The sequence below is a fragment of the Proteus sp. MB838 genome, from assembly GCF_054767435.1.
Genome location: NZ_BAABMO010000003.1, coordinates 115,343 through 170,213 on the forward strand (window position 1 = coordinate 115,343; position 54,871 = coordinate 170,213).

The 54,871-nt window shown below is 40.6% G+C and carries 47 protein-coding genes, 4 tRNA genes and 1 pseudogene (1 of these 52 only partly in view); 14 read left to right on the top strand and 38 right to left on the bottom strand.

Translation table 11 applies throughout. The features are described 5' to 3' along the window. Both ACYUCW_RS02300 and ACYUCW_RS02305 read left to right on the top strand, forming a co-directional pair. Nucleotides 1-911 carry the final stretch of a fimbria/pilus outer membrane usher protein gene (locus ACYUCW_RS02300; protein WP_004249646.1) on the top strand. The gene continues 1,615 nt to the left of window position 1, outside the view, so 911 of the gene's 2,526 nt are visible here — the last part of the coding sequence; its start codon lies beyond the left edge, outside the window; it ends in the stop codon at nt 909-911. 9 nt (nt 912-920) lie between these two features. After that, complete coding sequence (locus ACYUCW_RS02305) at nt 921-1,940, top strand: fimbrial protein (RefSeq protein ID WP_004249648.1); 1,020 nt, start codon at nt 921-923, stop codon at nt 1,938-1,940. Nucleotides 1,941-2,008: 68 nt separating this feature from the next. Here the strand turns inward: ACYUCW_RS02305 and yigL are convergent, their stop codons facing one another. The 4 genes from yigL to pldA form a co-directional block, all read right to left on the bottom strand. After that, on the bottom strand, nt 2,009-2,809 hold the full coding sequence (gene yigL, locus ACYUCW_RS02310; RefSeq protein ID WP_004246316.1) for a sugar/pyridoxal phosphate phosphatase YigL: 801 nt from the start codon (nt 2,807-2,809) through the stop codon (nt 2,009-2,011). 12 nt (nt 2,810-2,821) lie between these two features. Further along, on the bottom strand, nt 2,822-3,826 hold the full coding sequence (pldB, locus tag ACYUCW_RS02315) for a lysophospholipase L2 (RefSeq protein ID WP_004249650.1): 1,005 nt from the start codon (nt 3,824-3,826) through the stop codon (nt 2,822-2,824). Nucleotides 3,827-3,846: 20 nt separating this feature from the next. After that, the gene (recQ, locus tag ACYUCW_RS02320; protein ID WP_004246318.1) at nt 3,847-5,676 is read right to left on the bottom strand and encodes an ATP-dependent DNA helicase RecQ; all 1,830 of its coding nucleotides are present in this window, start codon (nt 5,674-5,676) and stop codon (nt 3,847-3,849) included. 111 nt (nt 5,677-5,787) lie between these two features. Further along, nucleotides 5,788-6,663 carry a phospholipase A gene (gene pldA, locus ACYUCW_RS02325; RefSeq protein WP_004246319.1) on the bottom strand — a complete coding sequence of 292 codons (876 nt, stop codon included), beginning with the start codon at nt 6,661-6,663 and terminating at the stop codon, nt 5,788-5,790. A gap of 234 nt (nt 6,664-6,897) precedes the next feature. Here pldA and ACYUCW_RS02330 point away from each other — a divergent pair, with 234 nt between their 5' ends. Further along, a complete protein-coding gene (locus tag ACYUCW_RS02330; RefSeq protein ID WP_004249652.1) occupies nt 6,898-7,365 on the top strand; it encodes a thioesterase family protein in 468 nt (155 codons plus the stop codon). Between the two features lie 134 nt (nt 7,366-7,499). Next, a complete protein-coding gene (gene rarD, locus ACYUCW_RS02335) occupies nt 7,500-8,393 on the top strand; it encodes an EamA family transporter RarD (protein ID WP_004249653.1) in 894 nt (297 codons plus the stop codon). 10 nt (nt 8,394-8,403) lie between these two features. Here the strand turns inward: rarD and ACYUCW_RS02340 are convergent, their stop codons facing one another. The 7 genes from ACYUCW_RS02340 to lptM form a co-directional block, all read right to left on the bottom strand. After that, the gene (locus ACYUCW_RS02340) at nt 8,404-8,808 is read right to left on the bottom strand and encodes a hypothetical protein (RefSeq protein ID WP_163748399.1); all 405 of its coding nucleotides are present in this window, start codon (nt 8,806-8,808) and stop codon (nt 8,404-8,406) included. Between the two features lie 155 nt (nt 8,809-8,963). Beyond that, on the bottom strand, nt 8,964-11,120 hold the full coding sequence (gene uvrD, locus ACYUCW_RS02345) for a DNA helicase II (protein ID WP_004246323.1): 2,157 nt from the start codon (nt 11,118-11,120) through the stop codon (nt 8,964-8,966). A 145-nt stretch (nt 11,121-11,265) separates the two neighbouring features. After that, the gene (gene yigB / locus ACYUCW_RS02350) at nt 11,266-11,982 is read right to left on the bottom strand and encodes a 5-amino-6-(5-phospho-D-ribitylamino)uracil phosphatase YigB (protein ID WP_012368708.1); all 717 of its coding nucleotides are present in this window, start codon (nt 11,980-11,982) and stop codon (nt 11,266-11,268) included. Continuing rightward, nucleotides 11,982-12,905, bottom strand: coding sequence for a tyrosine recombinase XerC (xerC, locus tag ACYUCW_RS02355; RefSeq protein WP_004246325.1), 924 nt, complete (start codon nt 12,903-12,905; stop codon nt 11,982-11,984). Before xerC ends, yigB begins: the two co-directional genes overlap by 1 nt. Beyond that, nucleotides 12,902-13,612: a DUF484 domain-containing protein gene (locus ACYUCW_RS02360; RefSeq protein ID WP_004246326.1), complete on the bottom strand. Its 711-nt coding sequence runs from the start codon at nt 13,610-13,612 to the stop codon at nt 12,902-12,904. The genes xerC and ACYUCW_RS02360 overlap by 4 nt, the downstream gene beginning before the upstream one ends. 24 nt (nt 13,613-13,636) lie before the next feature. Then, nucleotides 13,637-14,461: a diaminopimelate epimerase gene (dapF, locus tag ACYUCW_RS02365; RefSeq protein ID WP_004246327.1), complete on the bottom strand. Its 825-nt coding sequence runs from the start codon at nt 14,459-14,461 to the stop codon at nt 13,637-13,639. A gap of 41 nt (nt 14,462-14,502) precedes the next feature. Continuing rightward, a complete protein-coding gene (lptM, locus tag ACYUCW_RS02370) occupies nt 14,503-14,670 on the bottom strand; it encodes an LPS translocon maturation chaperone LptM (RefSeq protein ID WP_004246328.1) in 168 nt (55 codons plus the stop codon). An 80-nt stretch (nt 14,671-14,750) separates the two neighbouring features. Here lptM and cyaY point away from each other — a divergent pair, with 80 nt between their 5' ends. Further along, the gene (gene cyaY, locus ACYUCW_RS02375) at nt 14,751-15,068 is read left to right on the top strand and encodes an iron donor protein CyaY (RefSeq protein WP_036969605.1); all 318 of its coding nucleotides are present in this window, start codon (nt 14,751-14,753) and stop codon (nt 15,066-15,068) included. Nucleotides 15,069-15,137: 69 nt separating this feature from the next. On the opposite strand, the gene ACYUCW_RS02380 is transcribed toward cyaY, so the two are convergent. Continuing rightward, entirely contained in the window at nt 15,138-17,735 is a 2,598-nt protein-coding gene (locus tag ACYUCW_RS02380; RefSeq protein ID WP_004246330.1) for a class I adenylate cyclase, read from the bottom strand. A 987-nt stretch (nt 17,736-18,722) separates the two neighbouring features. Between ACYUCW_RS02380 and hemC the strand changes: the two genes are divergently transcribed. From hemC to hemY, 4 genes are read left to right on the top strand one after another with little or no spacing between them, the layout of a single operon-like run. After that, on the top strand, nt 18,723-19,664 hold the full coding sequence (gene hemC, locus ACYUCW_RS02385; protein ID WP_012368705.1) for a hydroxymethylbilane synthase: 942 nt from the start codon (nt 18,723-18,725) through the stop codon (nt 19,662-19,664). Then, nucleotides 19,661-20,398 (top strand): uroporphyrinogen-III synthase, encoded by a 738-nt coding sequence (gene hemD, locus ACYUCW_RS02390; protein WP_004246332.1) that lies wholly within the window; start codon nt 19,661-19,663, stop codon nt 20,396-20,398. Before hemC ends, hemD begins: the two co-directional genes overlap by 4 nt. Nucleotides 20,399-20,418: 20 nt before the next feature. Beyond that, complete coding sequence (hemX, locus tag ACYUCW_RS02395) at nt 20,419-21,669, top strand: uroporphyrinogen-III C-methyltransferase (protein WP_163748397.1); 1,251 nt, start codon at nt 20,419-20,421, stop codon at nt 21,667-21,669. Nucleotides 21,670-21,673: 4 nt separating this feature from the next. Then, a complete protein-coding gene (gene hemY, locus ACYUCW_RS02400; protein ID WP_004246334.1) occupies nt 21,674-22,903 on the top strand; it encodes a protoheme IX biogenesis protein HemY in 1,230 nt (409 codons plus the stop codon). Between the two features lie 62 nt (nt 22,904-22,965). Here the strand turns inward: hemY and ACYUCW_RS02405 are convergent, their stop codons facing one another. The 19 genes from ACYUCW_RS02405 to trxA all read right to left on the bottom strand — a co-directional run bounded on the left by ACYUCW_RS02405 (nt 22,966) and on the right by trxA (nt 40,362). Then, nucleotides 22,966-23,283: a hypothetical protein gene (locus ACYUCW_RS02405; protein ID WP_004246335.1), complete on the bottom strand. Its 318-nt coding sequence runs from the start codon at nt 23,281-23,283 to the stop codon at nt 22,966-22,968. A 964-nt stretch (nt 23,284-24,247) separates the two neighbouring features. Further along, a tRNA-Pro gene (locus ACYUCW_RS02410) sits at nt 24,248-24,324 on the bottom strand. Nucleotides 24,325-24,351: 27 nt separating this feature from the next. Continuing rightward, a tRNA-Leu gene (locus ACYUCW_RS02415) sits at nt 24,352-24,438 on the bottom strand. 22 nt (nt 24,439-24,460) lie between these two features. Continuing rightward, nucleotides 24,461-24,536 (bottom strand) — tRNA-His (locus ACYUCW_RS02420). 63 nt (nt 24,537-24,599) lie between these two features. Beyond that, nucleotides 24,600-24,676 (bottom strand) — tRNA-Arg (locus ACYUCW_RS02425). Nucleotides 24,677-24,901: 225 nt separating this feature from the next. Further along, nucleotides 24,902-25,639, bottom strand: a complete 738-nt coding sequence (gene wecG / locus ACYUCW_RS02430; RefSeq protein ID WP_004246339.1) for a lipopolysaccharide N-acetylmannosaminouronosyltransferase — start codon at nt 25,637-25,639, stop codon at nt 24,902-24,904. After that, nucleotides 25,639-27,003: an ECA oligosaccharide polymerase gene (gene wzyE, locus ACYUCW_RS02435; RefSeq protein WP_004246340.1), complete on the bottom strand. Its 1,365-nt coding sequence runs from the start codon at nt 27,001-27,003 to the stop codon at nt 25,639-25,641. Before wzyE ends, wecG begins: the two co-directional genes overlap by 1 nt. After that, nucleotides 27,000-28,085: a TDP-N-acetylfucosamine:lipid II N-acetylfucosaminyltransferase gene (locus ACYUCW_RS02440; protein WP_049211267.1), complete on the bottom strand. Its 1,086-nt coding sequence runs from the start codon at nt 28,083-28,085 to the stop codon at nt 27,000-27,002. The genes wzyE and ACYUCW_RS02440 overlap by 4 nt, the downstream gene beginning before the upstream one ends. Next, entirely contained in the window at nt 28,082-29,338 is a 1,257-nt protein-coding gene (wzxE, locus tag ACYUCW_RS02445) for a lipid III flippase WzxE (protein WP_460408180.1), read from the bottom strand. The genes ACYUCW_RS02440 and wzxE overlap by 4 nt, the downstream gene beginning before the upstream one ends. Nucleotide 29,339: 1 nt before the next feature. After that, nucleotides 29,340-30,470 carry a dTDP-4-amino-4,6-dideoxygalactose transaminase gene (gene rffA, locus ACYUCW_RS02450; protein ID WP_004246343.1) on the bottom strand — a complete coding sequence of 377 codons (1,131 nt, stop codon included), beginning with the start codon at nt 30,468-30,470 and terminating at the stop codon, nt 29,340-29,342. Nucleotide 30,471: 1 nt separating this feature from the next. Continuing rightward, nucleotides 30,472-31,185 carry a dTDP-4-amino-4,6-dideoxy-D-galactose acyltransferase gene (gene rffC / locus ACYUCW_RS02455; protein WP_004246344.1) on the bottom strand — a complete coding sequence of 238 codons (714 nt, stop codon included), beginning with the start codon at nt 31,183-31,185 and terminating at the stop codon, nt 30,472-30,474. Next, a complete protein-coding gene (rfbA, locus tag ACYUCW_RS02460) occupies nt 31,163-32,044 on the bottom strand; it encodes a glucose-1-phosphate thymidylyltransferase RfbA (RefSeq protein WP_004249667.1) in 882 nt (293 codons plus the stop codon). Before rfbA ends, rffC begins: the two co-directional genes overlap by 23 nt. 18 nt (nt 32,045-32,062) lie before the next feature. After that, a complete protein-coding gene (rffG, locus tag ACYUCW_RS02465) occupies nt 32,063-33,136 on the bottom strand; it encodes a dTDP-glucose 4,6-dehydratase (protein ID WP_181407397.1) in 1,074 nt (357 codons plus the stop codon). Then, nucleotides 33,127-34,389: a UDP-N-acetyl-D-mannosamine dehydrogenase gene (wecC, locus tag ACYUCW_RS02470; RefSeq protein ID WP_110706811.1), complete on the bottom strand. Its 1,263-nt coding sequence runs from the start codon at nt 34,387-34,389 to the stop codon at nt 33,127-33,129. Before wecC ends, rffG begins: the two co-directional genes overlap by 10 nt. Continuing rightward, complete coding sequence (gene wecB, locus ACYUCW_RS02475) at nt 34,386-35,516, bottom strand: non-hydrolyzing UDP-N-acetylglucosamine 2-epimerase (RefSeq protein ID WP_004246349.1); 1,131 nt, start codon at nt 35,514-35,516, stop codon at nt 34,386-34,388. The genes wecC and wecB overlap by 4 nt, the downstream gene beginning before the upstream one ends. 129 nt (nt 35,517-35,645) lie before the next feature. Further along, complete coding sequence (wzzE, locus tag ACYUCW_RS02480; protein WP_004249670.1) at nt 35,646-36,704, bottom strand: ECA polysaccharide chain length modulation protein; 1,059 nt, start codon at nt 36,702-36,704, stop codon at nt 35,646-35,648. Nucleotides 36,705-36,727: 23 nt separating this feature from the next. Continuing rightward, entirely contained in the window at nt 36,728-37,819 is a 1,092-nt protein-coding gene (wecA, locus tag ACYUCW_RS02485; protein WP_004246352.1) for a UDP-N-acetylglucosamine--undecaprenyl-phosphate N-acetylglucosaminephosphotransferase, read from the bottom strand. 395 nt (nt 37,820-38,214) lie between these two features. Then, a complete protein-coding gene (gene rho / locus ACYUCW_RS02490) occupies nt 38,215-39,474 on the bottom strand; it encodes a transcription termination factor Rho (RefSeq protein ID WP_004246354.1) in 1,260 nt (419 codons plus the stop codon). A 561-nt stretch (nt 39,475-40,035) separates the two neighbouring features. Continuing rightward, a complete protein-coding gene (gene trxA, locus ACYUCW_RS02495) occupies nt 40,036-40,362 on the bottom strand; it encodes a thioredoxin TrxA (RefSeq protein ID WP_004246355.1) in 327 nt (108 codons plus the stop codon). A 119-nt stretch (nt 40,363-40,481) separates the two neighbouring features. Here trxA and rhlB point away from each other — a divergent pair, with 119 nt between their 5' ends. Both rhlB and gppA read left to right on the top strand, forming a co-directional pair. Then, complete coding sequence (rhlB, locus tag ACYUCW_RS02500) at nt 40,482-41,780, top strand: ATP-dependent RNA helicase RhlB (RefSeq protein ID WP_460408182.1); 1,299 nt, start codon at nt 40,482-40,484, stop codon at nt 41,778-41,780. A gap of 3 nt (nt 41,781-41,783) precedes the next feature. Next, nucleotides 41,784-43,292 (top strand): guanosine-5'-triphosphate,3'-diphosphate diphosphatase, encoded by a 1,509-nt coding sequence (gene gppA / locus ACYUCW_RS02505; protein ID WP_004246357.1) that lies wholly within the window; start codon nt 41,784-41,786, stop codon nt 43,290-43,292. A 74-nt stretch (nt 43,293-43,366) separates the two neighbouring features. Here the strand turns inward: gppA and rep are convergent, their stop codons facing one another. Further along, complete coding sequence (rep, locus tag ACYUCW_RS02510) at nt 43,367-45,388, bottom strand: DNA helicase Rep (RefSeq protein ID WP_004249673.1); 2,022 nt, start codon at nt 45,386-45,388, stop codon at nt 43,367-43,369. Nucleotides 45,389-45,560: 172 nt separating this feature from the next. Between rep and ACYUCW_RS02515 the strand changes: the two genes are divergently transcribed. After that, the gene (locus ACYUCW_RS02515) at nt 45,561-45,809 is read left to right on the top strand and encodes a hypothetical protein (RefSeq protein ID WP_004253075.1); all 249 of its coding nucleotides are present in this window, start codon (nt 45,561-45,563) and stop codon (nt 45,807-45,809) included. Continuing rightward, a complete protein-coding gene (locus tag ACYUCW_RS02520; RefSeq protein ID WP_004246360.1) occupies nt 45,810-46,079 on the top strand; it encodes a type II toxin-antitoxin system YafQ family toxin in 270 nt (89 codons plus the stop codon). 258 nt (nt 46,080-46,337) lie between these two features. Here ACYUCW_RS02520 and ilvC read toward each other — a convergent pair whose 3' ends face one another. Beyond that, the gene (ilvC, locus tag ACYUCW_RS02525; RefSeq protein ID WP_004249675.1) at nt 46,338-47,813 is read right to left on the bottom strand and encodes a ketol-acid reductoisomerase; all 1,476 of its coding nucleotides are present in this window, start codon (nt 47,811-47,813) and stop codon (nt 46,338-46,340) included. A gap of 172 nt (nt 47,814-47,985) precedes the next feature. Here ilvC and ilvY point away from each other — a divergent pair, with 172 nt between their 5' ends. Further along, entirely contained in the window at nt 47,986-48,873 is an 888-nt protein-coding gene (ilvY, locus tag ACYUCW_RS02530; protein ID WP_004246362.1) for an HTH-type transcriptional activator IlvY, read from the top strand. Here ilvY and ilvA read toward each other — a convergent pair. The 5 genes and pseudogenes from ilvA to ACYUCW_RS02555 all read right to left on the bottom strand — a co-directional run. Next, entirely contained in the window at nt 48,859-50,433 is a 1,575-nt protein-coding gene (ilvA, locus tag ACYUCW_RS02535) for a threonine ammonia-lyase, biosynthetic (RefSeq protein ID WP_460408183.1), read from the bottom strand. The two genes, ilvY and ilvA, sit on opposite strands and share 15 nt — an antisense overlap. A gap of 3 nt (nt 50,434-50,436) precedes the next feature. After that, on the bottom strand, nt 50,437-52,287 hold the full coding sequence (ilvD, locus tag ACYUCW_RS02540) for a dihydroxy-acid dehydratase (RefSeq protein WP_004249676.1): 1,851 nt from the start codon (nt 52,285-52,287) through the stop codon (nt 50,437-50,439). Nucleotides 52,288-52,359: 72 nt separating this feature from the next. Continuing rightward, nucleotides 52,360-53,285: pseudogene (locus ACYUCW_RS02545) on the bottom strand (branched-chain amino acid transaminase). A 10-nt stretch (nt 53,286-53,295) separates the two neighbouring features. Beyond that, a complete protein-coding gene (gene ilvM / locus ACYUCW_RS02550) occupies nt 53,296-53,574 on the bottom strand; it encodes an acetolactate synthase 2 small subunit (protein WP_004246366.1) in 279 nt (92 codons plus the stop codon). Continuing rightward, nucleotides 53,571-54,871: thiamine pyrophosphate-dependent enzyme (locus tag ACYUCW_RS02555; RefSeq protein ID WP_460408184.1), on the bottom strand; the 1,301-nt coding region annotated here is incomplete at its 5' end. The genes ACYUCW_RS02555 and ilvM, both read right to left, overlap by 4 nt.

A 54,871-nucleotide genomic window follows, 5' to 3' on the forward strand; every position in this document is an offset into this window, starting at 1 on the left:
TTAACTCTAATTATCGCTCACTCAGTTATAGTATTTCTTATGCCTATAATAAACGGCAAGAAAGTGAATTAACCGATCAAATTTTATCGATTAACTTTAACCTGCCGTTCAATATGACCAGCAATAACAATTGGTTAAGTTATCGTTATAACACCAGTAAACAAGGTGATTCGATAAGTTCTGTAAGTTTAAGTGGTACTCGTCTCGAAGATAACAATCTTCAGTATGATATTTCGCAAAACTATAACCATACTCGCCAAGAATATAGCGGTGCTATCAATGGTAGTTATAGTGCTTCGGGCGGCGAAATCAGTGCTGGTTATAACTATGATAAACGTTTCCAGTCAGTGAATTGGGGAGCAACTGGCGCGTTATTAATCCATCAAGATGGAATAACCCCATCTCGCACTATCTATGACTCCGCTATTTTAATCAAAGCGGAAGATATTGATCATTTGAAAATTAGCAGTGCACAAAGTTTATATACCAATGCTCAAGGTTATGCCGTTATCCCTAACGTTTCCCGTTATGAACGCAATAGAGTAACGGTTGATCCCGCTTCCTTAAAGGGAAACAACGATGTGGAACTCACTTCAACAACAGTGATCCCAACGAAAGGCGCGATTGTTTTAGCCGATTTTAAAGCTCGCAAGGGTGCAAGAGTATTAGTGAACCTCTCTTATAACGGTAAACCTTTACCATTCGGTAGCCAAGTTGAAATTAGCCAAGATGGACAAGTGATTTCCAGTGGGATTGTGGCTAATGATGGTGAGGTTTTCCTAAATGGTGTACCTGCAAGTAGTCAACTACAAGCCAAATGGGGGAATAGTGCTACCGAACAGTGCCAAGCAACATTAAACGCCGATCTATCGCTCGAGAAAATTCAATTTTTACAACTGGACTGCAGATAGGTGATAAATATGAATAAATATATAACTTTGGGTTGTCTGTCTGCACTTTTGTATACATCAACCGCTTTTGCTGAATATCGTGCCGATACAACCACTAGAACGGTGAGTTATAACAATCCAATTTATGTTTCAAGAACCGCGCCTATTTTAACAGAGCTGGCAACGATTGACTTAGGCACTATGTATGGCTGGACTTGGTGGAATATCACAGGCCCAGTACAAGCGGGGATCTACTTGCCCGGCTATATTTCAGCTTCCAGCCCTAAAGTAGGCAGTGCCTATGTGCGTGAATTAGGGACTAGTGGTATCGGTTATACCCTACACGGGACTATTACTGTCGGTTGCACCGGTTCCGCTTATGTCGATGGACTATATAATGTTGATGGCAACTACAGTAATCGCCTTATTTGCACAAGTAACTTAAACCGTAGTAGTTATACCGCTTCTTTAAAAATGACGTTATATAAACTGCGTAACAATATCAAATCACAAACCATTCCAAGCACATGGGTTGCTATGCTGATTTTGTATCACAATGGGGGATTTATCACCAGTGACAATACTGGCCGTACTGAACCAAAGGTTTACCTTAATCCCCTTAATATTGTTTCCAGTGGCTGTGAAGTTATCAATAATAATATTAATGTTCCTTTAGGCTCTGTGGCAAAATCGAGCTTTAATGGTGTTGGCTCTGTTAGCCCTGATAGTCTACAAGATGTGAATATCGATTTAGATTGTGATCCCGTTTCACCCATTAAGATAAAATTCGATGGCACCCCTGATGCTAGCCAAACCGCCGGCACAATTAGCCTTAATAATGCCAATGATAGCAACACAGCCAAAGGCTATGGCATTCAGGTGAAATACCAAAACCAACCTATTGAGTTAGGAAAATTGATAACGGTGAGCGAAAAGAATAACAGTGGTAATTTTTCTATTCCTTTAGAAGCGGGTTATATACAAACTTCTGAGACTACCACCGCAGGCAAAGCTGATGGAACACTGCAATTTACCCTGCAATATCATTAAGTAAATTGCGCTCTTAAACTAAAAGGCGGAAGTATTATCCGCCTTTTAATTTATCCCATTGGTTGTGATTAAACCTGATACAACTTACGTAAATAGTGTGCAACAGCATCATCAACATTTGAGCCAATCACTTCCATATCCGGTAATAGATCTTTTAGTAGCTGGTGGGCATTTTGCATAATGCAGCCCTTACCCGCCATCTGTAGCATCTCTTTATCATTCATACCATCACCAAATGCAATGGCATCTTTGACTGAATGTTGCATCAGCTTAGCGACTTTTTGTAGTGCCTCTCCTTTTGATACCCCACCCGCCATAATCTCTAGACAATTACGCAACGAAAAACTTGCGTTAATTTTATTACCCCAACGTTGATTAATTTTCTTTTCTAACTCAACTAACAATTCATGATCTTCTGAGGTAAAAAAGACTTTGCACACCTGCGTTGTTGGGAAGCCTGTTTTCTCAAATAGACGGTAATTAAATACCGATTCTTTAAAAAATTCTTTTAATTCAGGCGTTTCTTTATTGATATACCAGTCATCACTGCTATAAATATTCGTTGCAATATCTGGGTGATCAAACACCATTAGGGCTAAGTCATAAACGATTTCAGGTTCAAGATCTTGACTGAAAATAAGAGTGCCTTGCGTATTGTGTACTCGAGCCCCATTTGAAGTGATCATATACGCGTCAATACCAAGCCCATCACGAATTTGTGCCACATCGATATGATGACGTCCTGTGGCAAACACAAAATGGATCCCTTTTTCAATAAGCAGATGTAACGTTTCTTTGGTATAGGGAGTTAATAAGTGGTTAGGTGATAACAAGGTGCCATCAAGATCAGAAGCAACTATCGAATACATACACATTCCTGATTAAAATAAATGCTTATCATAAAACTCACAGATTTCAATTAATGCTTGTGAGCGTAGCTTATCTATTTCGAACAAGATTTCATGGTGCGCACCTTCAATCACAAGTGGCAATTTTTGCTTTTCTTCTCTTGTTCTGGACTGACTATAACCATCACAGAAAGCCCTTACTCCCCGATTATCCACCACTTTATCTAGCTCAGCTTCAAGTACTAGCAAAGGGGTGTTAATCTCTTTTGCATGTTCAATCAGCCAATCCCCCGTTTCTAGGCTCTCTTTCATCCAATGATAGGTCGGCCCACCTAAGCGTAATTGAGGGAAATCGGCATAGTAACGTAAGTATCGACGATACCTTTCATGGCTATGAGTCAATACATTCAAGATAAATGGCAAAGGAAACCATTTGCCCGTTGATACCGCGTAATTATTTCTTTCTGAAACACTTTGTTCTGCACGGTTAACTAAAAAATTAGCCACCCAGCGTGGTATTGGTAAATTAATCCCAAACATCGGCGCACACAGTGCGGCGGCTTGGAAAGTATCTGGTTTACGTAATAGGTAGCTGGCTAAAATAGCGCCGCCCATCGAATGGGCTAACGCAAAATAGTGCTGATAGTGATAAGGCAAAACTATAGTATCAATAAATGTCGATAAATCATCGACATAATCACTGAATTTTTCTACGTGGCCTTTTTGCGGATCATCTAATAAGCGCCCTGATAATCCTTGCCCCCGATGATCGAGAAGAAAAATATCATAACCAAGATGATAAAAATCGAAGGCCACTTCAGGATATTTTACATAACTTTCACTACGACCAGAGCAGATCACCAACGCTTTTTTGTGTGATGAAGAGCGCCAATGAACATAGCGAATGCTCACGCCATCGACTCCGGTAAATTCGCCTTCCTGTCGTTGGTTCCAAAAGTCCAATAAGATACCATTCGTAAAAGCAGAGAATTGCTTTTCACGAGATAACCACATGTGCTGAAAAAGTGTGGTTGTCATTCGGCTCCTCCTCGTTGGCGCTATTCGAACCCCTCAATATGATCACGGATAAGTGTCATAAATGCTGGCCCAAATCGTTCTAGTTTTCGTTGTCCTACCCCATTGATCAACAACAATTCATCAGGGCAGACAGGGCATTGTTCCGCCATTTCAATCAGTGTGACATCATTAAATACCACAAAGGGTGGAATATTTTCTTCATCAGCAATAGATTTACGTAATTTGCGTAGTTTCGCAAATAATTTCCTATCGTACTGTCGATGACTATTTTTTGTTTGCTGATAACGGCTTTTTGTTGGGCTTAATAGTCGTGGTACTGCCAAGGGTAATGACACCTCACCACGCAATATCGGTCGAGCTATCTCAGTCAATTGTAATGCAGAACGATGAACGATATTTTGCGCAACCATACCTAAATGGATCAATTGGCGGATCACACTCATCCAATATTCATGGCTATGGGCTTTACCAATACCATAAACTGGCAATTTATCATGACCATTATCGCGAATGCGTTGATTATTGGCACCGCGTAAAATTTCAACAATATAACCAATGCCAAAACGTTGTCCGGTACGATAGATGCAAGATAACGCTTTTTGTGCATCCACTAACCCATCATATTGTTTAGGTGGATCAAGGCAAATATCGCAGTTACCACAAGCTTGTTGGCGGTGTTCACCAAAGTAATTAAGTAACACTAAACGTCGACAAGTTTGTGCTTCGGCAAAAGCCCCCATGGCATTTAATTTATGGGATTCAATCGCTTTTTGTTCACTTTCTGGCTTCTCATCTAAACAACGACGTAGCCAAGCCATATCCGCGGGATCATAAAACAGCACCGCTTGTGCAGGTAAACCATCGCGTCCTGCGCGTCCCGTTTCTTGATAGTAAGATTCAATATTACGCGGAATATCAAAATGAACCACAAAACGTACATTGGGTTTATTAATTCCCATGCCGAAAGCGACCGTTGCGACCACAATCTGCAAATCATCGCGTTGAAAAGCATCTTGCACTTTTGCTCGTGTGGCAATATCCATACCCGCATGATAAGCCGCGATACTTAATCCTCGCTTACCTAGTCGTTCAGCGGTCTCTTCTACTTTGCTGCGACTATTACAATAGATAATGCCTGATTTTCCTTTCTGCCCACGAATAAACAGCCAAAGTTGATCGAGCGGTTTATATTTTTCAACTAAAGTATAACGAATATTTGGGCGGTCAAAACTGCTAATATGAACTAAAGGAGTGCGTAACGCGAGCTGATTAATAATGTCATGACGTGTTGTATTATCAGCTGTCGCCGTTAACGCAATAATAGGGACATCAGGAAGATACTGTCTTAATAAGCCAATTCCTCGGTATTCAGGGCGAAAATCATGACCCCATTGAGAAATACAGTGTGCTTCATCCACCGCTAATAAAGCAGGCTGCCATTGCACTAAATGGTGAAGAAAACTCTCCATCATTAGGCGTTCAGGTGCAATATATAACAGTTTTATTTCACCCCGTTGACAACGCATTTGTACTTGCAGTTGTTCATCTCGGCTTTGAGTTGAGTTAAGAAATGCCGCGTCAATACCATGTAAGCAGAGTTGATCAACTTGATCTTTCATTAGGGAAATCAACGGAGAAACAACTACGGTTAAGCCATCAAGCAAAAGCGCAGGTATTTGATAGCAAAGCGATTTTCCCCCTCCCGTCGGCATGACGACTAAACAGTCGCGCCCGGTGATAATGGTATCAATAATCTCTTGCTGGCCTGGTCGAAATTGCTGATAACCAAAGGTTTCGCGCAAAATAACCTGAGCTGATGGCATTGAATTAAGAACTTCTGCTGTGGACACGCCATTCCTCTGAAAAGCTGGTAAGAACGATAATGAGGAGTAAAAGAAAAGGCACCAGTATAAAGGTGCCATCACCACTTGTCGTGTTATGCTACCCTAGAATGAAGAAAATTACAGCATATCATTGAGCATAACGCCGACACCGATACGAGTTTGACGGAAATTATAATCAATCATCGACTCCCCATACCCACTAAATAGTTGGGTATAAAAGCGTACATGCTTGGTAATAGGATAGCTCCAGCCTAGCTCGGCAGCACCGTATCCGCTACTCCAGTTATAACGCCCTGTTAAAGTAAACGTACTTTCGCCTAAACGATAACCCGCTTTTAAGCGGTAATATCCCATATAGCGATTAATATCGGGATTATCATCATTTTTAGCACTTTCATTAAAACGGTACCAAGGTTTCAGATCGAGTTGGAAATTACCTTTTTGCGCCATAAAACGTGCATAAACACGATTCCAACTTCGTGAAGTAGGCTCTGCGCGGCCATTCGATTCATGGTTAAATCCCGTTTCAATTTCTCTTAATGTCCAACCGGCAAATTGATAATCCGTCGCCCAACCTAAAAATAGTTGTGGTTCATAGTTGGTTTCACGAAACGGCGCAGACTCTTTTTTATTACTTAGCTGCCACCAAGAGCGTTGCGTATAGGAAGCCGCTAATACAGAATTTTCCCCGGCAATGCCACGCCACAGCGGGAATGCAAGACTTATCTGAAATTTAACTTCATCTTTTTTAGCCTTATGACCCCAATCATAACTGGCAATCGCCTCTTTATTCATATCGGAGGTTTTTGTGTAAATAATATAATTAGATTCATAAGGGTAAAGTACAAAGGGTGAATCATACTCTTGTAATAGACCGGAAATAATACTGCCCTGAACCAACGGTGTTGGAGATGATACAGGTGATATCTCCGCCGCCACTCCCCATACAGGGTAGGTTAAAATCACCGTGAGTAAAGAACGGATGTAACGCATAGTTAATTATCCTGTATTATTAGTGAACAATATAAAAGATAGCACTTAATATTTGTCGTGAGCGCTTATAAATCAGCTTTATTCGCGTTAGGCGTCCATATTTTACACGTTATTTCCATTAAATCTCATATATTTTCTCGACACTCTATTAACCTGATGAATGGGAAATTACCTTTTTGTCATCTATTATTAACAAAACATTAACCTAATAATAAAATGTCGAGGAACTTTAAAATGGAGAAAATATTAACACTGGAAGAAGCACAAGCGTTGATTGGACATGTTTTTGTCTATCAAATGCCTTTTAATCAACTGATAGGTTTAGAATTAATTCGCTTCGAACAAGATTATGCTGAGATCCAATTTCGCTACCAAGACAAACTGGTTGGCAATATCGCACAACGCATTTTACATGGTGGCATGATAGCCTCGGTGTTAGACGTAAGTGCAGGTTTAGTCTGTGTAGGTAATGCCCTAACACGTCTAGCCCCTATATCCCAAGAGCAACTCGAACAAAAACTGGCCAAAATGGGCACTATCGATCTACGTGTTGATTATTTACGCCCAGGGCGAGGGGAATGTTTTACCGCAAGTAGTCATATACTACGTAGTGGTAATAAAGTTTCTGTGGCAAGGGTTGAATTACACAATGAAAAACAAGTTCATATCGCCAGCGGCACAGCAACTTATATTGTTGGCTGATGCGACTTATCCATTATCTTAGGTAGATTAATATTAATTACTTGTAAAAAAACATGCCTAATGACACATTAGATAATGTCATTGGGTATGATAACCCCGTCACATATTTCATTTCCATCAATACCAGAGATAGCATGAGCCAGAAAAACACTTTAAAAGGCGTTTTATGTGCCCTAGGCGCCTATTTGATCTGGGGTATTGCCCCTGTCTATTTTAAAAGCATTCAAGAAGTGCCCGCAGAAGAGATCTTAACACACCGTATTTTATGGTCATTCTTCTTTATGTTGCTTTTAATGTCGATCACTCGCCATTGGCCCTATTTACGCCAACTTGTTCGTCAGCCCAAAAAAGTACTAATGTTAGCACTTACTGCGGTGATTATTGCCAGTAACTGGCTTATCTATATATGGGCGGTTAACCACGGATTTATGTTAGAAGCCAGCCTTGGTTACTTTATTAATCCATTAGTTAATGTGTTATTCGGTATGATTTTTTTAGGCGAGCGCTTTCGCCGTATGCAATGGTTCGCCGTAAGTTTAGCCTTTACTGGCGTCTTTATCCAATTATGGCAATTCGGCTCTGTACCTGTTATCGGCCTTAGTTTAGCAGTCACATTCGGCCTATATGGACTATTACGTAAAAAACTTGGGGTAGATGCACAAACGGGTATGACAATAGAAACACTGTGGCTGTTTCCTGTTGCTTTAGTTTATATCCTCTTTTTTACCCATTCACCCACCAGCAATATGTTAGAAAATAGCTGGTCGCTAAATACATTACTGATTGCTGCAGGGGTTATCACCACCGTACCCTTACTGCTCTTTACCGAAGCAGCTCAACATTTGCGTCTATCTACCCTAGGATTTTTCCAGTATATAGGACCCACATTGATGTTTATTCTCGCCACTATGGTGTATGGAGAACAAATCGATGCGGAGCGTTTAGTGACCTTTGGGTTTATTTGGGTCGCCCTTATCTTATTTACTTTAGATGCACTCTACACTCAGCAACGTTTAAGACGAAGTTAGCACATACTTACTATTGAGCTAAATTATCAATACTAATGAAAGCGCCAGAAAGATACCCCTTTCTGGCAGGGCTTGAGTGCTCTTCTTTTGTATTACAACCCATTGCTATCGCTTCTATACGGCGTTGTGAGCGTCTAAAGAATGTTGATGTAGAATTAGTTGCAATACGGATAGCACCGATCACCCCACTTAAATAGAGATTCATGCGCGGCACAAAATCACGTTGATGTCGTAATAATCGACAATAGAGATCTTCTTCAAACGGGTTGGCAGGAGCACTAGGCTGGTAAGTATCAAAACGCTGCTCATAAATAGGCTCCACAGGGGGCATTTTATCAACAGAGAAATCCTCAGTGATTTTTGTCACAGGCTTAATTGGATAATAAGTATCAAATAATACAGAAGTAATTTTCATCAGCTAACTCCGTTAAAATAATCTGTAACGGAATTATTAATTCGGTTAATTATATGTTCATTAAAAAAAACACCCTTAACTATCTTCTAGATTAGTAAGGGTGTTTTTTTATATTGCTCTCTTTTAAAAAATTAACAGTGTCAATAAATAGCCAATCACTCTAATCGTGCAAAAGCAGCAACCAACCACTTAATACCTTCACCATTAAAGGCTATTTGTAATCGGCAGTGTTCACCGCTACCTTCGATATTAATAATAGTACCTTCACCAAATTTAGGGTGCTTAACCCGTTGACCAAGGGAGTAACCTGTATCATTACTAACAATCGGTGTACCTAAACGATGATGATTCACGGGACGTGAAACCGTCGCCCGTAACCGTACTTCTTCAACACACTCTTTTGGTAACTCGCCAATAAAGCGCGAAGGTCGATGGCTCACTTCTTTACCATATAAACGGCGGTTTTCAGCGTAAGTAAGTGTTAACTTTTTCATGGCACGCGTCACGCCAACATAAGCTAGCCGACGCTCTTCTTCTAAGCGCCCACCTTCATCCAAGGACATCTGGCTTGGGAACATGCCTTCTTCAACCCCGACAATAAACACTTGTGAGAACTCTAGCCCTTTCGCCGAGTGTAGTGTCATCAATTGAACAGCATCTTGATACGCATCAGCCTGTCCTTCTCCTGATTCTAATGCCGCATGAGAGAGAAAAGCTTGCAATGGCATTAAATCTTCGTCTTCATCTTGATAGCTAAATTGACGAGTCGCCGTCACCAGCTCTTCCAAGTTTTCAATCCGCGCTTGTGCTTTTTCACCCTTTTCCTGCTCATACATCGCTTTTAAGCCAGAATCGCGAATAATACGGTCTGTTTGCACATGCAACGGCATATCCGCTGTTTCATTTGCTAACGTCTCAATTAATTCTAAAAAGCGCGCAATTGCCGCAATAGCCCGGCCTGCTAGCATTTTATGCTCGATAACCTGTAATGCACTTTCCCATAATGTGATTTGGTTATCTCTGGCTACTTGGCGAACCACATCTAAGGTTCTATCACCAATTCCACGCGTTGGCGTATTCACAACACGTTCAAAAGAGGCATCATCGTGACGATTCGCTGTTAAACGCATATAAGAGAGGGCATCTTTGATCTCTTGACGTTCGAAGAAACGCTGTCCACCATAAATACGATAAGGCATATTCGCTTGTAATAGCGCTTCTTCCATGATGCGCGATTGGGCATTACTACGATAAAGAATGGCACAATCTGCAAGGGCGCCTCCCTCTTCATGCCAACGCTTAATACGCCCTACTACATAACGCGCTTCATCTAGGTCGTTAAATGCACAATAGAGTGAAATCGGCTCGCCTTCAGCCCCTTCTGTCCATAGGTTTTTACCTAAGCGATCGCTATTATTAGCAATTAAGGCATTAGCGGCTTTTAGAATATTACTGGTGGAGCGGTAATTTTGCTCTAAGCGGATGGTTTCAGCGCCGGGAAATTCATTTAAAAAGTTTTGAATATTTTCAACTTGAGCCCCACGCCAACCGTAAATAGATTGATCATCATCACCGACGATCATCACCTTACCAGTCTGTCCTGCCAACATCCTGATCCAAGCATATTGAATACGGTTAGTATCTTGGAATTCATCCACTAAGATATTGGTAAAACGGTGTTGATAGTGTTCTAGAATTTGTGGTTTATTCAGCCACAACTCATGGGCACGCAATAACAACTCCGCAAAGTCCACTAAGCCTGCACGATCACAAGCTTCTTGATAAGCTTGATAGACTTTTAACCATGTGGTTTCCACGGGGTTACCATAGGTCTGAATATGTTGTGGGCGGAGTCCCTCATCTTTCTTTCCATTGATATACCACATACCTTGACGAGGAGGCCATTGCTTATCATCAAGAGCCATGGATTTTACGATACGACGAATTAAACGGTATTGATCATCACTATCAATGATTTGGAAGTCTTGAGGTAAACCAGCATCAAGATAATGCGCCCGTAATAAACGATGGGCGAGACTATGGAAGGTACCTATCCACATTCCCCCTTGACTAGTACCAATCAAGTCCTCAATACGATGACGCATTTCTGCTGCAGCTTTATTAGTAAATGTTACCGCCATAATGGAAAAAGGAGAGGCTTGTTCAACAGATAATAACCAAGCAATGCGATGTACTAATACGCGTGTTTTACCACTACCAGCACCTGCAAGTACCAGCATATTTACACGCGGTGCTGCAACGGCTTCGCGCTGTTTATCGTTAAGGCCTTCGAGCAGATATGAGACGTCCATAATTACCAATCATTGAGTGAAGAGAAATACTGTGGATATATACAGAAGTTAGTTTATTAAGCAACAAACTAACAGGATTTTACGCCCGATGCAAAACTATGCCCACTGAAAAGTGGATAAAGACCTGCACAGAGCGCGTCTATGACTAAATTAATTCAACCAGTTTAGCTAATTCAGTGATCTCAATATGAGGCATAACGCGTGTTTCACCTTCAGTAAACAAACTGCGATTATCTAAATTAATCCAACACGCCTGTAATCCACTTTTAACCGCGCCCTCTACATCCGTCACTAGATGATCGCCTACATGCAAAATATTCTGATGAGGGAGTTTAAGTAACGAAGCTGCCTTATCAAACATATCAGGATAAGGCTTAGAGCGCCCATCAGGCCCTGCCTTTAAAATATGTGTAAAGTATTGCCCCAACCCACAGCTTAATGGATTAGCATTACCATTAGTAATAGCGATTAATGGGATTTTTTCCGCCAGTTGTGTCAACACGTGATGGGTATTGTTAGGGACATTAATACGGCTACGCCAATAAGCAAAATGAGCCATAATTTCATCAGCACCTTGCTGTGCTTTAGTTTCACTATAGCCATAGTCTAACAACATATTTTTAGCCGCTAACCAACGCCACTGAGTGATATCGTGAAAAATATCAGGATTATTTTCTAATAGTGGCTGTTTGTAAGCATCTACATCATGTTCAGTAAAATGGTGAAAACGCTCATCATACTGACGGATAAACGCTAAGGTCTCTTCTTCTGTTTTATCCATCACAGGAACATTGTCATACAGCGTATCGTCTAAATCAAAAGTCATCGCTGCAATCGGCATCAGAGTGCGATAAAAGTGCATTATGATTTTTCTCTCTTAGCTCTTGGATGAGCAGCATCATAGACTTTCGCTAAATGCTGAAAATCTAAGTGAGTATAAACTTGTGTGGTTGATAAATTAGCGTGGCCTAATAGCTCTTGTACTGCTCGCAAATCACCACTTGATTCAAGTAAATGAGTGGCAAAAGAGTGGCGCAGTTTATGAGGATTGACATGGCTACTGAGTCCTTGTTTCACCCCCCAAAGTTCAAAACGTTTTTGCACACTGCGAACAGATAATCGTTTACCGCTTTTCGTTGAGATAAAAACCGCAGTATCCTCAGGAGAATACAGCTCCCGCATGGCAAACCAATGCTGTAACCACTCTACGGCTTTTCTTCCCAAGGGAACTTTACGCTCTTTACTGCCTTTACCTAATACTCGGACTTCGCCTTCTTGGAGATCAATATCATTGATATTTAAGTTAGTCAGTTCAGATAAACGTAATCCAGCGCCATACATCACTTCCAGCATCGTTCTATCCCTTACAGAGAGGGGATCTTTTAAGTCGATATTCATCAATTGACTGACTTCATCAACATCCATATTTTTAGGCAAGTGACGACCTGATTTGGGTGTTCGAACCCCTTTGGCGGGGTTTACTGCTAACATTCCTTGAGAAACTTGCCAATCAAGGAAGCTACGCAATGCTGAAAAGCGCAATGCTAAACTTGCAGGTTGTAATCCACTGCGATGGCTTTTAGCCAATAACATACGCACATGTTGGCTTTCCAGTAACGACCATTGGTTGATTTTTATTGCAACCATCATTTGTGCAATGGTCATTAATTGTCGCTGGTAATTTTCTACCGTTACCGGACTTAATCGCCGTTCAACTTCGATATAACTTAAGAAGCTATCAATGGCTAATGAGAGTGTTTCAGGGACGTCAATAATTTGGCTCATTGTCTTGCGATCCAGCGAGTTAATAACTCAGGTAATATCTGTGCGAGTTTATCCAACATTGCCGTTCCCATACCTTCTTGAAAATGTTGGCTATCTCGACTATTAAAAATGATCACCCCTAAATCGCCATAATGCCCTAATAATGAGAGTGCCACAGAGCCAGAACGACGAACATTAGGCATTAATAACATGATTTCTTGGCCATTTAATGGCCCCAAATAGTGATTATTATCGCCCATACGCTGAATACGGAAATGCTCAAATGTTTGACGAGATAGTGCGAGTGTTTGAGCATCTAAAGGAGGTTGTAATTGCCAACGATCGGTGAAAAGACGCAGTTGCACTGAGTAAAGCCCTAACTCCTTCGCCCAAAGATTTAACCGTTCCAGCATTTCCTTTAATGAATTACAGCGGGATAACTCAGAGATAAGCCTTAGTAATTGGCTAAATAGAGATTCATTTTCTGCAGCTTGCTCAATCAACAAACGCATATCCTCTTCAAGATAATGAATACGTGTTCGCTGACGTGACATTATCCACTCAACTAATGAGATACTCCCTCTTACTGGGTGAGGAACTTGCATTTGCTCAATATAGCTGGCATTACGGATAAAGAAACCAGGATGCTCCTTGAGATAATCAATGATGGTTTGATCGTTGAGTTCGTTTTTCTCAGGGTAACAAAACTGCTCATTCTTATCCGTCATACCAAGCACCTCTCAAAAATAATATTATAGCTGGATTGTTCCATCATAAATATGCACAGCAGGTCCTGTCATATAAAGTGGGTTTCCTGTACCTTTCCATTCAATTGATAATGATCCACCCGGTAAATTAACTTTCACTTTTCTATCTAATAAACCTTGGGAGATCCCCACCGCGACAGCGGCACAGGCACCGCTTCCACAAGCTTGAGTTTCTCCAGCACCACGTTCAAATACCCGTAAATGCAATGTATTTCTATCAACCACCTGCATAAAACCAATATTGGCGCGCTCTGGAAAGCGTTCGTGTTGTTCCAATACTGAGCCCAATGACTCAACTTCCGCAGTTTTGATATCCTCCACTTGGATCACGCAGTGCGGATTTCCCATTGACACCACACCACATAGAACTGTTCGTTCCATCGCTCTGATAATATAGGTTTTTTCTACTTTTTGAGCACGAAACGGTACTTTTTGTGGTTCAAACTCTGGCTCTCCCATATTGACACAAACATCTTCATTATCCATAACATGTAAGGTCATTCTGCCAGACTGGGTACTGACTTTTATTTCTCTTTTATTTGTAAGCCCTTTTAGTCTCACAAATCGAGCAAAACAGCGAGCACCATTGCCACATTGTGCGACTTCACTCCCATCAGCATTAAAAATGCGGTAATGAAAGTCCAATTCAGGATCATAAGGTGCTTCAACTACTAACAGTTGATCAAACCCAACACCAGTATGTCGATTGGCTAACCGGCAAATTAATTCTGGTGAAAAATAAACATTTTGGGTAACAGCATCAACAACCATAAAGTCATTGCCTAACCCATGCATTTTTGAAAATTGCATCTTAACCCTGCCTGAAACGGGTGTCCCGTTTCTAATATTGACTAATTGTTTTGTGTTGAGGAAGTCTCAACTTGCTGGGTTGGCTGGGATGACTGAGTCATATTTGCCTGAGTATCTTCAGGCGGGAAATAGAGAGGGCCTTTCAAGCCACAACCAGAAAGAGAAATCAGTGTTATTATAGCAAGGGTGCAACGTAAATACGTTTTCATTCGAAATCTGCCTATCATTAATTTGGTTAATATCCTCTATAATCGCAGTTAGATCTCGAAAAGCAAATAGGAAAATGAAGATGAACGATAGTGAATTTCACCAATTAGCTGACGAATTGATGTCAGAAATAGAACAAACCATTGATAATTATGAAGGTGATGCGGATATTGATTGTGAAATCAATGGTGGCGTAATGACATTAACCTTTGAAAATAATAGTAAAATTATCATTAATCGTCAGGAAGCCTTTCATCAAGTATGGTTAGCAACGCGTTCTGGCGGTTATCATTTTGATTGGAAAGGTACACAGTGGGTTTGCGATCGTAGTGGCGGGGAATTTTTAACCATGTTGGCTCAAGCAATCAGCGAACAAAGTGGTGAAGCATTTTCTTTTTAACACAGACAACTAAGTGATGGGTGCGGAAAAGTCCCCATCACTTCTCTATCGGCTTTGCCGTGTCGATGATCAGTGATGATGTACAGCCTGATAGTCATTAAATCCTTGAATAGGCTTAGTACTCATCTCTTCTTTTGGCGCTGTTTTACCTAGATCACTTAGCTTACCAAACGATCCCCCAGCAAAAGGCAGTACTTGCGTTGCTCCATCCACTTTCACGATTTGATAAAACTGTGGCAAATTGAAGTTGATAAAGCTTGAGCCATAAGTAAAGCGATCATGAGATGAAGAGTAAAAACGGCTGACATCTTTTACTAGCTCTTCTTTACTGCCTTCGCAGTGAGAATAAATCTCCACTCGATTAGCTTCATCTAAGATATAGATATTAAAGACATTATTATCCTCTGTTGTTTCAAAGAAGAACTGAATAATCCCTTCACAAGCAAAACCATCAATCACCGCGGGCAGATAACGGGCATCTTTACCTAATTTAACGGGTAATCCATGCAATTTGTTGTATGAAATAGCCCCATAAAATTCAATGGCATTCTCCAACTTTTGCACAGAAACATTAAGACGTTCAAAGAACAATCCCCATGTTTGCCCTGCAATACGTAATGCTTTAAAACGCCCTGGCTCTAATCTATTGGTTGATAAACGCAATTCAATACATTCTGAGACTAACTGTTGAACACGGGTGCGAATTAAACCACGTAGATGCTGGCTATAACAAAAAACTTCAACCGATGCAGGTGGGGCCGCATCTTGGTGCATTTTACCTAAAATAGTTTTTAACGATTCCAACATCGATTGCGTACCATTAAAATGCAGCGTTCTCACTTCATTCCAAGAGTTACGATAGAGCAAATCGATACTGCCAATTAAGCATTGCTCTTCCTCGCCAAAGCTAAATACATCCAACTTTCTAAAATCAAAATGCACCACTTGATCAGAAAAACGCTCTGTTGGGTCGACTTCTAAATTGACAATAATGGCTAAATGTCTAATTTCACAAGGGCTATACAGTGCTTTAGGCGTCGGGGCAGGTAAACGAATAGGAAAATGACTCGAGATATCCCGCACTAATTCATGAAGTTTAATTTCATCACAAGAGGAGTCACCTTGATGAATATAAACCTGTGAATCTTTAGTAAGTAACCCATTAAAATAAGACCACGCCACTAATTTATTTAAGTAACGGTTATATTCTAACGGTTGATGACCAACAATATGTGCAAAATCAGGAGCCCGATTATAAAGATACCAACCACTACGATTAGCGCGTCCCGGTGGCACATAGATAAAGGTTAAATGAGGCTCGGATAAATCAGGAGAAATCTGTGGATTAACCAGGGTTACTTTACCCGGTAGCGCTTCAAAAGCGGCATAAAGCTTACGTGTTAATACACCAATATCTTGTGGACTAGCACTGACACTTAAGTTATTACGGCGCGCAAAACGAATAAGATTACGATAGCTTTGCATCATCGTATCTAATAATTCATTATGTGCGTTACGAACGCGCTCTATTTTCCAGCTATCACGATTATCTAATATCGCTAAACGTTCGTGATCCCACTGCCACTGCGTGACTAACTGAGATAATACTTGGCGTCGCCAACCTGCAGGTTCATTCTCATTTTTTTCATTAGATAATTTTTCACAAACTTTCAGGTAGAAACAGCGACGGATTAAATCAAGGCGGGTTAAATCATTAATCGAAACTAAATAGCGGGTTACGCGCTCAAGCATCATACAATATGCATCTAAACCGTAATTTACGATTTCACCACGATGAAGATGCTGTTTCATTTCTAATGCCAACAATTTGCCATTAGGGTAATCCGCGGAATAGGCTTCCAATAAAATACTTTTTAATACGGCTTTATAAGGTGAATCAACACTCTTATAGAGTTGCCACAGGCTTGCACCAAAATACTCTTCGGCAGAAAGCTCACCTAATCCACCTAAATCAAGCCATTCATTGGGCGTTAATACACCTTGGGCATAGAGTGAATTAACATATTCATCGTAATGGTACTCTTCTTCTACTGGTACCATCGTCCATAACAAACGTTTACCTGCAAGGCGAACAGCTGTACGGTAGAACTCATCAAGTAACAGGATATGCTGAGTTGAGCCGCAATCTTCCCCACCTAAGCTACCACTTGCATGATGACGGAAGCGGTTCTCATCAATTAAGAAAAAAGTAACATCAATACCTAATTCTCCCGCCCATTGTTCGATCAGTAAACATTTACGTTGTAAACGTGCACGCTCATCTTGGTCCAGCCAAGATTGGTGACAGACCCAAATATCAATATCGGAGCAGTGACTTTGCCCAATCGAGGAAGTACTTCCCATCGAATAGATACCCGTAATAGGTAACTCTCCGCTGGTGTATCCATTCATTGGCTCATCACATGATGCATTAGTCAGCTTATTGACCCATTGACGTTGCACGTCATCAGGTTCAAAGAAACATGTACCATGAGGGACATTTCCTTGAATATAGCCTGGCAACTGAGGGTGGTGGTAATGCAGTAAAACAGGAATTAAACCATACACCTGTTTAAACACATCACTCATCGATGCAAATGCACGTTCCAGCCTGAGTTGATTAATCGCATCCAGCCGTTGCTTCAGTGTTTCAATATAAAGATACAAGAGTTTCGCCTGAACAATACTAAGAAAATAGTAGAATCTGAGTTTATAAATTACCGAGCTTTAATTATTCAATTATTAATAGATAAAACTTTACTAACAAAATCTCGGAAACGTGATCAATTTAACACCTTGCAAGCAAGGCGTAAAGAGGATCTCAAAATATAGCACCAAGATCTAAATTGCTTTTTTAGACGCTTAATCGTATAAAGCAGAGTAAATAATGACTTTTATATCATAAAGATAGTCTATTTTACTTATAGAGAAAACATATAGAAAAAAGTGTTGATCGGCCATAAAACAGCTAAAATCGACGAGTTACCTTGTGATAACAAGTTGAAAAAAATACTTACCTTTACCTAAAAAAGAGTAAAAAAATAATAATAAACATAACCCATTGATATATAATAACTATATATAGTGTTGCTTTTTTTTATGAATTATCTATAAAAATAAGTAAATAATAACAATATAAACAATAAAATTAATTAAAGACATATTCAAACTTCATCATTGTCTATTTAAATAAAATTTAAATTTTCATTATTTATTTAATTATTTTATTTCTTTTTTATTAATTAATATTTTTGTTAATTTTTTGGGTGGTTTTATATTATAGAAAAAATAGATAGAAAAGGGTCACATTAAAATAATGGTTGTTTTATCAATGTGTTCAGAAAATTCTGTAAGTCTCTCCTTTCTCTCCTCTCACCATTGTTAAATGAATTAATTTAATGTTTAAATATTGTAAATAACCACACTTTTTATATAGATATAAAACAGTAAAAAGATAAAAATAACGATTTTTACTATTTGTAATTCCCTTTTTTTATTTTTTATCTCACTAATATTGATTTAAAACCTCTTTATGATTCATTGTTTCCCTACCACACCACGCCTTAACTGGAAAAATGAACCTTAAAGTGTTAAAACAAAGCCTTATTTATAAACAGAAATTATACTAACTCGCTCGGAAGAGATAATAATATTATGTCAAAAAGTACCATCCGTATTGCTACACGCCAAAGCCCTCTTGCTATGTGGCAAGCGCTTTATGTTAAAGAACAACTACAAATCGCTCATCCGAGCTTAGTCGTTGAATTAGTACCGATGGTCACGAAAGGCGACATCATCTTAGATACCCCATTAGCAAAAGTGGGTGGTAAAGGGTTATTTGTCAAAGAGCTAGAACTTGCACTACTCAGCTCTCGTGCAGATATTGCCGTACATTCAATGAAAGATGTCCCCATTGATTTTCCTGAAGGTCTGGGATTGGTGACGATTTGTGAGCGAGAAGATCCCCGTGATGCCTTTGTCTCTAATCATTATGATTCATTAGAACAACTGCCAGCCGGAAGTGTCGTTGGTACCTCAAGCCTACGTCGCCAATGCCAATTAAAAGCACTGCGCCCCGATTTAATTATTCGTGATTTACGCGGTAATGTAGGAACCCGTTTAAGTAAACTCGATAATGGCGACTATGATGCTATTATTCTTGCTGTCGCGGGCTTAAAACGTCTTAAATTAACTGAGCGTATTCGTTCTTCTTTGTCTGCGGAACAATCTCTTCCTGCGGTAGGACAAGGTGCCGTTGGCATTGAGTGTCGCTTAGATGATCATGATACTCAAGCCTTATTAGCCGCCCTTAACCACGCAGATACTGCAACTTGTGTAAAAGCAGAACGCGCGATGAACACTCGCCTTGAGGGGGGTTGCCAAGTACCTATTGGTAGTTATGCTATTTGGCAAAACGGCAAAATTTGGCTACGAGCATTAGTTGGCTCCCCTGATGGTGAAACTATTTTACGTGGCGAACGCTTAGTATCACCTGAAGATGCAGAGCAAGCTGGTATTTCTCTTGCCGAAGAGCTACTAGATAAAGGAGCTAGAGAGATTTTAACCGCTGTATATCAAGGTAATACAGCGATATGAGTATTTTAATCACTCGTCCTAGCCCAGCAGGAGAACAACTTACGCAACGCTTAATTGATGCGGGAAAGCATGCTTTTCATGCACCTTTAATAGAAATAGCCGCGGGTAAAGAGCTTTCCATATTAGAAAACAAATTAAATAAGCTAAGTACGGGTGATTACCTTTTTTTACTTTCTAAAAATGCGGTGTGGTACGCAAACTGGCAACTAAATCAATTACAACAATCATGGCCAGATACGCTATTCTATTATGGAATAGGTCAAAGCACCGCTGAAGAGTTTCAGCAATTAACAGGACATTCTATACGTTATCCAGAATTTGGAGAAACCAGTGAAGACCTACTGGCCTTGTCTTCACTTCAACAAATAGAAAACAAGCGAGTACTACTACTAAGAGGCAATGGTGGTCGCGAACTACTTGCCACAACATTACGTCAACGCGGTGCAATTGTTGATGAATGTGAATGTTATCAGCGTCTATTTATTGATTATGTATCTGAAGAGTTTGCGCTAAAGTGGAAAAATGCCCAAGTGGATACCTTTGTGGTCACCAGTGGCGAAATGTTGCAACAACTCTTTTATCTAGTCGCTGGATCTGAAAAAGCATGGCTGTTAGACAGTCATTTAGTGGTGGTCAGTAAACGATTAGCAACAATAGCTAGCACATTAGGCTTTAAAAAAATAACCGTTGCTGAAAGTGCCAATAATGATGCTTTATTTCATGCATTAATATAGAACTTAAATGAGACGCCGATATGACGGAACAGAAAAATACGAATGAAAATGACTTGCAGAATGGTACATCAAAGGCTGATGACGATATCCGCTATCAAGAAGTAAAACCTGTAAACAATAAGCGTTCAGGTTTGATAGGGAGTGCCGTTGCGATCCTCGTTATTCTGGCAATCGGTGGTGGTCTTTATTATTACACCACTCAACAAGCGACTAAACTAAGTACAGAAAACCAATCGCTAAAATCACAATTGGCACAATTACAACAATTGCAAGATACTTATCAACAACGTTTTGACAATATTGACAGTCAGTTTAACTCACAAAAACTCACTATTGATAAACTGCAAAATGAACGCCAAGTTACTGAGCGTCAAATCCAAAATTTACAAACGCAATTTGCTGCTATCTCAAGTGCAGATGTAAAAAGCTGGCTATTAGCGCAAGCTGATTTTATGGTAAAAATGGCGGGCCGCAAATTATGGAATGACCAAGATGTCGTCACAGCGGTAAGTTTATTAAAAGGTGCAGATAGTAGCTTAGCAGAAATGAATGACCCAAGCTTATTGGCCATCCGCCGCGCCATTAATGAAGATATTGGCAACTTAGCCGCGCTGAGCAAAATTGATAATGATGGTACTATTTTACAATTAAATCAGTTAGCTAATCAGGTTGATAACCTACGCTTATCTGGATTTGAGCGTGATGGCTCACCGATGGATAAAAATGATGAAGCCATTTCAGGCTCGCTTTCTGACTGGAAGCAAAACCTCAGTAAAAGCTGGAAAAGCTTTATGGATGACTTTATTACTATCCGTCGTCGAGACAGTACCGCTATTCCACTATTAGCCCCAAACCAAGATATTTATCTGCGAGAAAATATCCGCTCTCGTTTATTAATTGCTTCTCAATCGGTACCTCGCCATCAAACAGAGATTTATCAACAATCATTAGAAGCGGTATCTACTTGGGTACGCGCCTATTTTGATACCACCGATCCGAATACAACGGCTTTCTTAGACAGTATTAATGAGCTTGAAAAGCAGCCTATTACTCTCGCAATGCCAACAGAATTAAAAAGCCTCTCTCTGTTAGAAAAACGAGTAGAAAAGCAGATCCGTAATTTGCTGACCCAAAACGAGACATCACAGCCAGAAGCGGTTGAAGCCAAAGATGCCGAAGCTACACAAGCCCCTTATGCGGTTGATGCAGCACAAGATAGTGCAACATCAGGAACGACGACATCAACAACCGTAGCACCACAAGGAGAATAAATTTATGTTCAAGATCTTACTCCTGTTTGTGGTATTGATTGCAGGGATAATCTTCGGCCCTGTATTAGCGGGTCATCAAGGTTATGTCTTTATACAAACCGATAATTGGGATATTGAAACTAGCGTTACCAGTCTTGTGATCATGTTTGTCTTACTGCAACTGATATTGCTCTTGCTTGGCTGGTGTTATCGTCGTTTTATTGGTACAGGCTCTAAAGCCTATAGTTGGTTCTCTTTGCGCAAACGCAGCCGAGCACGTAAACAAACACGGTTAGCATTAATGAAACTTGCGGAAGGTGATTTCAAACAAGTAGAAAAGCTGATGAGCCGCAATGCCGATTATGCGGAACAACCTGTAGTAAACTATTTACTAGCAGCAGAAGCAGCACAACAACGGGGTGATGAGTTTAGAGTACAGCAACATCTGGAGCGTGCTTCTGAGCTTGCTGATACCAATCAGTTACCCGTTGATATTACCCGAGTACGCATTTTACTGGCACAAAATGAAAACCATGCTGCTCGTACTGGGGTCGATGAATTACTCAATCAAGTGCCTCGTCATCCGGAAGTATTACGCTTAGCAGAAACTGCGTATATACGTACAGAAGCTTGGCAAGCACTACTTGATATCATCCCTTCAATGCAGAAAATAGCCCTACATACAGATGATGAATTAGAGCAATTACGTCAACAAGCCTATATTGGGCTGATGGGACAGAAGATGTCCGAAAATGGTTGTGATGGACTGAAAAATTGGTGGAAGGCACAGCCTCGTAAGATCCAACATGATAATGGACTACGATTTGTATTAGCAGAACACCTTATTGAGTGCAACGATCCGCAAACTGCGCAGACGATCATTTTAGATGGGATCAAACGTCACTATGATGAACGCCTGATCTTATTGTTACCGCGCTTAAAAAACAGCGATCCAGACTCAATTTTAAAAGTGCTTAACTCACTAATTAAACAACATGGTCCGACACCATTACTCAATAGCACCGTCGGTCAAATTGCCATGCAACAAGGGCAATGGGCACAAGCAGAAACAGCATTTCGCAATGCATTAAAACAGCGTCCAGATGTTCATGATTTTGCGTGGTTGGCTGATGTGCTAGACAAACAGAATAAATCAGTTGAGTCAGCCAAAGTACGCAAAGATGCGCTATTAATGACGTTAAAAAAAGACTCTGTTATTTTTGACGAGCCTAAAACAAATAAAGCACTGCAATAAATACATCATTTCATTTATTGACCAAAACCCTCAAACACAAAATTGAGGGTTTTTTATTACTTTTAAAAAGCGTGTTGAACCAGTAGTACTACTTCAAGACACAAAATTAAAAATAAATAGACCCAAGCGATACGATAAAAACGATAAGGTATCCCTTTATTATTTTGGTGTGTAAATGACAAATAATATTTTCTTGCTTGGTAAAACACCACGATATAAATCAGTGCGATCCCCTGACACAGAAAAGCAACATACTTCGCCCATGATTTTCCACCGATAATCAGCATGATCAGCGGGATCAAAAAAAACAACAATGGGCCAAACTTATCTATCAAAAAGAGCCTTTCTTGCGCAAGATACGCTTTTTGGTTATTTATCATCGTGATACTACCCCCTATTTACCCTTGCGCTGGATAATAGCGTGATAGTGTTATCAATTCAAAAGGGATGAGATAAAAAACAGACAAAAAAACACCCGTATTAAAAAATACAGGTGCATAAAATATACAATCAGGTCTACAGACGGATGGTGCCTCACTCAACGTTTCGTCCTGTTGGTGATGAATGGTGTTTCATCGATAACGTGGACGTAGGCACCGATAATCGGCTCTGCATCATTCCTAGGTTTATGAAGACATATGCTGTCATAAGGAGTGGAATGAGCATCTACAGGATAAGTAATGCATTTAGCGTGCCAACTTTTATTTTCCGCCAATAAAAAATTAATTCTCAAACAGTATAAAACTAACTAATTGAATTTTTTAGGCGCCTTCGCCTGTATGGCGTATTTAAAATATAAAAGATCAGAGAGCGTATTTTTATCAGGCTATTGTTAAATAAAAAAGAAAAAATAAATTTGCCAACTCGTCTCTGTTTCACGACAGTTAAGCTAACACCAGTATATAATATATAAAAATCATTGAGTTATATGTCACCTTTTAGCGACATCAAATTTGCCATGTGTTGTTTTTTACCGACAATAAAAAATATTTCATTTAAATTCATACGGTTACATAAATCATTTAACTTTCTCATGATGCTCTTTTTATGTAGTATAAAATCAGGCGGTAATACAAATTATTAATAATCTTTAACTAATATACTTACACTGCCCTGTAAACAAATAGCCTAATGATCTCCCTTTTTAAACTAAAAGAGCCAACAACCTGCTTTAATCATGAATCATAGATAAACGGTCTATTGTGTTTAGGACAGTAGCAAAAGGACAAAAGAGAAAGGACAGAAGGAAGATACAACAATATAAATGAAATAAGACAATATTGCTGTCAATAGCTTGATAATAAATGCAAAAAAGCCTCGATATATATCGAGGCTTTTTCTTATTGGTCGGCGAGAGAGGATTCGAACCTCCGACCCACTGGTCCCAAACCAGTTGCGCTACCAGGCTGCGCTACTCGCCGTCTGAATGACTGCTCTTATCTTGTTTATGGTGCGAAGGGGGGGACTTGAACCCCCACGTCCGTTAGGACACTAACACCTGAAGCTAGCGCGTCTACCAATTCCGCCACCCTCGCATAAACAAAAACTAAGATAAGATGGGGTGGCTAATGGGACTCGAACCCACGACAACTGGAATCACAATCCAGGGCTCTACCAACTGAGCTATAGCCACCATAACAGCTATCTTACTACTTCTACAACAACGCTCTTCACCGTAACTCTTAGCACGCTTTAATGGCGCGCCCGACAGGATTCGAACCTGAGACCTCTGCCTCCGGAGGGCAGCGCTCTATCCAGCTGAGCTACGGGCGCTTCACGCCGTTGCGGGAGAGGATAGTACGGATTTACGCACTGTCTGTCTAGTGCTTTTTGAAAAAAAAAGTTTGTTTGACGATAGTTTGTGCATTTCGTCGATAAATGGAGCGTTTTTACCCACTCAACGCCCCATTAGTATAATAATCAAACAATCAAGATACCAGTAAAGATTGCGATTTTTGCTATTTAACACTTATTGCCGACAAAAAATACTCACGCAACTTACAATTTATTGGAATAGTAATAACCAACAAATTTTAATAACTTAAATTGGCGCTTGATCCGGCTAGGTTGTGACAGTAAACGATATAACCACTCTAGGCCTAAATTTTGCCACGCTTTTGGCGCACGCTTAACATGCCCTGTAAAAACATCGTAAGTGCCACCTACGCCCATATATAACGCGTCTGGGTGTACTTGCCGACAAGCACGAATAAATAGCTCTTGCTTAGGTGAGCCCATGGCAATGGTCACAATCTTTGCCCCAGAAGCTTTGATACGTTCAAAAAGTGCATCTCTATCTTGTGGCGTAAAGTAACCATCTTGGCTACCGACAATATTCACATTCCATTGTGCCTTTAATTTACTTTCCGTCTGCGCCAATACCTGAGGTTTGCCACCAACCAAAAAGACCGGTGTGCCTTCTTTCCCGGCACGCTCCATTAAAGCTTCCCATAAATCGGCTCCCGCAATACGAGACACTTGTGCATCAGGATATTTACGTCGAATGCCGCGAACAACACTAATGCCATCGGCGTACAAATAATCCGCTTCATCTAATAACTGATTTAGGCCTTTATCTGTTTCTGCGGTTAAGATTTTTTCTGCATTAATCGCAATTAAAGAGCCACTTTTAATTTGCGCACCTTGATAAAGATAATCCAAAAAATGCGCCATATCTTTAAATCCCCAGATATTGTGCCCACGGATGGAATACTTCGGAATTGAATTTGTATCCATTACTTTTCCTTTTGTTCTAAACGAGGTTTATTGCGCACTTGATTAATAACATAGTGACGAACTAATCCTGCACTTTCAAATAACCAATACAGGAGTTTGGCTGCAATTAAACAGGCACCAAATACTAAACAGAAAAAGACCACGCGAGACACAAACGAATCAACGCCCTCACGCGCTAAAACAATCATGTTAAAAATAGCACCAAAGCAAAATGCTTGAAGAATGGCAGATTTGTAGCGATTGTGTTCATTTAACCCCTGCTGATAGAGCCAATCAAACCACTTAATAATAAGCCCAACAACCACCGCGCCTAAGGGGATAAATACAACGCCCCCCATCACCACCAAGGAGCCAATTAACGTTGGTGAAATGGCAAGTCCTGCATGATAATTAAGCACTTCCCAAGTAAAATAGTTTGCTGAATTTAGTACAACATCTGGTCTTTGTGGCCAAACCCATGAAGGGATAAACACATAAAAATCGCGAATAATAGGTGCGAGTCCTTGAAACTCGATTTTGTCGTAATTATTCAACAATAATGCAAGATTTTCCCAAGGAGAGAAGGTATCGCGAGTCAGATATAAAAAGGTATAAAAAGCTTCGGCACCACTGACATCAAGCCCGTAACGTTTTAGTGCTAACCAAAACATACCGACAATGCTCATCACACCTGCAGCAATTAACATCCATAAGGTTATCCAACCACGTACGATGCCAATAAATAAAAATAGTGCAAACGCAATAATGATATTTGCGCGTGTTCCCCCGACGATAACATAGGTCAAAATACCAAAGCCGACCGTCGCACAAAGGAAAAAAAGCCAACGTTGTTGTGTGGGCTTTAAGAAATAGACCACCAGCATTGCAGGAATAAAAAAATAGAAAAAGCGTTTTAGCGCCACACCTGATACTTGGCTTGAAAAAATTTGGCTATATGTTTTCAACTTAAAGAGTAAGAAGCCATTTTGTAAGAAAAATATGCCCACAGTGACGATAGCAATTAACGCTAACAGTATCCAAGTTAGGTTGGTCTCTACCCGATTCATCGTAAATAACGGCCTAGAAGGCTCGCTAGAGGCTTTTCTTAGTCTTACCTTATAAGTGACATAATAAATCGCATAAAAGCTAGTAGCGGCTAATAGAGCGTGTAATAAGGCATCGACAGGAACAACTGCCACATCAAACTGAAAGACTAATAAACAAGTTAATGGAAAGCCAAAATAGAATGTCAGCAAATAAAGCATGGAAAAGAAGACATTAAAATTAAAGCGTACCCGACGAAACTCTTGGTAGGTCAGTAATAAAATAAACCCCAACGAGATAAAGTAGACAAGGGTTAATCCCCCCAATTGCGCCAATGTCATTGGGTGTCTCCTGTGCTCATCTCAATCAATTGCTTCCAACCTTGGATAAAGTTAGGTGCAAAGAAGGTGATATTCTTCCTATCCAGTAGCAATAATTGACGTTGCGCTTCTTCAATTAACGCCACATCAAGTTTATCACCAGAGAAGAAAACGGGAACACTTTGCTCTGTTAAGTCTTGCCAAAATGGATTTTGACGGCTAATCACAAAAGGGATCCCAAATTGGATCAACAGGCATAACGTACCAATACCCTGCTGACGTTGGAAAATAAAATAACCTAAATCACAGGTTTTTAAGAGTGCGAGATAATCATCAAAGGCAAGATTATGTCGTAATATCTCAACGTGTTCTGTTGGAAATAAGTTTGTCGCTACATCAGATACTTGCTGAATATAATCCTCGTTATTAGCGGGATATCCCATAGGAATGATCACTTTTGCTTTATGACCAAATTGTTCAGCAATCGCATTTAAAGCATCGATATGGCGGTTAGATTTATCGCCTGAGTTACCTAATACAATGGTAATATGCTGAGGATCAACGGCCTTCTTTTCTGTAAGCGTCAGCGCCGGATCCATTCTTGTTGGGAAATAGAGCAAATTCGCGGGGATATTAACATTTGATTGAGCAAAATAATTTAGATCACCCCGTGTACCAAACACACGTCCAACCCGTTTTTGCGCAAGTTTACGTAACAGATAAAACAGTCTAAATTTTAATTGCTTAGCATCCTGATAAAGATCAGCACCCCAAATATGCCACCAGAATTGATGACGTTTAATTTTGCCCATCAATAAAGCAAGCCAAATAGGCGCATTAAATTGCCCCAGAAATAGAAAACGTTGTTTTCTATCTGCTTTAGCTAATGCTACCACTCTCTGCGCGACTTGTTTTTTATCCGCTAAACACTCAATCTCTAAATGAGGATAAAGTGATGATAACGAGTTATCTTTACTGGCAACGATAAAACGAGGTTTATACGTTAATGCCGCCTCAGTCACGAGGTGGTCGTTAAAAAAGCGTAACATTGTGTTGTTATGATGCACAATGTCTGAACCTAGTACGTAAATCAAAGTTGTCATTTGCGCCTGCAATAAATCACGAAAACAGAACTACAGAGAAGGAAGTAAATAATATAGGTTGCCATATAGGCTTGAGCTGCACCTAAAGCACCATGTTCAGGAATAAGCCAGCGTGAAAAAAGCGTTAATAAGGCAAATTGGCTCACTTCTGTCAGAATATAAAAACGCAAAGCAGCCTTTGCAATCACCAGATAGCCAAAAACATAAGCCCCTACTTTCCACACATCACCAACCAGTTGCCAAGCAAATAACTCTCGCATAGCGATAAATTTTTCAGAAAATAGCAACCAAATGGCAAAATCTCGCAATAACCAAACCATAAAACTAGCCACTGCCACCGCTGGCAAGACGAATTTCAGTGACTTGGTTATCTCTTTGGCTATCTCACTTTTTTGCGTTAATCGTGAAAGTGTGGGTAATAAGTAAACAGAAAATGATGCTGTAATAAATTGTAGATAAGCATCCGATATACTGCTAACCCCTTGCCAAATGCCAACATCATCCCAGCTATAATGTTCTGCTAACAAATTACGCATCATGATATAAGCGACGGGTAAAGTGATAGAAGTCAGTAGCGCCATAATGGTAAATTTACCAAGATGACTGGCGATAGCCTTATCCCAACTTGGTTTTAATTCACTGAGAGCAAAACGCTTACGTTTTATTAAGATAACCATCGCTGGCAATAAAATCAGTGCAGGTACTAAAGCTAAGCCAATTAATGCACCATGATAACCGGCAATGAGATAACAGAGATAATAGGCAATAACACCAATTAAACTTCCCGCAATAATCGCTAAAGCGTTTCCAGATGCATCTCGATAACCTTTTAATATCGCCAGAAAATAGTTGGCATAGGCAATCCCCATCTGAATAAAGGCAACCATTCTGACAATATCTAGATATTGCAGATAGTCATCACCAAATAAAACGCGACTAATTGGTGTGGTAAAAATAAGAAATAAAATGGCAAGTAGTGTAGAAAACAGCAATATCATTGATGATGATGTACCCAACACATTTTTGCGTTGTACTGCATCATCTTGATATTGCGCAATCAATTTTGTTACACCATTAAAAATACCCGCCCCTGACAGCACACCAAGAACGGTAATTAATTGGCGGAAGTTACCCGCAAGTCCCACTCCGGAGGGACCAAAGGAGACCGCCAATAACTTTACGACCAACAGGCCAGCCCCGATCTTTATCAAGGTTGACCCAGCTGTCCAAATTGAAGCTTTAGCTAACGACATATCAAGCAAAGAAATGACGAATATGATGAATAACGGTTTGCTGCTCTTCTTCAGTCATGTTGTAGAACATCGGTAAGCGCACCAAGCGTTCACTCTCTTGTGTAGTGAAAATATCTTTACCATCAAAACGACCAAACTTCATTCCGGCAGGACTCGTATGCAGTGATACATAGTGGAATACCGTTAAGACGCCCTGTGCTTTCATATACTCATTAAAAGCCGTACGCTGCTCTATATCATTAAGTTTAATATAGAACATATGGGCATTATGCTCTAAGCCGTCTGGTACAACAGGCAATGTTAACAAACCTTGTTCGGCTAACGGCGTTAATGCATCGTAATAGATTTGCCAGAATGCTAAACGACGTTCATTAATTTTATCGGCTTGTTCGAGTTGCGCCCAAAGATAAGCGGCTTGCAAATCAGACAGCAAATAGCTAGAGCCAATATCACGCCAAGTGTATTTATCAACTTGCCCACGGAAAAATTGACTACGATTGGTGCCTTTTTCACGGATCACTTCCGCACGATTAATTAAAGCCGGATCGTTAATCAGTGTTGCCCCACCTTCACCACCTGATGAATAGTTTTTCGTCTCATGAAAGCTATAGCAACCAATATGACCGATAGTTCCTAAGGCTTTACCTTTATAAGTCGACATTACCCCTTGCGCAGCATCTTCAACGACAAACAGGTTATGCTTTTTGGCGATTGCCATAATGGTATCCATTTCACAGGCAACACCTGCGTAATGAACGGGCACTATCGCACGCGTTTTCTCCGTAATCGCCGCTTCAATTTTTGTTTCATCAAGGTTCATGGTGTCTGGACGAATATCGACAAACACAATAGTTGCACCACGTAAAACAAAGGCGTTCGAAGTCGAAACAAAAGTGAAACTCGGCATAATCACTTCATCGCCGGGTTTGATATCCAGAAGGATAGCCGCCATTTCTAACGATGCTGTACAAGAAGGTGTTAACAGCGTCTTATGACAATGAAATTGTTCTTCTAACCACTTTTCACATTTTTTTGTGAAGTTGCCATCACCACAGAGCTTGCCACTTTCCATCGCCTGTTTCATATACTCTAATTCTGTGCCAACAACGGGTGGTTTATTAAACGGAATCATATTATCCCCTGTATAACCAATAAGTAGTGCTATCAATTAAAGCACCGCTTTGTGTATATAAACGCGAAGCTGCAATATTGCTAATTTGTGTTGCAACATAGAGGGTTGATAGACCTTGCTGTTGACACCAATACTTCGCCACCGACATCAGTTGCTTACCAATGCCTTGTCCTGTTCTATTGGGCATTACAGCAAGTAATCCCACTCTTGCTTCACTCTCAGAAATCCGACGTAATGTTACAAACCCTGTAACCTTATTTTCGCGATCCATCGTCAATAAACAGCTATCATCGAAAGTGCCTAAAACCGCTTTTTTTACCCATAATGCATAAAAACGGCTGCTATCACCTTCTTGGTACCATGGCGCTCGAAAGCGACTTTGTACAAAAGCCGCAGAAGCCGTTGTCATTAATAATGGGATATCAGTTTCATTGGCTGTGCGAAAATGTATTTCAGCAATATTTCCACAAGCATTTTCTGTGCCAATTGGCAATTTGAAATCTATTTCACCTTCAGCGAATTGAAATCCTAATTGCGTTAAGTTATCAATCAGTAGAAGATCATAGGAAGCAACTTTGGCATGAACAACCGTAAATTGCTCAAGCCTATCTTGTGTTAAAACAGGCGCTTGAGCACTAAACTCAAGACGGCCTGTATTGAGGGAGAAAAAATCGCTCTCCCACTCAAGATAATTAATATTGGCGAGGACGGACATGTAATAAATCCAATAGATAGCGGCCATAACCTGTTTTGGCGAGTGATTTTGCGCTTTCTCTGACTTGTTCGTCAGTTAACCAACCATTACGCCAAGCGATCTCTTCCAGACACGCCACTTTAAAACCTTGACGTTTTTCAACGGTTTGTACAAAAGTACTGGCTTCAATTAAACTATCGTGAGTCCCCGTATCTAACCAAGCAAAACCGCGTCCCAATAGCTCCACATTAAGCTCACCACACTCAAGGTACATCTGATTAATCGAGGTTATCTCAAGCTCACCACGAACAGAAGGTTTCACCTTTTTCGCAAAATCAACCACGCGGTTATCATAGAAATAAAGCCCAGTGACCGCCCAATTCGATTTAGGCTGTTGAGGTTTTTCTTCTATTGACAGCACTTTGAAATCATCATCAAATTCAACAACACCGAAGCGCTCCGGATCCATCACTTGATAACCAAATACTGTTGCGCCCCGCTGACGTTGAGCAACTTGTTTTAGTTTGGGGCTAAACCCTTGACCAAAATAGATATTATCGCCTAAGACTAAACAACAGTGCTCATCACCAATAAACTCATCCCCTAAAATAAAGGCTTGAGCTAAGCCATCAGGAGATGGCTGAACTTTATATTGCAGATGGACACCAAATGCAGAGCCATCACCCAATAAACGTTGAAATGAGGTGAGATCATCAGGAGTGGTGATAATCAAAATATCACGAATTCCCGCTAACATAAGTACTGAGAGCGGATAATAGATCATGGGTTTATCATAGATAGGTAACAGCTGTTTCGATACCCCTTTCGTTATCGGATGTAAGCGTGTACCAGAGCCACCCGCTAAAATAATACCTTTCATCATTTATCCTTCACGTAATCAATCACCCAGTCCTAAACGCTCTCCTGCATAAGAGCCATCTAGTACTCGTTGCCACCAAGTTTGGTTATTTAAATACCACAATACAGTCTTACGAATACCTGACTCAAAGGTCTCTTGTGGTTTCCAACCTAACTCTGCTGCAATTTTAGCGGCATCAATAGCATAGCGTAGATCGTGACCCGGTCTGTCTTTTACATGGGTAATTAAATCAACATATTTCGCCACACCAGCAGGTTTATTAGGATGCAACTCTTCGAGCAATTCACAAATAGTTGTCACTACATCAATATTACGGCGTTCATTATGACCACCAATATTATATGTTTTACCCGGTTGAGCCGTTGTTGCCACTAAATACAATGCACGGGCATGATCTTCAACATAGAGCCAATCGCGAATTTGTTCACCTTTGCCATAAACAGGCAGTGGTTTTCCTGAAATTGCATTCAAAATAATCAGCGGGATTAATTTCTCAGGAAAATGATAAGGGCCATAGTTATTTGAACAATTAGTGATCAATGTTGGCAAGCCATAGGTACGCAACCATGCTCGTACAAGGTGGTCACTGGATGCTTTAGAAGCTGAATAAGGGCTACTTGGTGCATAAGGTGTCGTTTCAGTAAAGAAATCATCCGTTCCTTCTAAATCGCCATACACTTCATCAGTTGAAATATGGTGGAAACGAAATGCCGCTTTTTTATCTTCAGGTAATACTGACCAGAAATGACGTGCAGCTTCTAATAAGGTGTAAGTACCAACAATATTAGTTTCAATAAACGCTGCAGGCCCATCAATAGAGCGGTCAACATGGCTTTCCGCGGCTAAATGCATCACGATATCTGGTTGATATTGCGTAAATAGACTATCAAGTGCAGCGCGATCGCAAATATCAACCTGTTCAAACGCGTAACGTTCACTGTTCGCCACTGGGGCAAGTGACTCTAAATTTCCCGCATAAGTCAGTTTATCTACCACGACGACACTGTCATTGGTGTTATCAATAATATGTCTAACAACCGCGGAGCCGATAAAACCGGCGCCGCCTGTGACTAAAATACGTCTCAACGCCATACTCCTTTTGTATCGACAATCCATTTTTGGGTAACTTGGCTACCAGGTATCGCTTTAAACTGTTGATGGTCGACTAACATTAAAACAATATCCGCCTCTTTTAATGCCTGATCTGTAGAGACTAATTCAGTAATACCTTTTAATTTAGTCGGTAATTCATGAATATTTGGCTCTACGGCAAATGTTTTCCCACTATGCCAGTTAGCAACTTGTTGGGTGATATTCATTGCTGGACTTTCACGTAAATCGTCAATATTAGGTTTAAAGGCTAAACCAAAGCAGGCAATTTTGATCTCGTTAGCACGTTTACCGGTTTCAGTTAAACAATCCGCCACAGCGGCTTTAACTTGATCGATAACCCATACAGGTTTGCCATCATTGACCAAACGGGCAGTATGAATTAAGCGTGATTGCTTAGGATTTTGAGACACGATAAACCAAGGATCAACGGCAATACAGTGTCCACCGACACCAGGACCCGGCTGTAAAATATTCACGCGAGGATGACGATTAGCCAAACTAATTAGCTCCCACACATTAATATCTTGGTCGGCACAAATCAGGGATAACTCATTAGCAAATGCAATATTCACGTCACGGAAGCTATTTTCTGTTAGCTTACACATCTCTGCAGTACGGGCATTAGTGATAACACATTCACCTTCAAGAAAAATCTTGTATAACTCGCTGGCACGCTCTGATGATTTACGGTTCATGCCCCCCACAACACGATCATTGCGGATAAGTTCAACCATCACTTGTCCTGGTAATACACGCTCAGGGCAATAAGCGATATCAATATCGGCATTTTCACCTTGTTGATGTGGGAAAGTTAAATCCTCACGAGCCTGCGCAAGCCACTGTGACATTTGTTCTGTTGTTCCAACGGGTGAGGTTGATTCTAAAATAATCAAATCACCTTTCTTAAGTACAGGTGCTATTGAACGCGCAGCGGCTTCAACATAAGCCAGATCAGGTTCATGTTCGCCTTTAAAGGGGGTTGGAACTGCAATAAGGTAAGCGTCTGCGGGTTGTGGTGTGGTATAGGCTTTTAAATGCCCTTCTTCAACGGCTTGTTTTACCACTTTATCCAGATCAGGTTCAACGATGTGAATTTGACCTTTATTAATGGTATCAACAGCGTGTTGGTTAACATCCACACCAATAACACTTTTTTTACGAGAGGCAAAAGCTGCCGCTGTTGGTAATCCAATGTAGCCGAGGCCGATAACAGAAATAGTTTCAAAACTCATAATGTCACCTGATTATTTTTCAATGCTTCAAGAATACGTTGGCAGGCATGACCATCACCATAAGGATTTGTTGCTTTACTCATTTGGTGATATGCGTTTTCGTCTGTCAATAAAGAGGTTACTTCGCTAACAATACGTTTAGTATCTGTACCCACTAAACGCACAGAACCGGCTTCAACTGCTTCAGGGCGCTCTGTTGTATCGCGCATAACAAGAACAGGTTTACCTAATGAAGGCGCCTCTTCTTGAATACCACCTGAATCAGTTAAAATAAGGTAAGCGTGGTTCATTAAATAAACAAAAGGCAGGTAATCTTGCGGTTGAATTAATTTAATATTATTAATTCCATGCAGAATACGCTTTACGGGTTCACTTACATTAGGATTCAAGTGAACAGGATAGACAACTTCAACATCGGGGTGAGCCAATGCAATCTCTGCTAATGCTTGGCAAATGCGCTCAAAACCACCCCCAAAGCTTTCTCTGCGATGTCCCGTAACTAAGATCATCTTTCTTTCTGGCTGAATAAAGGGATATTGCACAGCAAGTTCATCGAGCAGGGTTTGATTTCCCATCACTCGCTCGCTAACCCAAAATAGCGCATCAATAACGGTATTGCCGGTAACAAAAATATTTTTATCCGCAACCGCTTCTCGCACCAGATTTAACTTTGCAGTTTCAGTGGGAGCAAAATGGTACATCGCCAAATGGCCGGCAATTGTCCGATTCGCTTCTTCTGGCCAAGGAGAATAGAGATTACCGGTACGTAATCCCGCTTCAACATGACCGACGGGGATTTGTTGATAAAAAGCAGCAAGGCTTGCCGCCATGGTGGTGGTTGTATCACCATGTACTAACACAACATCAGGTTGAAATGACGCTAGAACAGGTTTTAAACCTTCTAAAATGCGACAGGTTATATCTGTTAAATCTTGTCCTGGTTTCATAATGTTGAGATCATAATCTGGTTTGATCTCGAAAAGATTTAATACCTGATCAAGCATTTCTCGATGTTGGGCCGTAACACAAACTTTCGCCTCAAACGAATCATCATTTGCTAAAGCGTGCACTAAAGGTGCCATTTTGATCGCTTCAGGGCGTGTGCCAAAAACAGTCAACACTTTCACAGTGGCTCTCTTTTTTCTTTGTTATATTGCTTATTTTTGGGAAAGCAATATGCCCTTATTCTCAGGGGCATCAGGTGAAAATACACCTGATGTCTCGTTATTATTAAAATGATAAAAAGGTAATAATGATTATTTTTTTAATGAACTACGTCTGACTAATGCCACACCCGCGCCCACTAAAACACCAATAGCACCCCAAAGCACCATCATAAAGGCACGGCGAGGACTATCTCGTTTCACAGGATCTTCAGGTGTACGCAAGAAACGGTAAGTTTGGAAGTTATCTTGTAATTTAGCACCTACCGCGAGGGTGGATAACATTGCCGTATTTTGATCATAATCACTATCAAAATCTGGTCCTGTTGCCATTAATGTTTCTAACTGTGATTGCAATAAAGGCACGCCGAGTAGAAACAGCTTCGAATCCGGTAATTCATCTATCGCAATCGAGGTCTGTTTTTGAGAAATACCTTGTTTCTCAGCAACTTTAATCGATTGTTTGAGTAAATTAATTTGTCGTTGATAAGCAGCTTGAGCAGCCATTTCTTGGCGTTTCACTAAGGCTTTCATCGATTGTGTTCGAGTTGCCCATGCGGCAATCACTTCTTCATTTAGATGCTCTGCGGCACGTTTATTCGCAAAAGCAATATATTCATTGAGCAGTTGACTCGAATCGTTGGCCGTTTCAGCAATGAGTTTCAATTGATCATTAACCAATTTCTTCTCATCAGCCGGTGTAAATTGAATATTATTGATGAGCTCATCTAATAATGCCGCGTCTGCTTGCGCATCGTTTTCTTTACGTTGTTTGTAATAATCCGTTTGCAACCAAAACTCACGTCGCGTATCAAAAGCTGAAATCTGTGTTACAAACTCTTGATAAGCTTCATCAGGGATACTTAACTGAGAAACAGTCACAGACGGATTAATTTGCGTATCAAGATTACGTAAGAACTGAGACTGAGAATAATAACTACCTAAATTATTCACAGTAGGTCTCTCTGTCATCGCAATAGCGCTCCATTTAGGTTGCATCAAGTAAGATGCCCCTAATGCAATCAGCGCAAAAAGCAGCGCGAACCCTATTATCCAGCGTTTTCCTGACCATAGTGCACAACAAAGACCTCGAATATCGAGTTCATTATCGGGTGAAAACCCCTGTCGGGAGACGTTATTTTCCGAGTTCATCACGTTAAAAGACCTCTGCTTATTTAATGCTTAAGTTGTGTCGCTTTACGTAGGCGACGTTTATATCGTTTAATAAAACGAGCGACTCGCCACGCGCGTTTAATGCAATAACCGTACATAACAAAAGCAAGCAAAAACAATGCCAACATTACCCATTCTGGTACAAAAGATAAGTTTTCACCAATAATACCAATAGCGGCCAACACCGCGGCTGCAAGCGTGATCAAAACAAAAGCTTGGCGAGGGGTAAAACCTGCTCGCATAATTAAATGGTGGATATGTTGACGGTCTGGTGAAAAAGGACTCATTCCTTTACGTAAACGGCGGTACATAATTGCCACCATATCCATAAGAGGAATAGCAATGATCCATAATGCAGTAACCGCATTGATTGGATGAGGATCAACTTGAGTAGAGGAAATTAATAGCCAAATAATAGTAAAGCCTATTAGCGTACTTCCCGCATCGCCCATAAAGACTTTAAATTTTTTACCACAAACACCAAGGTTTAACATGATATAAGGTAAAATCGCGGCAATAAATGAGAAGCACCAAAACGCAAGTGCAGAGCTTCCACTTTGGTAAAGTAAAATACCCAGCGCACCAAACGAAACGCAAGAAAGACCGCCTAATAAACCATCAATACCATCCACCATATTAAAGGCATTGATTGCAGCCCAAACAGCAAATAGCGTGACGATATAACCAAAAGGCCCTAAATGCATATCCCAAGGCCCAAAAGCATGACCAAGTGATTCAAGTTTTAAACCACCGAATACCATCATAGCAATACCCACTAACGCTTGGATAGTTGCCCTGATTTTGACACTGATATCATAACGATCATCAAGCGCACCGATAAAAACAAGTATCCCCGCACAAATCAAATACAGCTCTTTGTGAGGAATGTAGATATCTGAAACATAAAAAGCGAAAACAATACCAAAATAGACTGAAATCCCACCTACAAGGGGGATCAACCCATGATGTCGTTTACGATAGTTAGGTTTATCTACGAGTCCAATCTTCTTTGCCACCTTACGAGCTACAAATAGGAAAGCGAAAGAAAATAGGAACACGTAAAAAACATTTGTGCTCATTTTTAGTATATCCACAGTACTGTTCTCTATAATAAATATAGCTGGTTATTTACCCATCCATGTGTTTTTTTATTCTTTCTCCAGCTTGTACCACGACGAGTTTACTCAGTAACCCACCACCCTTTATCAATAATAAATTTTCCTTAACTATTTTTATTGATGTTATCGCTATTTTTATTAAAACTATAAATATGCAATATACATACCAAATTATCATTTTGCGATGATAATAAAAGACCTAAGTCCAATGTAAAAAAAACGCCACTGACTTGTGGCGTTTTTATCATATCGTTAATTACACAAAGTAAATGAGTTTAACAACCTCTAAATTGGTGTGATATCACTTATTTTTCTATCATCAACACAATTTTTTCTTTTTTTGTTGTCTCTCTCAATTTTGTAATAACACTTTATGAGCGTTTCATAAAGTCGAAGAATTCTTCATTTGTTTTTGTCATCGCTAATTTATTAATGAGGAATTCCATTGCATCAATCTCACCCATTGGATGGATAATTTTACGCAGGATCCACATTTTTTGTAACTCATCTTGCGATGTCAGTAATTCTTCTTTACGTGTTCCTGAACGGTTGTAATCAATTGCTGGGAATACTCGTTTTTCTGCAATCTTACGCGACAGGTGTAATTCCATATTACCTGTACCTTTAAACTCTTCGTAGATAACTTCATCCATCTTAGAGCCAGTATCAACCAATGCAGTCGCAATAATGGTTAAACTACCACCTTCTTCTACATTACGAGCAGCCCCGAAGAAACGTTTTGGACGATGTAGCGCGTTCGCATCCACACCACCGGTTAATACTTTTCCTGAAGAAGGTACTACGGTGTTATAAGCACGGGCTAAACGAGTAATAGAGTCTAATAAAATGATAACGTCTTTTTTATGTTCTACTAAACGCTTGGCTTTCTCAATAACCATTTCCGCTACTTGCACATGACGAGATGCTGGCTCATCAAAGGTAGAGGCAATAACTTCACCTTTAACTAAACGTTGCATCTCTGTGACTTCTTCAGGGCGTTCATCAATAAGAAGTACCATTAATACGCAATCAGGATAGTTATGAGCAATGTTGGCCGCAATATTTTGTAGCAACATTGTTTTACCCGCTTTTGGTGGGGCAACGATTAAACCACGTTGTCCACGACCAATAGGTGCAGCCAAGTCGAGTACACGGGCAGTTAAATCTTCGGTAGAACCATTACCACGTTCCATACGTAAGCGGTTATTAGCATGTAATGGTGTTAAGTTTTCAAAGAGGATTTTACTGCGGGCGTTTTCTGGTTTGTCAAAGTTAACTTCATTCACTTTAAGGAGGGCAAAATAGCGTTCACCTTCTTTAGGTGGGCGAATTTTCCCTGCTATGGTATCACCAGTGCGAAGGTTAAAACGACGGATTTGACTTGGAGAAACATAGATATCATCTGGGCCAGCAAGGTAGGAACTGTCTGAGGAACGTAGGAAGCCAAAGCCATCCTGTAGTATTTCCAGCACTCCATCACCGAAAATATCTTCTCCACTTTTGGCATGTTGCTTCAAGATAGAGAAAATGATGTCTTGTTTTCTCATTCGAGCTAGGTTCTCTAGCCCCATATTTTCGCCAAGTGCTATCAGTTCTGATACCGGCGTATTTTTTAATTCGGTAAGATTCATAATGGTGGGTTCTTAATAACTCGGGGTAACTCTCGAACTATGAACGTGAATAGTATAACAGCGAATCGCTGTCAGTTTCGTCATGTGTAAAATTACAGATTACTACTTTATAACATCAGTATAAACATCGTGATAATGTTAGAAAGCATGTTAATGCTATATAGACCAGTCACAACACTGTCCCCAGAAAGTGACATCCATTGCCGTAACAAGATGATTGTACTTTCAGTTATGGGTTAGGAACATATATAGAAAAATTATATTCCTTGAATACTATAGATTATTCTAAGACAACCGGACTGGTTAGATGAATTCAGATTACTTATAGTTTATTCAAATACAATATTCAAATAGTTTATATCAAAGCTCTAACAATCTGAACCTGATATTTAATATCTCAGACTTATTAACCATGTCATATCATATGACCAATAAAATCCGCTATATTATGTAAGTAAGTGGCGCTAACTTATCATGCTTCGAAGCGGACGTCTAGCGGTCAGTAACAGAAATACCAACAAGATCTAAACGTCCTTCGTTATTTTGGTGCTTTAAATCAAATTAGATGTTTTCGTCTAAGAACTCTTTTAATTGAGTTTTTGACAATGCACCAACTTTAGTCGCAGCAACTGCACCATTTTTGAATAAAATCAGTGTAGGGATACCACGAATACCGTATTTTGGTGCTGTCGCAGGGTTTTCATCGATATTTAGCTTCGCAACTGTTAATTTACCCGCGTATTCTGTTGCAACTTCATCTAGAATAGGAGCAATCATTTTACATGGGCCGCACCATTCAGCCCAGAAATCAACGAGCACGGGGCCGGTTGCTTGTAATACATCAACATCGAATGTGTTGTCAGATAAGTGAAGGATTTTATCGCTCATTGTTCTACTCCAAAGAATAATATTGACCGTACCAGTGTAACATTAAATAACAAAAGACTATCAGCATTTCAGCGGATATCCTTTTGTAATGCAACCTATAACTGATATTCTATTACATTATGAGCAAAACATATTTGACAGAAAAGAAGTTTTCCGACTTCGCCTTGCATCCAAAAGTGATAGAAGCCCTTGAGAAAAAAGGGTTCTCTAATTGTACACAAATTCAGGCATTGACGTTACCTATCACTGTGAAAGGTCATGACATTGCTGGGCAAGCCCAAACAGGAACAGGAAAAACGTTGGCGTTTTTAACCTCGACGTTTCATTATCTTTTAACTCACCCTGCAAAAGAAGGGCATGAAAAGAATCAACCTCGTGCACTGATTATGGCGCCAACGCGCGAATTAGCTGTGCAAATTTATACAGATGCACAACCTTTAGCACAAAGCACTGGTGTTAAAATGGGTCTAGCCTATGGTGGAGATGGCTATGACGAACAACTTAAAGTATTAAATAACGGTGTAGATATCGTTATCGGTACCACGGGCCGTTTAATTGACTATGTAAAACAAGGTCACATTAATCTTAACGCTATTCAAGTTGTCGTACTTGATGAAGCAGACAGAATGTACGATCTGGGCTTTATTAAAGATATTCACTGGTTATTCCGTCGCATGCCAAATGCCGCAGAGCGTATGAATATGCTCTTTTCCGCCACACTCTCATATCGTGTCAGAGAGTTAGCTTTCGAGCAGATGAATAACCCTGAATATGTAGAAGTTGAACCTGAACAAAAAACTGGGTTTAGCATAAAAGAAGAGCTGTTCTATCCTTCTAATGAAGAAAAAATGCGTCTTCTGCAAACCTTAATTGAAGAAGAGTGGCCAGAGCGCTGTATTATTTTTGCTAACACCAAACATCGTTGTGATGATATTTGGGCGCATCTTGCCGCAGATGGACACCGCGTAGGTCTATTAACAGGTGACGTGCCACAGAAAAAACGTCTGCGTATCCTAGAAGATTTTACCCAAGGTAATATTGATATTCTTGTGGCAACCGATGTTGCAGCTCGTGGTCTTCATATACCTTCTGTAACACATGTCTTTAACTATGATTTACCTGATGACTGTGAAGATTATGTACACCGTATAGGTAGAACTGGACGTGCGGGTAAAAGTGGTAACTCAATTAGCTTAGCCTGTGAAGAATACGCGTTGAATTTACCGGCGATTGAGACCTATATTCAACATGCTATTCCTGTTAGTAAATATAACAGTGATGCATTATTAACTGATTTACCTGAGCCAAAACGTCGTCATCGTCCTCGTCAAGGTCAGCCTCGTCGTAATAATTCGGCACCTCGTAGAGGAAATAATACTCAACGTAATAACCGTAATAAACACCCGAGTCACTCATAAATTATGCTGAAATCCTCATCACTTTATGCTGCTATCGATTTAGGCTCTAACAGCTTTCATATGTTAGTCGTTCGTGAGATCGCGGGATCTATCCAAGTATTATCTCGCGTTAAACGTAAAGTCAGACTTGCTGCTGGCCTAAATAAAGAAAACGAGCTGTCAGAGCAGGCTATGGAGCGTGGTTGGCAATGCTTGCGACTGTTTTCTGAATATCTCAGAGATATTCCCGCAGAACAAATCCGAGTCGTTGCAACTGCGACCTTACGTATTGCTAAAAATGCAGATATTTTCGTCGCTAAAGCGTCTGAAATATTAGGCAATACGGTTCATGTTATCAGTGGTGAGGAAGAAGCACGCCTTATCTATCGTGGTGTTGCCCATACAACGGGTGGTGCAGAACAGCGCTTGGTGGTAGATATTGGTGGCGGTAGCACAGAATTAGTCACCGGTACGGGGGCTAAAACGACACAGCTAATGAGTTTGAGCATGGGTTGTGTAACATGGCTAGAGCGCTATTTTAGCGATCGCTCATTAACAGAAGAAAACTTTGCTCAAGCACAACAGGCAGCAAAAGCTATCCTTGCACCTGTGGCAGAAAAACTTATCCAACAAGGTTGGCAGGTTTGTGTGGGGGCATCGGGCACCGTTCAAGCATTACAAGAGATCATGATTGCTCAAGGAATGGATGAATTAATTACCTTACCTAAATTAGAGCGACTGAAACAAAAAGCCATTGAGTGTGGCAAGCTTGAAGAGTTAGAAATCGAAGGCCTTACTTTCGAAAGAGCGCTTGTTTTCCCTAGTGGATTAGCCATTCTGATCGCTATTTTTGAAACTCTGCATATTGAAAATATGATCTTAGCCGGTGGTGCACTACGTGAAGGCTTAGTCTACGGTATGTTGCATTTACCTATTGAGCAAGATATTCGTCAACGTACTTTGCGTAATATTCAGCGCCGTTTCCAAATTGATATTGAGCAAGCCCATCGTGTTCAACAATTAGCAGAGCATTTTTTCATTCAAGTCAGTAAAAGTTGGCAATTAGATAATCGCTGTCGAGAGCTACTTTCCAGCGCTTGTGCCTTACATGAAATCGGCTTAAGTGTTGATTTTCGCCAAGCGCCTTCACATGCCAGTTATTTAGTTTCTCACCTTGATTTACCTGGTTATACACCCGCGCAACGGCGTTTAATCGCCTCATTTTTAAGAAATCAGAAGGGGATTATCGATCTCGCACCTTTGAATCAGCAAAATGCGCTACCGATAAATCAAGCATACCGCTTGGTACGTTTACTTCGCCTAGCAATTATTTTTGCCAGTCGTCGTCGTGATGATACTTTACCTGCACTGCGTTTACGTACTGAAGATGAAAAATTAATCATTACCTTGCCACATCAATGGATTGCTGAACATCCTTTACGTGCGGAAAATCTTCATGAAGAGATACAGTTACAAAGCTACGTTCATTGGCCATTAATGCTTGAAGAGCAAAATAACTCACGCATAGGTTAAAACGTCTAACCAGATTCAAAATAATCCCTTACTTATCATGCAAGTAAGGGATTTTATTTTTTACTGACAGACAGCTAAGGTTTATGTCTCGCCAACATCGCTTTAAGCCCAGCGACCCCTTTTTGCCCTTTTTCTTGCTTTTCTTGAGCACTTAACACTTTCTTTTTATTGGTATCCCAATGGAGATCGTCTTGAGGCAATTCATATAGAAAACGACTGGGCTCTGGACGAATTAATTCACCGTATTGACGCCGCTCTTTACATAATGTGAAAGTTAATGTCTTTTGTGCTCGAGTAATACCGACATAAGCTAAACGCCGCTCTTCTTCAACGTTATCTTCATCGATACTACTTTGATGAGGCAAGATCCCCTCTTCCATGCCAACCAGAAAAACATGTGGAAATTCCAGTCCTTTTGAGGCGTGAAGCGTCATTAATTGCACTTGATCTAACTCTTCATCGGTTTCGCCACGCTCCATCATATCGCGCAGAGTAAAACGGTTGACCACTTGAGAGAGCGTCATGGGTTCATGTAACTCATCCCCCTCAAGCATTTCACTCATCCAAGAAAAAAGCTGGTTAATATTTTTCATTCTCATTTCAGCCGCTTTCGCGCTACTAGAGGTTTCATATAACCAACTTTCATAATCCATTTCATGAAGCAAATCACGTACAGCAAGCAAAGGCTCACGCTCTGATTGTTGTACAATTCGCGCCATCCACTGTGAAAAAGCCTGTAATGCACTTAAACCTCGTCCTGTTAACGTTTGGCTTAATCCCAAGTCAAAACAGGCATTAAATAAGCTTTTATCACGGACTTTAGCCCACTCCCCCAACTTTTGGATAGTCATCGGGCCTATTTCACGACGAGGCTTATTGACGATACGTAAGAATGCAGCATCATCATCCGGATTAGTGATCACTCTTAAGTAAGCCAAAATATCCTTGATCTCTTCACGGGAAAAAAACGAGGTTTCACCCGAAATGCGATAAGGAATGCGATTTTGCATCAAATACTTTTCAAAAATACGCGACTGGTGATTACCTCGATAGAGTATTGCGTAATCTTTATAATTAGTTTTATTAATAAAATGATGGGCAATCAGTTCCCCCGCTACACGTTCAGCTTCATGCTCTTCATTATTAGCGGTTAATACTCGTAGCTCATCCCCATAACCTAATTCTGAAAACAGCCGTTTTTCAAATACATGGGGATTATTTTCAATTAAAATATTAGCTGATTTTAAAATACGCCCTGATGACCGATAATTTTGTTCCAGTTTGATCACATTTAGCTGTGGGAAATCTTTTTGCAATAACACCAGATTTTGGGGACGCGCACCACGCCATGAATAAATAGACTGATCATCATCCCCCACCACAGTGAAACGGGCTCTTTCACCCACTAACCATTTCACCAACTCATATTGGCTTGTATTGGTATCTTGATATTCATCCACCAGCAGATAACGAATACGCTGTTGCCAGCGCGCCCTGACTTCTTCATTAGTACGTAATAGCAAGGTAGGCTTACTGATTAAGTCATCAAAATCCAATACATTACAGCTTAGTAAATGTTGCTCATAACGTCGAAAGCACTCGGCAAAAGTATGATCTTGCTGCGATTGTGCTCTACCAATCACTTGCTCAGGTGTGAGCATGTCATTTTTCCAGTTAGAGATTTGACTCTTTAACTGTGATAGCAAATCTTTATCTTCTTCTAATAAATCTACCGTTAATTCTTTTAATAATGCGGATTGGTCTTGATCATCAAACAAAGAAAAGTTGGATTTTATGCCTAATGCTTTGTATTCTCGCTTAATAATCTCCAATCCTAATGTATGGAAGGTCGAGATCATTAATCCTTTCGCCTCTTGTTTTCCCAATGTTTGAGCAACACGCTCTTTCATTTCACGCGCCGCTTTATTGGTAAAAGTCACCGCAGCAATCTGCTTAGCAGAATAACGGCATTGACGAATAAGGTAAGCAATTTTATTGGTTATCACTCGTGTTTTACCCGAGCCGGCTCCCGCCAAGACCAGACAAGGACCTGACACATATTCAACTGCTTTTTGCTGACCGGGATTTAATCGCATACTTTTTCCAAACTTCATTAACCAAGAATATCACGGGGAGTCATTGTAGCAGAAAGCGCATAGGAAAATGGTTCAGTTTTTTGAGCTTTATTTCTCTAGTTAAAGGAAGTTTAACCTTGTTTAATAAAGTTTTACTTTGTATAATATTCAAACAAATATGGAGGTGTATATTATGAGTATAAAAAGCGAATTAATAGCCACTAAAGTTGATATAGAGCTCAAAGAGGCTTTTGTTGCAATAGCTCGAAATAAACACAGACCAGCCTCTCAAATCTTAAGAGATCTCATTCGAGTTTATGTGGAAAGTAATCAAACACAACCAAATGAAAAAACATTAAACACTTTTGCAAAAACAGATAAAGGTGATGATGTTTTTTATGCTGAAGATGCCCATGATTTATTCAAAAAATTGGATATCTAAATGCGAAAAGTGAGTTATTCAGGACAATTTAAAAAAGACTTAAAACTCGCAGAAAAGCGAGGAAAGGATATTAATAAACTAAAAGAGATTATATTACTATTAGTGCAAGGAAAACGACTACCTGCTCAATTGAAAGATCATCCATTAACAGGAAACTGGAAGCCTCGTCGAGATCTTCATATCGAACCTGATTGGCTACTTATTTATAAAATAGACAATGATACTGTTCATTTTGACAGAACTGGCTCACATTCTGATTTATTTAAATAAAAACCACATATCAAATTGATAGATATGTGGTTTTATCTTTTTAAAATATATTTAGCACTTATTTTTCTAAGCTATCTATTTCAAGATAATAAACTTATATTCTGTTTTATCTTTTAAAATATATTAGTACTTATTTTTCTAAGCTATTTGCGTGAGAAGAAGGCGGCAAAGGAGGTTATCCCAAGGAGCATACATTAGTATGTGACTTGGGTAACCGAGTGCAGCCAACGCACTTATCGCGTAAAGAGCGACGAAAAATTAGTTAGCAACAGCAATCTTTTTCATATCCGTCATATACCCTCTTAATTTCTTACCGACAATCTCAATAGGGTGCTGACGAATGGCTTCATTGATATCACGCAATTGAGCATTATCTGTCCCACTATCTGGAACATGCTTCGCTAAATCGCCACTTTGCAACCTCGTCATAAACTCTTTTAACATCGGCACGGCGGCAAAAGAGAACAGATAGTTACCGTACTCCGCGGTATCTGAAATAACCACATTCATTTCATACAGACGTTTACGCGCAATCGTATTCGCGATTAATGGCAATTCATGCAGTGACTCATAATAGGCAGACTCAGCGATAATGCCAGCTTCAATCATCGTATCAAACGCCAGCTCAACACCCGCTTTAACCATCGCAACCATCAATACGCCATGATCAAAATACTCTTGCTCGCTGATTTTACCTTCATATTCAGGATAATTTTCAAATGCGCTTGCACCCGTTTCTTCACGCCATGTCAGCAAGTTTTTATCATCATTTGCCCAATCTGCCATCATGGTTTCAGAGAATTTACCTGAAATAATATCATCCATATGTTTAGCAAACAGTGGTGCCATAATCTCTTTTAATTGCTCTGATAAAGCATAAGCACGCATTTTGGCAGGATTAGATAATCTATCCATCATCAAGGTAATACCACCTTGTTTCAGAGCTTCTGTAATCGTTTCCCAACCAAACTGGATAAGCTTACCTGCATAGCCCGGTTCAACACCTTCAGCAACCATTTTGTCATAACACAGCAGAGAGCCGGCTTGTAACATACCACACAGGATAGTTTGCTCGCCCATCAGGTCTGATTTTACTTCCGCAACAAAAGATGATTCCAACACTCCCGCACGATGTCCACCTGTGGCTGCCGCCCATGCTTTCGCAATGGCCATACCTTCACCTTTAGCATCATTTTCTGGGTGAACAGCAATTAGGGTAGGTACACCAAAACCACGCTTATACTCTTCGCGCACCTCAGTACCTGGACATTTTGGCGCAACCATCACAACGGTAATATCGTCACGAATTTTTTCACCCACTTCAACGATATTAAACCCATGAGAATACCCCAAAGCGGCGCCTGACTTCATCAGTGGTTGAACGGCTTGAACAACGGCGGAGTGCTGTTTATCCGGCGTTAAGTTAACCACTAAATCGGCTTGCGGGATCAATGCTTCATAGGTTCCTACTTCAAAACCATTTTCAGTGGCACGACGCCATGAAGCACGCTTTTCATCAATAGCCTCTTGGCGTAATGCGTAGGCGATATCCAGTCCTGAATCACGCATATTTAAACCTTGGTTTAAACCTTGTGCACCACAGCCAACAATAACGACTTTTTTACCTTTTAGATAATTAGCCTCATCGGCAAATTCGTCACGAGACATAAAGCGACATTTACCCAGTTGCGACAACTGCTGACGCAGATTCAATGTATTAAAATAATTGGCCATGAGCGACTCCCAAATCGTTGTGTATATGTTTGCTATTGTTATCCCCACTCTCGGTGAGGTATTGCATGACTTTACTATAGGGGATGAAAGCCATTGCTTAAATTGATATATTTACAAGATGATGTTGCAATAAATGCAACGTTATTTTTACTATTTACCTAGGCGGCTGACCATGGATATTCGCGATCTCAAACTCTTCTTACATCTTGCTGAAAGTTGCCATTTCACCAAGACTGCGCAAGCCATGCATGTCAGTCCATCCACGCTTTCACGTCAGATCCAGCGTCTTGAAGAACAACTAGGGCATCCACTTTTTTTGCGTGATAACCGCCAAGTCACACTGACTGATGCAGGGGAGCAACTTAAACGTTATGCTCAACACACCTTATTGCAATATAAGCAACTCAAACATACGCTAAACCAGAACAGTCCCAGCTTGTCTGGAGAGCTACGTCTATTTTGTTCAGTCACTGCAGCTTATAGTCACCTTCCGCCGATCCTTGACCGTTTTCGTGCGGAAAATCCCTTAGTCGAGATAAAATTGACTACCGGTGATGCCGCAGATGCTGTGGATAAAGTTATCTCAGATGAAGCCGATTTAGGTATTGCAGGAAAACCAGAGAAGTTGCCTGAAAATATCTGCTTTGAGAAAATAGGCGAGATCCCCTTAGTTCTTATTGCCCCTGCTCTACCGGGTAATGTTCGACACCTTGCTACACAAGAAAAACCGGATTGGCTCAATATTCCCTTTATCATTCCTGAACACGGCCCATCACGACAGCGCATTGCTTTATGGTTTAAACGCCATCGAATTCAAAATCCTCTTATTTATGCCACTGTTTCAGGGCATGAAGCGATTGTTTCAATGGTTGCTCTTGGTTGTGGTATCGCACTTATTCCGCAAGTTGTCGTCGATAACTGCCCTGAGCCGGTACGAAACCGCATCTCTTTGCTCGATAATATATCACTGGTAGAACCCTTTGAACTTGGCGTTTGTGGTTTACACAAACGCCTTCAAGAGCCTGTGATCAGTGCGTTTTGGCGCCTACTCCACCACTAAGCTGGCTGTTTGTGGTGAAAGAAATAACTGAAAAGACGGATTTCCTGTCTCATCATGATATTCATAACCTAACGCATCTAAATGTCGTTCAAAACGCCCTTCCGTTTCAGGTAACTCAAACGCCACCAGCACACGGCCATAATCAGTACCATGGCTTCGGTAATGAAATAGCGTAATATTCCAGTAAGTCCCTAATGTTTTAAGAAACTTCATTAATGCACCCGGTGCTTCTGGAAACTCAAAGCTAAACAGACGCTCTTTTAATGGCTGATTAGGGCGACCACCGACCATATAACGCACATGCAATTTTGCCATCTCATCATCGGAGAGATCGGAGACTTGACAACCCGCCTCCGTTAGCTGTTGCACGATTTCCTTACGCTCTTGTAGCCCTTGGCTTAAACGCACACCGACAAAAATACGTGCATTTTCTGGATCGGCATCGCTATAACGATAGTTAAATTCAGTAACAACACGTTGTCCTAAAATTTGGCAAAAACGCAAAAAACTGCCCTTTTGTTCGGGAATTGTAACGGCAAATAGCGCTTCTCGTTTTTCACCTAGTTCACAACGTTCCGAAACATAACGTAAGCCATGGAAATTGACATTAGCGCCAGACAGTACGTGGGCTAAACGTTCCCCTTTGATCTGATGCTCCTCAACATATTTTTTTAGCCCTGCTAATGCTAAAGCACCAGAAGGCTCTGCAATAGCGCGTACGTCCTCAAACAGATCTTTTACAGCGGCACAAATTGCATCACTATCAACGGTTATCACATCATCAACATACTTTTGGCATAAACGGAAGGTTTCATCGCCAATACGTTTGACAGCGACACCTTCGGCAAATAATCCAACGCGAGGTAATTCAACAGGATGTCCTGCTTCTAACGCTGCTTTTAAACAAGCAGCATCTTCCGCCTCAACACCAATGATCTTTATTTCAGGCATCAGTTGTTTAATTAATACAGCAACCCCAGCAATTAAACCGCCACCGCCAACAGGTACAAAAATACGATCAAGATGGACGTCCTGTTGTAACAGCTCCATTGCTAATGTTGCTTGCCCTGCAATCACGGCGGGATGATCAAAAGGAGGCACAAAGGTATATCCCATCTCTTTTGCCAAAGCGATGGCTTTTGCTTTTGCTTCATCAAAGTTAGCCCCATACAACAATGCTTCACCACCAAACTGGCGTACGGCATCCACTTTGATATCCGCCGTTGCAATAGGCATCACAATTAATGCTTTTACGCCCATTCGATTAGCTGATAATGCCACCCCTTGGGCATGATTTCCCGCTGATGCAGTAACCACCCCTTTTGCCTTTTGCTCCGGCGTTAACCCTGCAATCATGTTATAAGCGCCACGCAGTTTAAAGCTATGCACCGGTTGTCGGTCTTCTCGTTTAACTAAAATGGTATTTTCTAAACGCTGAGAAATTTTTGCCATCTCTTGCAAAGGTGTCACGACAGCAGCTTCATAAACAGGCGCACTTAATGCGGCTTTTAAATATTCAGCACTACTGGGTGCTGAAGCTAAAGGTCTAAAGGCTGCCATGAGTTAGCCCCCTAGTTTAGATTTGTCACGTACAGCACCTTTGTCTGCACTGGTTGCTAAAGACGCGTAGGCACGTAAAGCAAAAGAGACTTGGCGCTGCCTATCTTTAGGTGTCCACGCTTTATCTCCACGAGCAAGTTGTGCTTCACGACGGGCTGCTAGTGTTTTCTCATCTACCCGTAAGTTAATTTCGCGATTTGGAATATTGATATCAACAATATCCCCTTCTTCCACTAAACCAATGATCCCACCATTTGCCGCTTCCGGTGAAACGTGTCCGATAGATAACCCCGAGGTTCCACCAGAAAAACGTCCATCCGTGATTAATGCGCACGCTTTGCCTAATCCCATTGATTTTAAATATGAGGTTGGATAGAGCATTTCTTGCATACCGGGCCCCCCTTTCGGGCCTTCATAACGGATAATGACCACATCACCCGCAACGACCTTGCCACCTAAAATTGCCTCTACCGCATCATCTTGGCTTTCGTATACTTTAGCAGGGCCACTAAACACTAAATTATCTTCATCCACACCCGCGGTTTTAACAATGCAACCATCTTGCGCTAAATTACCTGATAACACGGCCAAACCACCATCTTGGCTATAAGCATGCGCTTTACTTCGGATACACCCCTGTTCACGATCGGTATCTAAAGTCGGCCAACGGCAATCTTGTGAAAAAGCTTTTGTGGTACGAATACCTGCGGGACCGGCTTGGTACATTGATTTCACTTGCTCATCTTGGCTTAGCATCACATCATATTGTGCTAATGTTTCAGGCAAACTTAAGCCTAAAATATTATTAACATTACGATTAAGTAATCCTGCTCTGTCTAATTCACCTAAAATCCCCATCACCCCACCTGCTCGGTGCACATCTTCCATATGATATTTTTGGGTACTTGGTGCCACCTTACATAAATGAGGAACTTGGCGAGAAAGTCTGTCGATATCTTCCATCTTAAAATCAACATCACCTTCTTGCGCGGCAGCTAATAGATGTAAAACGGTATTTGTTGATCCCCCCATGGCGATATCTAAGATCATCGCATTTTCAAATGCTTCTTTTTTAGCGATATTACGTGGTAATGCAGATAGATCATCTTGTTCGTAATAACGTTTAGTTAATTCAACAATACGCTTACCCGCATTAATAAATAATGTTTTACGATCAGCATGGGTTGCTAATAATGAACCATTACCCGGTTGCGATAATCCTAACGCTTCAGTCAAACAATTCATTGAGTTTGCCGTAAACATACCAGAGCATGATCCACATGTAGGGCAAGCAGAACGCTCAATTTGTTCACTATCAGCATCACTGACATTAGGATTAGCCCCTTGGATCATCGCATCAACCAGATCTAACTTGATCAATTGATCAGAAAGCTTGGTTTTACCCGCTTCCATCGGTCCACCAGAAACAAAAATGACTGGGATATTTAAGCGTAAAGACGCCATCAGCATACCCGGTGTGATTTTGTCGCAGTTAGAAATACATACCATGGCATCTGCACAATGTGCATTGACCATATATTCCACAGAATCAGCAATTAACTCACGGGAAGGTAACGAATAAAGCATGCCACCATGTCCCATCGCGATACCGTCATCCACCGCAATAGTATTAAATTCTTTAGCCACACCACCCGCAGCTTCAATTTGCTCTGCAACCAGTTTTCCTAAATCCCGCAAATGCACATGACCGGGTACAAATTGAGTAAATGAATTTACAACTGCGATAATAGGTTTACCAAAATCAGCGTCAGTCATTCCTGTTGCACGCCATAATGCGCGGGCGCCAGCCATGTTGCGACCATGTGTCGTTGTTGCTGAACGGTATTTAGGCATTTTTCACACTCCTGCGATAATAACAGCGAGTAGGGAACGAACTACTCGCTCAATAAATGTATTTAATTATGATTATGGATTGACAGGATCTAACCAGCCGTATTTGTCTTCGGTTTCACCCGTAAACAAACCAAAGAAAGCTTTCTGAATAGCTTTTGTTACTGGACCACAGCGACCAATACCAACTTGAATACCATCAACGCTACGAACTGGTGTAATTTCTGCAGCGGTACCAGACATAAACACTTCATCAGCAAGATAGAGAGATTCTCGAGACAGTACTTGTTCACGAATTTCATAACCGAGATCTTTCGCTAATTTAATAATTGCGTCGCGAGTGATCCCCGGTAGCGCAGATGAGGTAAATGGAGGAGTAAAAATAACGCCATCTTTTACTTCAAATAAGTTCTCACCAGCCCCTTCAGAAAGATAACCATGAACATCTAATGCAATCCCTTCTTGATAACCATGGCGACGAGCTTCACTGCCCACTAACAATGAAGAGAGATAATTACCTCCTGCTTTGGCCGCCGTCGGGATAGTATTAGGTGCTGCTCGATGCCAAGAAGAGACCATCGCATCAATCCCTTTATCTAACGCCTCTTCACCTAAATATGCCCCCATGGGAATGCAGCAATAATGATATCGGTTTTATAACCTTCTGGTGGATTAACCCCCATTCCGACATCACCAATAAAAACTAAAGGACGAATATAAGCGCTGACTAACTGGTTTTTGCGCAATGTTTCGCGACAAGCTTCCATTAACTCATCAACACTTTGCGCGACAGGCATACGATAAATTTTGGCAGAATCATGCAATCGTTGCATATGCTCACGATGGCGAAAAACGACAGGCCCTTTATGGGAATCGTAGCAACGTACTCCTTCAAATACAGACGTTCCATAATGTAGTGCGTGAGACATGACATGTACTTTTGCCTCAGCCCATGGAACCATTTCACCGTTAAACCAAATATAATCAGCTTGCTTTGTCATTCTTCTATCCTTACATGGCACTAAGTGCACTTATGAATTGTAATTTTTCTTTTTGTTGTTGATGTAAGACCTGAATACCTGCAACATCAGCTAACTTTGTTAACTGGCTACATAAAAGATCAACAGGTCGTTGACTGCTCACAGTCAGAGCTAAATTAATATAGTTACTTTCTGTGATATTCATATTCATTGAGCATATATGAAAACCACGGTGGCGGATAACTCTCAAGATACGTTCTAAGATCTCTGGACAAAAACGGGCTTCAATTGTGATATTGTGTTGGTTCATTTTGATTTCTCCATCATCTCATCATTGCTTGCGCCCGGCGGGACTAAAGGCCAGACATTCTCTGCATCATCGATAGATACCTGTAATAAATAAGGGCCATCACTGGTTAATAAACATTTAATTGCTTCAGCAACCTGTGCTTTTTCTGTAATACGCTGCCCCGGAATATCAAAAGCTTTTGCCAAAGCAACAAAATCAGGGTTGTCCGTTAAAATGGTTTCACTATAACGTTGCTCAAAAAACAGCTCTTGCCATTGGCGCACCATACCAAGCCGCTGGTTATCCAATAACACCAATTTAATAGGTAATTGCTTACGTTTAATGGTGCCTAACTCCTGCACATTCATCATAAAAGAGCCGTCACCAGAGACACAGATAACACACGCATCAGGTCTAGCTATTTGCGCACCAATAGCCGCGGGGATACCAAATCCCATCGTGCCTAGCCCACTAGAAGTAATAAAATTTTCTGGCGCATCAAATGTCATATGCTGTGCTGACCACATTTGGTGCTGTCCAACATCTGTTGTCACAATGCTATTTTCAGGCTTAGCATCAGATAACTGTTTTAACAACAAAGGAGCATAAATTGCTTCACCGGGATGATCATAGCGCCAAGCATATTCAGCGATTAATTGCTGTACCTCTTCTTGCCATGCCTCAATAGCTAACGGTTGAGATAACTTAGGTAATAACACTTTGGCATCACCTAACAAAGCAATATGGGCTTGTTTTAATTTATTAAGCTCTGCGTAATCGATATCGATATGGATCACTTTTGCATTGGGTGCAAAAGTATTTAAACGACCCGTTACGCGATCATCAAAACGAGCGCCTACAGCAATTAATAAATCACTACGTTGAACGGCATAATTAGCAGCTTTTGTACCATGCATACCCAACATACCTAAATAATTGGCATCAAATGCATTAGCACAACCTAACCCTTTCAATGTCGAAACAACGGGGATTTGCGTCTGTTTTACAAAAGTTCTTAGCGCCTCAACACCTTGGCTCATTGCTACACCGCCCCCAACATACAAAATCGGCTTTTTCGCTTGTGCTAACATCTGCAGAGCCTGCGCGATTTCGTGTTCGGGATAGGGAAACTCTTGCTCTTGTGGCAATGGATAATCAGCTAAATGTGAAGCATCAGCTAATTGCACATCTTTAGTAATATCAATTAACACAGGGCCTGGACGCCCTTGCTTAGCGATCGAAAATGCTTCTGATACGACTCTTGGCAGTTCATTCACATCAGAAACCAGAAAACTATGTTTGGTGCATGCTAAAGAGA

Coding starts and splice junctions, on each gene's coding strand:
- ACYUCW_RS02520 (WP_004246360.1), top strand. CDS start 45,810: ATGCGAAAAGTGAGTTATTCAGGACAATTTAAAAAAGACTTAAAACTC.
- hemD (WP_004246332.1), top strand. CDS start 19,661: ATGAGTATTTTAATCACTCGTCCTAGCCCAGCAGGAGAACAACTTACG.
- lptM (WP_004246328.1), bottom strand. CDS start 14,670: ATGAAAACGTATTTACGTTGCACCCTTGCTATAATAACACTGATTTCT.
- ACYUCW_RS02515 (WP_004253075.1), top strand. CDS start 45,561: ATGAGTATAAAAAGCGAATTAATAGCCACTAAAGTTGATATAGAGCTC.
- rhlB (WP_460408182.1), top strand. CDS start 40,482: ATGAGCAAAACATATTTGACAGAAAAGAAGTTTTCCGACTTCGCCTTG.
- rffC (WP_004246344.1), bottom strand. CDS start 31,185: ATGTCCGTCCTCGCCAATATTAATTATCTTGAGTGGGAGAGCGATTTT.
- hemC (WP_012368705.1), top strand. CDS start 18,723: ATGTCAAAAAGTACCATCCGTATTGCTACACGCCAAAGCCCTCTTGCT.
- cyaY (WP_036969605.1), top strand. CDS start 14,751: ATGAACGATAGTGAATTTCACCAATTAGCTGACGAATTGATGTCAGAA.
- ACYUCW_RS02330 (WP_004249652.1), top strand. CDS start 6,898: ATGGAGAAAATATTAACACTGGAAGAAGCACAAGCGTTGATTGGACAT.
- rarD (WP_004249653.1), top strand. CDS start 7,500: ATGAGCCAGAAAAACACTTTAAAAGGCGTTTTATGTGCCCTAGGCGCC.
- uvrD (WP_004246323.1), bottom strand. CDS start 11,120: ATGGACGTCTCATATCTGCTCGAAGGCCTTAACGATAAACAGCGCGAA.
- ilvM (WP_004246366.1), bottom strand. CDS start 53,574: ATGAACCAACACAATATCACAATTGAAGCCCGTTTTTGTCCAGAGATC.
- ACYUCW_RS02405 (WP_004246335.1), bottom strand. CDS start 23,283: ATGATAAATAACCAAAAAGCGTATCTTGCGCAAGAAAGGCTCTTTTTG.
- dapF (WP_004246327.1), bottom strand. CDS start 14,461: ATGCAATTTTCAAAAATGCATGGGTTAGGCAATGACTTTATGGTTGTT.
- rfbA (WP_004249667.1), bottom strand. CDS start 32,044: ATGAAAGGTATTATTTTAGCGGGTGGCTCTGGTACACGCTTACATCCG.
- rep (WP_004249673.1), bottom strand. CDS start 45,388: ATGCGATTAAATCCCGGTCAGCAAAAAGCAGTTGAATATGTGTCAGGT.
- pldA (WP_004246319.1), bottom strand. CDS start 6,663: ATGCGTTACATCCGTTCTTTACTCACGGTGATTTTAACCTACCCTGTA.
- wecG (WP_004246339.1), bottom strand. CDS start 25,639: ATGGATACAAATTCAATTCCGAAGTATTCCATCCGTGGGCACAATATC.
- ilvY (WP_004246362.1), top strand. CDS start 47,986: ATGGATATTCGCGATCTCAAACTCTTCTTACATCTTGCTGAAAGTTGC.
- yigL (WP_004246316.1), bottom strand. CDS start 2,809: ATGTATTCGATAGTTGCTTCTGATCTTGATGGCACCTTGTTATCACCT.
- ilvA (WP_460408183.1), bottom strand. CDS start 50,433: ATGGCAGCCTTTAGACCTTTAGCTTCAGCACCCAGTAGTGCTGAATAT.
- pldB (WP_004249650.1), bottom strand. CDS start 3,826: ATGACAACCACACTTTTTCAGCACATGTGGTTATCTCGTGAAAAGCAA.
- wzzE (WP_004249670.1), bottom strand. CDS start 36,704: ATGAACTCGGAAAATAACGTCTCCCGACAGGGGTTTTCACCCGATAAT.
- ACYUCW_RS02340 (WP_163748399.1), bottom strand. CDS start 8,808: ATGAAAATTACTTCTGTATTATTTGATACTTATTATCCAATTAAGCCT.
- yigB (WP_012368708.1), bottom strand. CDS start 11,982: ATGCACTTTTATCGCACTCTGATGCCGATTGCAGCGATGACTTTTGAT.
- hemY (WP_004246334.1), top strand. CDS start 21,674: ATGTTCAAGATCTTACTCCTGTTTGTGGTATTGATTGCAGGGATAATC.
- wecC (WP_110706811.1), bottom strand. CDS start 34,389: ATGAGTTTTGAAACTATTTCTGTTATCGGCCTCGGCTACATTGGATTA.
- trxA (WP_004246355.1), bottom strand. CDS start 40,362: ATGAGCGATAAAATCCTTCACTTATCTGACAACACATTCGATGTTGAT.
- gppA (WP_004246357.1), top strand. CDS start 41,784: ATGCTGAAATCCTCATCACTTTATGCTGCTATCGATTTAGGCTCTAAC.
- ACYUCW_RS02305 (WP_004249648.1), top strand. CDS start 921: ATGAATAAATATATAACTTTGGGTTGTCTGTCTGCACTTTTGTATACA.
- rho (WP_004246354.1), bottom strand. CDS start 39,474: ATGAATCTTACCGAATTAAAAAATACGCCGGTATCAGAACTGATAGCA.
- ilvC (WP_004249675.1), bottom strand. CDS start 47,813: ATGGCCAATTATTTTAATACATTGAATCTGCGTCAGCAGTTGTCGCAA.
- rffG (WP_181407397.1), bottom strand. CDS start 33,136: ATGGCGTTGAGACGTATTTTAGTCACAGGCGGCGCCGGTTTTATCGGC.
- ACYUCW_RS02440 (WP_049211267.1), bottom strand. CDS start 28,085: ATGACAACTTTGATTTACGTACTAGGTTCAGACATTGTGCATCATAAC.
- wzyE (WP_004246340.1), bottom strand. CDS start 27,003: ATGACATTGGCGCAATTGGGGGGATTAACCCTTGTCTACTTTATCTCG.
- hemX (WP_163748397.1), top strand. CDS start 20,419: ATGACGGAACAGAAAAATACGAATGAAAATGACTTGCAGAATGGTACA.
- xerC (WP_004246325.1), bottom strand. CDS start 12,905: ATGAGCCAAATTATTGACGTCCCTGAAACACTCTCATTAGCCATTGAT.
- rffA (WP_004246343.1), bottom strand. CDS start 30,470: ATGATTCCGTTTAATAAACCACCCGTTGTTGGCACAGAATTAGAGTAT.
- ACYUCW_RS02360 (WP_004246326.1), bottom strand. CDS start 13,612: ATGACGGATAAGAATGAGCAGTTTTGTTACCCTGAGAAAAACGAACTC.
- wzxE (WP_460408180.1), bottom strand. CDS start 29,338: ATGTCGTTAGCTAAAGCTTCAATTTGGACAGCTGGGTCAACCTTGATA.
- ilvD (WP_004249676.1), bottom strand. CDS start 52,287: ATGCCTAAATACCGTTCAGCAACAACGACACATGGTCGCAACATGGCT.